Origin of the sequence: Marinomonas aquimarina, assembly GCF_900089755.1 — a bacterium.
GTDB classification, from domain to species: Bacteria; Pseudomonadota; Gammaproteobacteria; order Pseudomonadales; family Marinomonadaceae; genus Marinomonas; species Marinomonas aquimarina.
Window position 1 is genome coordinate 1 of sequence record NZ_FLOC01000006.1, and the last position, 57,671, is coordinate 57,671.

Below are 57,671 nucleotides of genomic sequence, written 5' to 3' on the forward strand. Positions count from 1 at the left end.
CACTAAGCAGGCTGCTTCATGCTTAAACTCTGTTGAAAATGTACGACGTTGTTTTGTCATTGGACACCTCTTTTGATGTGGCTATATTACCACCTTAAATGGTGTCCGGTTTTATTAGACCACTACACCACGCCCACCATCAAGAGCACATCGTTATCTTGAGAGGTAATGTTTTCCGCCGCATAGCGTAAGTCGGCACCCCCACCAAATTCCTTAAAGCCCACTAAATTCGGGTGTTCAGCACGTAAACTAAAGAACAAATCCGCACGCGTGGCAAAGCCATACACAGGGCTGTTATAGATAATCGCTGGCAAGCTCGGTGCTGCCTCTAGAATGGCTTTGAAATGATGACGTTGCGCGGCGATCACACTGCCACGGGATAAGACCCGTGGAATCACCATCAAACCTGCCGCACCGACTTTTTCCGTGTGGGCGGCAATGGCGACTGCGGATTTGGTATTGATAGCCCCAGTACCCACCACCACGGGAATGCCTGCGTTCACGAGCCGCTCGGTGCCTTCCATACGCTCCGCATCGCTCAGTAACGGCCAATCCCCCATGGAACCGCAATAGACTACAGCAGACATGCCTGCTTCGATCATTTCATGGCCTTTCTTTACCAGTGCATCGAAGTCTGGCGTGCGATCGGCTGTGCATGGGGTCATCAGCGCCGGCATCACACCGTAGAAGACTTGCGTATTCATAGGAGTTCTCCTTGGAATGCTTGTTTATGTATTTTGGATACAAAATACATTCACTTTCGTGAAGTCGTCAACACGCTTTGCGACAATGTTTTTCTTTAGCGCGTCGCTTTTAATTTAAGCTTTTGATAAATATGTAAAAAATTAAGATTTGTCAGATTTCATACTATTTCACTATAGCCTCTGACTGAGCGATAGGTTAAAAAAGAACCTATCAATTGATTGGTTTTTACACGGATACGCACTATGGATATGAAGTCAAAGTTAGAGTCGGCGACAAAAGTTGAAAACCCAACCAAGGTGGCGATCCTAGATGCCGCTTTAAACGCCATGTTGGCGCATGGCTACAAAGCCATGAGTTTTCGTGATTTGGCAGCAGAAGTCGGTATCAAAAGTGCCAGTGTGCACTATCACTTCCCCACCAAAGACGATCTTTGTTACGCCGTTATGCAGCGCTACAGCGAAGATTATGCGGAACGTTTGCTGTTGCCGAAGAAAAAGCGCCAAGCGGCACAGAAAGCCTTAAACAAATTTATCGATGACTTCAAAACCAAGGTGGTGGATCAAGGCCACGTGAGCCTGTGCACCGTACTCGCAGCGGAAAAAAGCTTGCTCAATTCGGCCACGTCACAAGCGATCGCAGACTTCTATGATCTGAAATCTGACTGGTTGGCGACGGTCGTGTCCTATATGAAAAAAGATTGGATGCCAAGCGAGGAAGCGCGCGCCTACGCCAGTCAAATTCTTGCCAGCCTGCACGGTGCTTCAGTGTTGGTGCGTTCGACCGGAAATAAAGAGTGCTTTGAGCAAGCGGTTGCCCCTTGGCGTAACTTAGTTGACCGTATTTAGCCCTTATCCTCGCTAGATCATTCAGTGTACGCGCTGAACAATGTTAGAATGGCGCCAATTATGTCGTAAGGATTGGAGCCGATTGTGAGCGCAGTAACTGAGCAAAACATCCATGCCGTCAAAGAATTCTTGATGGGCCTACAAGACCGTATTTGCCAGCGTCTTGAAGCGTTTGAGCCAAGTGCGCGCTTTCATGAAGACGCATGGCAACGAGATAACGGCGGTATGGGCCGCACCCGCGTTCTAGCGGGGGATGTGATTGAGAAAGGCGGCGTGAACTTCTCTCACGTACGTGGTGATAAGCTACCTCCATCGGCGACAGCGGATCGTCCAGAGCTTGCTGGTGGTAGCTTCGAAGCCATGGGCGTTTCTCTAGTGATTCACCCGCGTAACCCTTATGCACCCACGTCTCACGCCAACGTGCGTTTGTTCGTGGTACACAAAGAAGGCCTCGACCCAGTGTGGTGGTTTGGTGGCGGTTTCGATCTGACTCCATATTACGGTGACGATGCCGACTGTATCCAATGGCACCAACAGGCATTGGATTCTCTTGCACCGTTTGGCGAAGACTATTACGACCGCTTTAAGGCCTGGTGTGACGAGTATTTCTTCTTGAAGCACCGTCAAGAACACCGTGGTATAGGTGGCGTTTTCTTTGATGATTTCAATGAGTTACCGTTCGAGGAAAGCTTTGCATTGATGCAAGCAGTAGGTAACGGCTACATCGAAGCTTACGAGCCAATCCTAGCGAAACACAAAGATACGCCCTTTGGTGAGCGCGAGCGCGATTTCCAATTACACCGTCGTGGTCGCTACGTAGAGTTTAATTTGGTATTTGACCGTGGCACCCACTTTGGTTTGCAAAGCGGCGCCGGTCGTACCGAATCTATCCTGATGTCACTACCACCGGAAGTAAAATGGACTTATGGCTACGAGCCCGAAGCGGGCAGCCCAGAAGCAGCGCTCACGGATTACTACCTAACCGGCCGTGATTGGCTGGGTCGCCAGACGTCATAACATAACAATAAGTAAGCCCATCGGGCCTTAAGTACTAGTTTTAGAGGTTTATAGTGGAACAGTTCGCCGTCATCGGAAATCCGATTGCACACAGTCGATCACCAGAGATTCATCACGCCTTTGGCCAACAAACCGGTCGAGATGTGAATTATGAAAAGATCCTTGGCGATCTTGAAGGCTTTGAACAACAAGTACGTGACTTCTTTGCCGCGGGGGGCAAAGGTTTAAATGTGACGGTACCGTTTAAACAACGTGCTTATGATATGTGCGATAAGCTTAGCAAGCGTGCTCAAGAAGCGGGTGCGGTGAACACCCTAATTATGGGCAAAAACGGTGAGCTATACGGTGATAACACAGACGGTACGGGCATGGTACGTGATATTGTTGAAGTGTTAGGTCAGCCACTTGAAGGCAAGCGAGTGTTGCTGATCGGCGCCGGTGGTGCGGTACGAGGTGTGATTGGGCCGATTTTGGCACGCCATCCTGCCTCATTAACGATCGCCAACCGAACGGTATCGAGAGCCCAAGAATTAGCCGAAGTCTTTGGCTGCGATTACGCTGGCTTTGATGAACTGGAAGGCCCGTTTGATGTCATTATCAATGGTTCTTCGGCAAGCCTTGGTGGTGATCTGCCACCGCTAAAAGACGAGCTCGTGGGCGAAAATACTTGGGTCTACGATATGGTCTACGGCAAAGAACCGACCGTATTTATGCAGTGGGCCTTTACTCATGGCGCGAAAGGCTCAGATGGCCTCGGTATGTTAGTGGGGCAAGCGGCGGAAGCCTTCTTCCTATGGCAACATGTACGCCCACAACAAGCACCCGTGATTGAGCAATTGCGCTCTGAGATGTGATTCGGTTGTTACTTTGATTCGATAAGAATCGTCTTCGGTCAGGCTCAGACGGCACATCCATGTGCTGATTGAGCCTTCGCCATCATCCTGATGGCTGACCTACGTTCGATTCTTATCGATGCTCACATCAGTGCTGCTTGAGCCAAACGACTGTACTCAGATGAATTTATGATCTTTGTTAGGCTGGCCTACGTCGGATTCTTATCGATACTCACATCAGCGCTGCTTGAATCAGATGACTGTATTCAGATGAGTGGTTGATCTTTGTGAGGCGGTTTTACGTGATCAAACATACTTCTTGGGCATGAGTTATCAGTCTAAGAGCCGCCGTCAGGATGACGGCATCGGCTAATCAGCACAGGGATGTGCTGTTGAGCCGACTCGAAGACGATAACTTATGCCCTTTAACAATCTTGTTCTAGGGAGGTTCCATGAAAGCACAATGGTTTGCATCGGTAGCGGATATTGGCTACGAGCGTTGGCAAGAAGCCATTGGTGAGACCTCCTACCCCTTTGCGCAATACGCCTTTTACCAAGCCTTAGAAGAGCATAATTGCCTTGGCGATGGTACCGGTTGGTATCCTGAATATCTGCTGGTGATGGAAGACGATGAGACGCCTCTGGCCATCGCTCCAACCTTCTTGAAAACCCATTCCCATGGGGAATTTGTGTTTGACTGGTCTTGGGCCGATGCTTATCAGCGTTATGGCTATCAGTACTATCCCAAGCGCGTCTGGGCGGTGCCCTATTCCCCTGTTACTGGCCCGCGTCTGTTTACCCATATTGATCCAATGGGGGACTCAGAAGAATACGTGGCGATCTACGCAGCGCTCGCCCCCGTGTTGACTCAAGCCAACCAAGAGCGTCAGTTTTCCAGCTGGCATCTACTGTTCTGCCGCGAACACCTGGCCGAGCATCTAGGTCGTTCCGATGAGTATCTGCACCGAATTTCCTGCCAGTTCCATTGGTTTAACAAAGGCTATCAGTCCATGGAGGACTACTTTAGTCACTTCTCCAGCCGTAAGCGTAAAAGCGCCCGCAAAGAGCGCGACAAGATCGCTCAGCAAGGCCTGCATTTAGAACGTAAGCTTGGATCTGAGTTAACGCCAGAAGAGGTAACATTCTTCTACACTTGCTACCAGAGCACCTACGGCAAACGCGGCCAGACCGGTTATCTCAGCGAAGCCTTCTTCCAACAGCTGGTGAAAAGCATGGCCGAGCAGATTCTCTTGGTGTTGGCTTATAAAGGCGATCAGCCAGTCGGCGCATCTTGGTGTTTCTTCGACGATCACTCACTTTATGGCCGTTATTGGGGCTGTATCGAAGAATTTGACTGCCTGCACTTTGAAGCCTGCTACTACCAAGGCATCGAATTCTGTATCGAAAAAGGGTTACAGCATTTTGATCCAGGCACCCAAGGGGAACACAAAATCGCCCGTGGTTTTGAACCTGTGTTTAGCCACAGCGTGCATTACATCGAGAACCCAGGCTTTCGCGATGCGATCGGTAACTTCTGTCAGGAAGAAGCCGAAGCAGTGCGTGGCTACCATCAAGATACCCACGAGTTATTGCCGTTTAAGCAGGCTTAAAACCCCCTCCCAGCCTCCCCCTTGGTAAGGGGGAGGAGCTTTAGTTCTCTAGCTCTGCGGCATCTCGCGTTCCTTCCCCTTGTTTCTTTAAGGGGAAGGTTAGGATGGGGTTAAGCTTAAAAACTCTGATGTGGGCCAAACACTTCGTAATGAATACGATCTTCCGCTACACCAAGGCCTAGTAGCTGCTCTTTGATAAACATCATAAAGCCCACAGGACCACATAAGTAGAAATCACCCTCTGCTAGCGGCAGGATTTCAGAGACTTGCCCTAGCTGCATTTGGCCAGCCAAGACACGCTCAGCATTCTCTGGTGCGCCGTTTTCCAACCAAGTGTAGTGAGTTAGGTTCAATGTCTCAGTTAGACCCGCTACATGCTCGGCAAACGAGTGTTGCTGGGCATTACGGCACGCGTGTAGGTAGAAGATCGGGTTACGACTAGCTTTCTGCGCTAGGGTATCCAGCATGGCGTTCATTGGCGTTAAGCCCACACCCGCTGAGATCAAGACCACTGGGCGCTCGCGTTCCTGGTAGTGGAAATCACCTGCTGGTGGCATCAACTCTACTTCATCACCCTCTTCGATGCTGTTGTGTAGGTAGTTAGACACAACACCATTTTTCACGTCGCTTAGTTCACGTTTAACACTGATACGGTAGCTGTCGCCGTTCGCCGCAGTCGAGATACTGTATTGACGGATTTCATCGAATTCATGATTGCTTGGATGCACTTTAATACCTAGGTACTGACCTGGTAGATGGTCCACGACTTTGCCGCCGTCTGCTGGGACAAAGGTAAAGCTAGTGACCAATTCAGACTCGGCTTGTTTTTTCGCAACGCGGAATTTACGGAACCCTTCCCAGCCGCCGTTCTTCTCAGCGTTGGCTTTGTACAAGTCGCCTTCGATCTTGATAAAGATGTCTGCCAGTTGCTGGTACGCAGCGCCCCATGCTTCTTCAATGGCTGGGGTGAAGGCTTCGCCGAGTAGTTCACGCAGGGTTTCGATTAAGTGATGGCCGACGATTGCATACTGATCCGCTTGGATATTAAAGCTGGTGTGTTTGTGAGCGATGCGCATCACGGCGCCAGTCAACACTTCAAGATTATCAATGTGCGTCGCGTACGCGGCGATTGCGTTAAACAGCGCGGCTGGCTGACGACCTGTAGCTTGGTGGGACATGTTAAACACGTCTTTAAGCTCAGGGTTATGAGTAAACATACGATTGTAAAAGTGTTCCGTAATGGCTGTGCCAGCAGACGCTAGAACAGGGATAGTCGCTTTTACAGTGTCGATATGAGTTTGCGATAGCATAGAGTGTCTCCGCGATAATTTTAGGTGTTTAAGTCGCTCGATAACCTGAGCCAGTTACCCTAGCTATTGCGAATTTAATGCCAATTTATAAAACCCTTTAAAATCAGTAATTTAATAAATTCAATAAAACTGATTTATGTCAATTTGACTTGTTTTATAAGGTGTCATTATGAATTCTATGAGTCAAAATGACCTAACCCTTGAATCGCTGAGTTGCTGCCATGATTTCGACCGACACCCTACTGCGTTTTGCCTTGGATCTGGCCAGCGCCGTGACCCTTGAAGATCGTTTTGAGCGCCTAATTCGCGCCATCCGTGCAACCGTTGATTGCGATGCGGTGGTGTTATTAGAGCGCAAGGGAGAAACGCTGCTGCCCCTTGCCCAGCAGGGCTTAATGGATGATGTCATGGGACGTCGCTTCGCGATCACTGAACACCCACGCTTCACGGAAATCTGTGCCTCCTATCAGCCGGTACGCTTTTCAACCGGTTGTACCCTACCAGATCCTTACGATGGCATGGTGGCGGGGCATGACGATGGTTTGCCGGTGCATGCCTGTATGGGCATTCCTTTGTATGTGCAGGGTGAGATGCTGGGAGTCGTTACCCTAGACAGCATGACGCCTGGGGTATTCGACACGCTGGATTCCCGTGCTTTGGACATTGTTGGCACTATGGCCGCCATGAGTTTGAATACCGCGATGTTACTGGCACGCTTGGAGCAAAAGTCGAAACACGCGCAAGAGTTGCTGGTGGAGCTCAGCGAAGAAGCGCTTAACAAAGAAGCCACGGAAATGGTGGGTCAAAGTCAGGCCATGCAAACCCTAAAGCAGCATTTAGAACTGGTGGCACCAGCGGATTTGGCTGTGTTAATTGAAGGCGAAACGGGCGTCGGTAAGGAGTTAGTGGCGCGTACGCTACATCGTTCTTCCAAGCGTGCAGACGCGCCTATGGTGTATGTGAACTGTGCTGCGATTCCTGAAAACCTGATCGAAAGTGAGCTGTTTGGCCATGTTAAGGGTGCTTTTACGGGCGCGGACCGTGATCGCGTGGGGAAATTCACCCTCGCCCACGGTGGCACCTTATTTCTCGATGAAATTGGCGAGCTGCCCTTAGAAGCCCAAGGCACTTTGTTGCGGGCGATTCAGAACCAAGAAATCCAAGCGGTGGGCAAGGATCAAATTGAATACGTGGACGTACGTATCATCGCCGCGACTAACCGCGATTTAAAACAAGAAGTCGCCGAGAAGCGCTTTCGCGCCGATCTGTACCATCGTTTAAGTGTGTTCCCGATTGCCGTACCGCCCCTACGTGAGCGCAATGGTGATGTGCTGTTATTGGCAGGATTCTTTGCCGAACAGCTACGACGTAAGTTTGGTTTGCAGCAATTAACCCTGTCACCGCAAGCCAGTGACTGGCTTAAAGCCTATCGTTGGCCGGGCAATGTGCGTGAGTTAGAGCATGTCTTATCGCGTGCTGCACTGTTGGCAAAAAGTGAAACAAATCAAGGGATTACTCGAATCGACCCCATCCATCTCAGCGGTTTGGTAGACGCTTTCCAGCAGCCTGAAGGCGTTGAAATAGAGTCTTCGACAGTGGCTTTGTTAGATACAGTTGAGATACAAGATTTAAAACAAGCAACAGAAGTATTTCAGCGTCGCTGTATTGAACAGGCGTTGGATCAAGCGCAGTTGAATTGGGCCCAAGCGGCACGATCATTGGGGATGGATCGTGCGAACTTGGTACGCTTAGCGAAACGCTTAGGTATTGAAGTCACTAAGCAGCGCAGCTAGGCAAGGTCGTACTGCAGGGCTGGCTACGACTCTTGGCTGTGCGTGGCTTGGCTCACTTGCTGAATGCGCCCTGCTGGCACACTGAACGCCGCGACTAGGTACTCGCGTAGGTCTTCTGGGTAACCTAGGTCACTGATGGCATCGGACATGCAGTTAAGCCACATTAAGCGCTCGTGATCGTTCACTTTAAGGTGGGCATGGGCACGAGGCAAAGCGATCTGACCGTATTTCTTGGCGTACATACGCTCACCCCCCAGCCAACCGTGTAAAAACAGGATCAGTTTATCGATCGAGGTATCAATCGGCTGCGGATGCATGTCATACAGAGGTCGATAAGCTGGCACTTCGGCCATAATACGGTAGAAGTTATGGACCAGCTTGGTCAGTCCTTCCATTCCTCCTACGGCTTGCAATGTGGCATCGCCATCACCGTATGCTCGGGTTGAAGTCGTCTCAGTCATCTTTCTTTTCCGCTGCAGCGGCTTTTTCGGCCTTGGCTCTGTCCATCTTGATCGAGTTATGGATACCACCCACGGCGGCCAAACCGCCAATGATAAAACTCATGTACAGTGGAATTTCAAACAACATGGTAATACTGATGAAGACACAGCCTACGGCTAGGCCTTCTAAAACTGGCTTTAATGTTTTTTTCATAACGATTCCCCGAAATTTTCGCCGCTGATTTTAGCAAAATACCACCCAGTTTAAAGCAAATTGTGGAAAAAACGCCCAGTTATCCAGATGTCAATACGCTTAGAGACTAACTCCGAGACATAATCGAATTATGTGGATAAACAAATTCATAATGCCAATTGTGGATATAAACAGTGCAAATTTGCCCTGTGTACAGTTGAAAACTGTCTAAAACTTGCAGTTTTGTGTATAAAGTCCTGTTATGTCCACAGGCGCTGTTTGATGGCTTGGTGTGCACAGTAAGTTTAGTTATCCACATAGAATGGATATCCACAGATTATGGATTTTCGAGGCTTAGCTTGAGTTTTCAACAGCTTTTAAAGCGCTTTCAGAATGACGCGGTGTTAAACCGCAGAATTTGGCATATGGCATGGCCCCCCATGCTGTCTAACATCACCACCCCTCTGTTGGGTTTGGTCGACACCGCCGTAGTAGGACATTTAGGTACCGCTGTGCATTTGGGCGCAGTGGCCATTGGCGCCAGTATCTTTAGTTTCTTATTTTGGGCGTTTGGCTTCTTACGTATGGGTTCTACCGGCCTGACGGCTCAGGCTCTGGGTCGCGAAGATGGCCGCCAAGTGCGCGCGCTGTTGTTGCAATCCCTCGCCATGGGCATTGGCATTGGCCTGCTGCTGATTCTATTCCAAACACCGATTATCGAGCTGGCGATCTATTTTATGGCACCCAGTGCCGAGTTGGAGCCGTGGGCAAGGGCCTATTGCGAAGCGCGTATCTACAGCGCCCCAGCGGTGTTGGCTGGCTATGCTTTAATCGGCTGGTTCTTCGGCGTGCAGTATTCGAAAGGACCGCTGTGGATGCTGCTACTGATTAACTTGGCCAATATGGTGCTCGACTATGTGGCGGTGTATCAGTGGGATATGGCCAGTGTCGGCGTCGCTTGGGCGACGGTGGCATCACACTATCTGGGCGTAGTCTTTGCGCTCGTGTTGGCTGCCAAGCAGTTACAACGCTTTGACGGTCATGTGCCGCTGATCGATCTGTCAAAATGGCATACCTACATCGAGTTGGTGCAGGTGAACCGCTACCTGTTTGTGCGCACGATTCTTTTGCTAACCGTGATGACCTTCTTTACCGCCCAAGGGGCACGCCAAGGGGATGCCATCCTCGCGGCCAATGCGGTATTGCTGACCTTTCTGATGATTATCTCTAACGCGCTGGACGGCTTTGCGTTTTCCGTGGAAGCCTTATGTGGCGAGTATCTGGGACGTAAAAATCGCGAGTTGTTCGAAAAAGTGATTCGTTTATCGACTTACTGGGCGGTCGTGGCGGCCTTGCTACTGGTGATGATCTTCAGCCTCTTTGGTGGCTTGATCATTGACCTACTGACCAGTGTCGAGTCGGTTCGTGCCGAAGCCAAACTGTACCTACCTTGGTTAATTGCCTTTCCTCTGTTGGGTATTTGGTCTTATATGCTCGATGGCATTTTTATTGGCACCACTAGTGTAAAACAGATGCAAAACACCATGATTATCAGTGTGTTAGGCGTCTTCTTCCCGTTGTGGTTTATCACTCAAGGGTTGGACAATCATGGTCTTTGGCTGAGCATGGCGCTGTTCTTCATCGCCCGAGCGATCACCCTTTGGTGGTGCTATCGCCGGAACTTGCAACGAGACGTGTGGTTTGCCCCCTAAGGCAATGGCTTACCAATCACCATTCTCACTGCGTCGCAGGGAGCGCTGAATACGCGACTCCTCGCGACGCATTTTCAGCAAGTTGTCTTCGACAAATACCAGATGTGCGTGCACCGCGGCGCGGGCTTCATCTGGTTTGCTCGCCATGATGGCGTCGTATAACGCTTTATGCTGCGCCATCACATGGCCGCGGGCATCTTTCTTTTCAAATAGATTGGTCAGATTGGCGGAAATGCTTTTCTCAAGGGTCGAGAACAAGCTGCGTAACGTGTGCAGCAGCACGACATTGTGAGCGCATTCGGCAATGACCATATGAAACTCAGTATCAAGCTTCGACTCTAGGCTGGCATCTTGGCTAAGGTTCGCCTCCACCAGAGCCTCGTAACATTGGGTAAGCTTGGCTTTATCGGCATCGGTGGCGCGTAATGCGGCATAGTAGGCGGATAAACCTTCTAGCGCATCGCGAAACTCTAGCTGATCATACAAGAACTCATCGTGGGCGCTGAGCAGCTCCAACAATGGATCTTTGAAAGACGAACCAACTTGCTCTGATACATAGGTTCCGCCGCCATGTTTGGAATGTACTATCCCACGTGCAGCAAGCTTTTGAATCGCTTCACGCAAAGAAGGACGTGATACTTCAAAACGCTCGGCTAATTCACGCTCTGGCGGTAATTTTTGCCCCGCTTTAAAGGTTCCTTCCAAAATCATACTTTCTAACTCCTGCATGATGATGTCGGAGATCTTCGGCTGTTTGACTCGTCCAAAACTGCGCTTTTCCACGTCTTGATACCTTCTCTGAACACGCTACTTAATTGGTTTAATAGTAAATAAATGATTTGGTATGACCAATAATATGGTTTTTAACACAGCATACGGCACTTTTCAATTTGTGTGGATAAATGAAAAAGTGGTAAAACCAATTATAAAATCGCTAATTTTGTAGACAAAAGTATTAAATTTAGCCAGTTGACAAAATTGTAGCTTGTTCTTATCTTTGCCATACTTTGATTGGGTAAATTGGTAAGACCAATTTATTTGATCTTGGATGAACCCTAACAATGACTGGGAGTGTTGTTAGGGGGAACGATAAAAATAACCATATCCAAAAAAGGTCTGACAAATGAACACAGCGGTTAAAACTTTGCTTACCGGTACAGCCTTGGCTGTTTCTCTTGCTTCACTGGCCCCACAAGCAGCGTTGGCGGCGGATAAAAAAGTGATGCTTAAGGTCCCTGTTGCCTTCTCGACTAACTTACCAAGCTTAGGCTCACCGATCCTGAAAGTAGCGGATCAGTTGCAGTTGGTATCCAACAACACATTGCGTATGAAGGTGTACGAGCCTGGCAAACTGGTGGCACCGTTTGAAATCCTCGACTCGGTATCGCGCGGTAAAGTCAACGCCGGCTTCACATTAGCAGGCTACTGGGCCGGTAAAATTCCAGCATCTCCGATTTTCTCTTCGGTGCCATTTGGTCCTGAAGCGTCCGAATATCTAGCCTGGATTTACTACGGCAACGGTCTCAAACTGTACCAAGAAATGTACGATCAAGCGGGTTACAACGTACACGTTGTGCCATGTGGTATCACACCGCCAGAAACCTCTGGCTGGTTTTCTAAACCGATCGAGAAACCGGAAGACCTAGAAGGCCTGCGTATGCGCTTCTTCGGTCTGGGCGGCAAAGTGATGGAGAAACTAGGCGTATCGACCTCTTTGCTACCGGGTTCGGAAATCTTCCCAGCACTTGAGAAAGGTGCCATTGACGCAACAGAATTCTCTATTCCGGCCGTGGATAAGAACATTGGCTTCCACAAAATCGTTAAATACAACTACTTCCCTGGCTGGCACCAACAAGCGACCTTGGCGGAGCTGCTGATCAACAAGGACACTTGGAATGACATGTCTGACAGCCAGCAAGCCCAGTTGAACCAGGTGTGTAAAGCTTCGGTGGCGGATTCCTTGGCACAGGGTGAAGCCGAGCAGTTTGCGGTGATGAAAGAGAACGTTGAGAAGCGTGGCGTCATCATCAAGCAATGGAGCCCAGAAATGCTCAGTACCTTCAAAACAGCATGGGACGAAGTGGTCGCAGAAGAAACGGCGCAAGACCCATTCTTTGCCAAAGTATGGCAGGACCTATCTGAGTTCCGTGATGGTTACAAAGTATGGGGCGAAAACGCCTTCCTACCTCGATAAACCTTACGTTTGATCCTTTCAAGCCAGTAAGTCTATGAACTTGCTGGCTTTTCTGACCGATTTAGCAGGAGTGTAGCGTGTCTCATTCTGATTCTAACGCTTTACCAACTGTACCCTTTGCAAGCTTCTTAGAGAAAATTGTATTGGCCAGTGGTCGCCTATTTGCGTGGGCTTATGTGGCGCTGATCATCGTCATTCTAGCTCAAGTGGTGCTGCGCTATGGCTTTAACCACGGCATGGTATTGCTGGAAGAGCTGCAGTGGCACTTGTACGCCATTGGTGTGATGTTTGGCGTGTCATACGCCCAAGTGACCAATTCCCACATCCGTGTGGACTTATTCCATGCCACGCTGTCCGAGCGTGCCCGCCACCGTTGGGAAATCTTTGGCATCGTTTTTTTGCTGTTTCCCTTTATCTACGTGGTATTTGATTCCAGCCTGCCATTTGTCTACGACGCCTGGCGTATCGGTGAAACCTCGGCTTCGCCGACCGGTTTACCCTACCGCTGGTTGATTAAGTCTGTGATTCCTTTGAGTTTTGCGCTCTTGTTCCTAGCGAGTTTGGCGCGTTTGATCCGTACTGTTGCGGCCCTGCGTCGAGGTTAACCCTATGGAAATGAATGAAATTCTAGTCATTGCGATGTTCCTTACCTTCATCGCACTGTTATTTACCGGCTTTCCGGTCGCCTTTGTTTTAGGTGGTGTCGGGGTCGCATTTGCGTTTATCGGTTACCTCTCGGATATCTATCTAGATACCTTTACCGGCCTGGACTATCTGACCCTCAGTTTGGTGGTCAACCGCATCTATAAGGTGATGGATAACTGGGTCATGGTGGCCTTACCGATGTTTATCTTTATGGGCATCATGTTGGATCGCTCCGGTGTGGCGGAAAAGCTGATGCACTCGATTCAGCAGCTGTTCGGCCGCGTGCGCGGTGGTCTGGCGATCACGGTCACTCTGATTGGTATTATTTTGGCGGCGTCCACTGGAATCGTCGGCGCGTCGGTGGTCTTGTTAGGCTTGATGTCTTTGCCTGCGATGCGGGCCCAAAATTACAACAAGCCTTTGGCGTTGGGCACTATTGCCAGTGCCGGAACCCTTGGCATCTTGATCCCACCGTCGATCATGCTGGTGATCATGGCCGATCAGTTAGCCTTGTCTGTGGGTGACTTGTTTATGGGCGCGGTAGCTCCGGGGATTTTGCTGGGGACCATGTACATTGTCTTTATTCTCGCGGTGGGCTTTATTCGCCCAAGCATGTTCCCGTTACCGGAGAACGTACAGAAGGTCGATTGGCCGGTGATTTGGAACGTCTTTAAGAGCATTCTGCCGCCAGTGGCGTTGATCTTCGCGGTATTGGGCTCTATTTTCGCCGGTGTGGCCACTGCTACGGAGGCCTCGGGTGTCGGTGCGTTCGGCGCGACCTTGCTCGCTTGGTGGAATAAAAAGCTAAACTTCAAGGTATTCAAAGAAGTGCTGCATGGCTCGTACAACACCACTGCGTACATCTTTGCCGTCTTCTTGGGCGCGACTTGTTTTGCCCTAGTCCTACGTGAGCTAGGCGGTGATGAGCTGATCGAATCTTGGTTGCATGCCCTGCCGTTTGGCGATTACGGCATCATTGTTTGTGTGCTGTTGATCATCTTCCTTCTAGGTTTCTTCTTAGATTGGATTGAGATCACTCTGATTGTGCTACCGTTATTGGCACCCGTGATTTCGGCTTTGGATTTGAACATCAATGGCTACGGTGTGATCGACAACCCTGAATTGGTGTGGTTTGTGATGTTGGTGGCGATGGCGCTGCAGACCTCCTTCCTGACACCGCCCATGGGCTTCTCATTGTTCTACTTAAAAGGCGTATGCCCACCGGATGTGAAGCTATCCCATATCTACAAAGGGGTGATGCCATTTATTCTGCTGCAATTGCTAGCATTGGCGATCATTGTTATCTGGCCACAATTGGTTCTTTGGCTTCCAGCCTTAGCCTACGGCAGTTAGTAAAGAGGATTAGAAAGCGATATGAAACCGCAATATCAGGCGCTCTACACACAGTTAGCGCAACGCATCGACGAACAGCGTTTAATTCATGATCCGTTGCGTACCCTAGCTTACGGTACGGATGCCAGCTTTTACCGCATGGTGCCACAATTGGTGGTGCGTGTGCATGATGAAGGCGAAGTGCGTTTTGTGCTGCGCTGTACTCGAGCGCTTGATATTCCGGTGACCTTCCGTGCCGGTGGGACCAGTTTGTCGGGACAAGCGGTGACGGATTCGGTGCTGATTCAATTATCAGACCAATGGAAAGGCTACCGCATCCACGATCACGGCCATACAGTGTCGTTACAGCCTGGGATTATCGGCGCTCGTGCCAATCAATTGCTGGCACCCTACCAGCGTAAGATCGGCCCAGATCCAGCGTCGATCAATGCCTGTATGATTGGCGGCATCGCGGCCAACAACGCCAGTGGCATGTGCTGTGGTACGGCGCAAAACAGTTACCACACGGTCAAAAGCATGCGCATCATCTTTGAAGATGGCACTTTACTGGATACGGCCGATGAGCACAGCCGTGCCGCGTTCAAAGAAAGTCATGCCGAGCTGCTATCGACCCTCGAGGCATTGGCCTATGGGGTACAGAATAACAGCGATTTAGCGGATAAAATTAGGCACAAATATAGGTTGAAAAACACCACTGGGTACAGTCTTAACAGTTTGGTGGACTTTGACGACCCATTCGACATTCTGATGCACCTTATGATCGGCTCAGAAGGTACTTTGGGCTTTATCAGTGAAGTGACTTACCACACGGTGGAAGAGCATCCGATTAAAGCGGCCGCCTTGATCTACTTCCCTGATATGGAAACCACTTGTCGTGCTGTGACCGTGCTAAAAAGCACGCCGGTGTCCGCGGTAGAGTTGATCGACCGCGCAGGCCTGCGCACGGTGGCGGGCAAACCGGGTATGCCAGAGATGCTCAATGACCTAGGTGCGGACGTGGCCAGCTTGTTGGTCGACGTGCGTGGCACCACTGCCGCGGAACTGGAACAGAAGGTGGCGCAAGTCACCCAATCACTACAGGGTATGAACGCTCTGTATGAGATTGAATTTACTCAAGAAAAAGAACTTTACGAGACCTATTGGAAGATCCGCAAAGGCATGTTCCCTGCCGTCGGCGCAGTGCGTAAAGTGGGTACCACGGTGATCATCGAAGATGTGGCGTTTCCCGTGGAACAATTAGCCGAAGGCGTATTAGAGCTGCAAGGTGTCTTTCAAAAATACGGCTACAGTGAGGCGATCCTGTTTGGTCATGCCCTAGAAGGCAATCTGCACTTTGTCTTTACCCAAGGCTTTGACGATCCAGCTGAGGTAAAGCGCTATGAAGCCTTGATGGACGAAGTGGCACAACTTGTTGCAGTGAAGTACAACGGCTCATTAAAAGCCGAGCACGGTACCGGCCGTAATATGGCCCCTTACGTTTTACTGGAATGGGGCCAGCAGGCCTACGACATCATGTGGCAGCTGAAAAAAGCCTTTGATCCCAAAGGCTTGCTTAACCCTGATGTGATCTTGACCCATAACGCCAATATTCACGTTGAGAATCTAAAACCCCTGCCACAGGCCAACGATAAGGTGGATACCTGCATCGAATGTGGCTTTTGTGAGTCGGTGTGTCCTTCTCGAGCACTGACCTTAACTCCGCGTCAGCGTATCGTGCTGTGGCGGGAAATTCAGCGCTTAGAGCGTTCAGGTGAGTCGCCAGAGCGTTTAGCGGAGCTGCGCAAAGAATACGCCTACGAGGGCGTGGACACTTGTGCTGCCTGTGGCCTCTGTTCGATGCAATGTCCAGTCGGTATTAATACTGGCGACCTGACCCGCGAACTGCGTCACGACCGTTACCATGACACCAAAGTGGGCTACTGGGTAGCGGATCACTTCGAAGGCGTCACTAAGACGGCTCGTGCTGGCCTCGCGGTGGCTGGTGGTATGCGTAATATCCTTGGCAACAGTGGTATGAAAGCTGTGACCAGCGCAGCCAACAGCCTAACAGGTGGTATAGTGCCGAAATGGCACCCACAAATGCCACGCGCTGCTGCCATGCCAAACCATCGTATCGCCATCACCCAAGAGGGCCGTCCAAGCGTGGTCTATGTGCCAAGCTGTGCGACTCGTGTCATGGGCGCAGGCCCCAATGCTGCGGACAAACGCCCCGTGATGGAGGTGATGCTTTCTGTACTGGAAAAAGCGGGTTATAACGTAATTGTACCTAATGGTATCGAGAGCCAATGCTGCGGTATGGCCTTCCAATCCAAAGGACAATTCGCCGCTGCCGAGCAAAAAGCTAACGATCTCAATACTTTACTGATGCAAGCGAGCCAACAAGGCGAGCTGCCAGTGGTTTGTGACACCAGCCCGTGTTTATTGACCATGAAAGACACGCTTGATCCAGCATTGAACTTATACGAGCAAGTGCAATTCTTGGCCGATCACGCCATGGCGAACCTCACCATCGAGCGCAAAATCCCGAAAATGGCGCTGCATATCACCTGTAGCACCACACGCATGGGCTTAGGCAATACCTTTGTGAAGCTGGCAGAACAACTGGCTGAAGAAGTCGTGATACCGCCGGATATCACCTGCTGTGGTTTCGCTGGCGACAAAGGCTTCAGTACACCTGAGCTAAACCAAAGTGCCTTGAAAACGCTGAAAAACGCCGTGCAAGACTGTGACGTCGGCTACTCCAACTCGCGTACCTGCGAGATCGGCCTCACCGAGCACTCGGGGATAGAGTATCAGTCGATTGTGTACCTAGTGGATCAGCTTAGTCGTTAACACTCCTATTTAATCCAAGCTGAAGGTCGTTTAGCCACTGTTCAATCTTACTGGAATCGTGGCTATTCGACTCTTTGAGTAGACTGTTGAGCAGTGGTTCTTTCTGTGTGATTAAAACGGTCTTCAAGGAGTCCAGTGTATTCGTGGGCTTTTGCGCAGCAAAAAGTAGACCGATATCATAGCCTAGTAAAAATGCCCCTAGTCTTTCAGGATTGAACTCTAAAGCGTCGCCAGGCACATACTCCTCGTAAAGGCGATCTAGCTCGATATTTGAGTATTCTTTTAAAATGGTCAGGAAATCTTGAGCATCTTTATTACTTTCGTGACGTCGCTCTCCCCAGGCAATGAGTTTGAGCAAAGCCAGCCCTGCAAGTGACGAGACTTTGATGATGTAATTAGGCGCTATCTCGATATTAAGAGCATGATTATAAGCCTCTATAAAGCCTGCCACGGACATACTGATCGCATACTCAGGTGGCCACTCTATCTGATTATTAGCCCCGGTGATCTCTCCAAACGGAATGATATCAACAGGTAAGCCTGTGTCTTGGTGGAGCAACCTATGAGCTATGGGGGTTTCCTTGAGCCCCGCCCAGATGAGCTGTTTTCGTAGCTCATCATATGCATCCCAGTTAGAAATCATTATTGCAGTATCAATATCGTAGGTCTTACGACCAATATTTCGTTCAAAAACATGGTGCAGCACCAAGTCTCGCGCTGTAGCCCCTGCGATAAAGATGGGAATATCAAGAGCATTGCTTGCATCTACGATTATTTTAAGAACAGGCTTAAAAGCTTGGTTAATTGGTTTCTTTAGTTGATAGGTATTGTTCATGTAGCATCCTTGCTGTTTCATGATTTCGACTGTCCAAACTAGCCTCTAGTTCAGCGATGGCGAGCAATGCTTGTGTGCGATCGCTCCATTTGAGGCTTTTGCCCCAAAATGCAGGCACTAACCAAAGATTCCCCTCTGCATCTGGCCGACATTTCAGTTGAGCGAGCTTTTTTTGTAGGGGAAGGTGCGTGAATAGCTGCCAGTCATGGGCATACAAATAGGCAGTAAGTTGCTCTGCGGCGACTTCTCCGCCCCATTTATCATCTTGCTCTAGCGATATCTCGCTCCATGATTCGGGATACTTAACTCGAATACCGCCCAGAGATTTACGTAGAGCCACTCGGTAAGAGTCTAGCCAAAGTTGTATTAAGCGTTCCTCATCCAAGACTCTCTTTGGCTTAATGCTAACCACTCTTTCTTCTTGCAAAAGCTTTAAGGCCTTGCTGACCATGCCAAGAGAGATGTTTGCCATCTCAGCGAGTTCTCGATAAGTAGATTTTATGCTGTTTGGCTCTGCAGCAAGTATAAAGAGAAGCTTACTGACGCCTTCTGACATAAGTGAGTTTCTGTTTATGTCTGTTGGCTGAGGAGCGCTTTCGATAACCTTCGTTCGTTGCACCCAAATCATCAAATTATCAGCTTGAATAGAAATATTGCCGAAGGTGTCAATGACATTGAGGTTATGCCGCTGGCATTGTTCCAAAAGAAATTCAGAAAGACCGTTACAGATAAGTAAGGTATTTGGGCCTGCATGCTCAAACAGAGGTTTTAAGCTTTCTTTGCGGTGAATTCTTTTAGCTTCTACATAAAAATGGACGTTTTTCCGGCCGGATGTCAGCTCTATTTCAGCATCGCAAAATGGCCCTGATTTATGAATGCTATCCATGACTACATTGGCCTTAATATGAGTAGGCAGCATAGCAATAGCGCTCGTGATTAAGTTTTCTTTAGAGTTACGATCCATTTTGTTCACGATTAGATAATTGTTCATGATTCATGAACAAAATATAGTCATGAACATTAAGAGGTGCAATTTATATTATTAGACATTTAGGCTACACCCTATGAAACCACTCCTGTTGCTGCAAAAAGCTAATCAATTCATCCCTTAATAACTTAGCTCTGACCGATAAGCTACGGCGATAGGCCCACACTAGATAGATCTCGCGGTTGCGGCCGCGCCATTCGGGCAGTACCCGTTTCAGGTGCCCCTGTTGGATGTCTTGATAAACCAAGCTCTCCGGCAGCAAGGTCACCCCCTGCCCGTGTTTGGCGAGGTTGACGGCGATGCGCATATCGTTGCTGGTGTGGCGATGGTGCTTGAAGACGCTGTATTCCTCACCGGTGGTGTTGTGCACGATATCCCAGTCGGTAAACAGTTGCCCTGCGACGCTCTTGCCTTGTTCCAGTTGCTCAATGGTTTCAGGAAATGGGGTTAAATCGGGGGAGGCGACTAAAACACCATGAATTTCGCCGATTTTGCGTTGAATCAGTGACAAATTAGGGGATTGGCCGGAGCGCAGCGCTAAATCTGCTTGCGTATCTTGCAGGCTTTCATACTGGTTACTGAGCTCAATTCGTAGGGTGATCTGTGGGTATTGAGCAACAAATTGTGCCCAAAAGTCGTCTAATGGCCCAGCACCCAGATTGGTGGGGGCGAGAATTTTGACTTCCCCTTCTAAGCTGTTCAGGGTGTGGTCGAGGTCGGAAATACGCTGATCCAGCGCTTCGATAAATTCGGCGCATTCGCGATAGTAGGATTCACCCACGGTGGTGAGCGTTAAGCCCTTGGTAGAGCGGTGTAGCAGCACGGATCCTAGCGTGCTTTCTAGGCTGGCAATACGCCGCGAAACCGTGGCGATGGTCATACCGAGCTTTTCCGCCGTGGCGGTCAGGCTTTTGGTGTCGGCGGCAACGATAAAGATTTTCAGGTCATCGAGCATTTTGCAAATCTGTAAAAAGGGTTATTAAAACTAGCTATTTTTACAAATATAGCGGCTTGCTATGCTTAATGCATAGTTTCCCCTCTTACCTTTGACGATTTAGGAAGCCCCATGAAACATCGCATCATATTCGCCGCGTTAATGTCTTTTGTTCTGTCATTACTGATGTCGGCTTGGATCACTTTTATGAACATTGGTGCGCATCCAGAGTTTGTGTCTTTTTGGATGCATGCTTGGATCTACGCGTGGCCAGCAGCAGGCGTGATTTCGTTTATCTTCGCCCCATTCTTGCATCAATTAGCTCACAAAATAGCTAATAAAATATAGCAAAGACAATACCTTAAGCTATATTGAAAAAGCCCTTTGATGGTCCATCAAAGGGCTTTTTTCATCTTTAACCGTGGCACGCTCTACCCCCTAGGGGATATGGTGTTTAGACAAATGGCTTGGGTAATCTAGGCTCATAGTAACGCTCTCAGCAGTCGGTGCTGCTGGGCATGTTAGAAGGAATCCGCTATGAAAACCTATCAAGAATGGCAAGCGCTGCGCGAGACGCTTAATGTGCGTTCAGAAGCCTACATCAATGGCCAGTTTACGCCCGCGAAAAAAAAGGGTACCACCTTTGAGTGCATCAACCCTGCCGACGAGACGGTATTAGCCAATGTGGCCAGCTGTGACGAAGCGGATGTCGACATTGCCGTTGCGGCGGCGAAGAAAGTCTTTCGCAGTGGCGTTTGGTCGGAAATGGCGCCGGGGCAGCGTAAGCGTATTCTGCAAAAGTGGGCCGATCTACTAGAGCAGCATTTCGACGAACTAGCATTGACCGATACCTTGGATATGGGCAAATCCATTTCTGAGATGGTCAATATCGACATGCCAGACTCGATTGATTGTTTACGCTGGTCCGCCGAGTGTATCGACAAGCTCTATGGTGAAATCGCCCCGACTAACTCGCAAAACTTAGCCCTGATTAGTCATGAACCACTAGGTGTGGTGGCCATCATCACGCCTTGGAACTACCCGCTGATGATGGTGATGTGGAAAATTGCCCCAGCGTTGGCGGCGGGTAATAGTGTGATTCTAAAACCCTCGGAAAAGTCGCCCTTGAGCGCCCTGCGTATCGCTGAACTCGCGACGCAAGCAGGGGTGCCAGACGGTGTATTTAACGTGCTACCGGGTTTTGGTCACACGGCAGGTAAAGCGTTAGCGTTGCATCATGGGGTTAGCACCCTTGCCTTCACAGGCTCAAGCCGTGTTGCGGGCATGCTGATGCAATACGCAGGTCAATCGAATATGAAGCGTGTCTGGCTGGAAGCTGGTGGTAAGTCCCCTTGTATCGTGTTTGCAGACTGCAAAGACATCCAAGCGGCGGCACAAGGCGCAGCGGTGGCGATCTTCACCAACCAAGGGGAAGTGTGTATTGCTTGCTCGCGCTTGTACGTGCACCAGAGCATTAAAGACGAATTCCTTAAGCACCTGCTCGAAGCGGCGCGCCAGTATGTGCCGGGCGACCCACTCGATCCCGCTACGAAAATGGGGCCATTAGTGGATAAAGCACAGTTTGAGCGCATTACAGGTTTTATTGAAAGTGCCATCGCTGATGGGGCGACATTGGAGCTTGGTGGTGTACCCAAATATGAAGACGGCAAAGGTTTCTATGCCCATCCGACCATTTTCTCCGACGCCAATCATGAGATGGAATTTGTCCAAGAAGAAATCTTTGGCCCAGTGCTCGCCATGATGACTTTTGATACGGAAGAAGAAGCGATCACGCTGGCAAATGACTCGAAATATGGCTTAGGTGCCGCGATCTGGACGGCAGACTTGTCCCGTGCCCACCGCGTTAGCCGCAAGCTAGAATCCGGCATGGTGTGGGTCAATACGTGGGGGGATGGCGATACCACGGTGCCATTTGGTGGCGTCAAAGCGTCGGGCAATGGCCGTGATAAGTCATGGCATGCGCTGGAGAAATACACCGAAGTGAAAAATACCTGGATTCGATTGTAGTCTGCTGGGAGGTGCTCTATGTCATCACCAAGTCATGTGAATTCTTACTACGCGGCGTCGGCCAATGACAAAGCCCTACGCCCTACGCTTACCGGCGAGCACCGCTGTGATGTATGCATCGTCGGCGCGGGTTTTACCGGTATTTCGACCGCGCTAAGCCTTGCCGAAAAGGGCAAAAAGGTCATCGTCCTTGAGGGCTCACGCATTGGTTTTGGTGCGTCGGGGCGTAATGGCGGGCAGATCGTGAACAGCTTTAATCGCGATATTGACTATATTTTCGCGAATTATGGCGACAAGATCGGCCAAAAAATGGCGAAAATGGCTTTTGCTGGCTCGGAACTGATTCGCCACCGTGTTGAGAAGTACCAGATCGACTGTGACCTAAAACACGGTAACCTATTTGCCGCCTGCAATAACAAGCAATTTGAGGAGCTCAAAGCCAAGAAAGCCCTGTGGGAAGCCCATGGTCATAACGAATTAGAGCTGCTTGATAGCAACAGCATCCAAGAGCATATTGGTTCGGAGCGTTATGTGGGCGGCTTATTGGATCGTAAAGGTGGCCATATTCAGCCTTTGAACTTGGTGCTAGGCCAAGCCAATGCCTTTGAGGCGTTAGGAGGTCAGATCTTTGAAGACTCCAAGGTGCTGCGTTTAGAGCATGGCGTACCGGGAAAAGTCATTACTGAACAAGGGGTTGTGGTTGCTGACAAGATTGTCGTCGCCGGTAACGCCTATGTCTTTGGCTTGATTCCCGAAGTGGAAAAGAAAGCCATGCCTTGCGGCACGCAGGTGATCGCCACCGAACCTTTATCGAAGGAGCTGCAAAAACAACTGTTACCAACCGATCGCTGTGTAGAAGACTGTAACTATTTATTGGATTATTACCGCCTGTCTGGGGACGGTCGTTTGATCTATGGTGGCGGGACCACCTATGGCGCGCGGGATCCGGGTAAGATCGAAGCCATCGTCGTACCCAAGATGCTGACCACCTTCCCCTATTTGAAAGACGTGAAGATCGACTACGCCTGGACCGGTAATTTCCTACTGACCATGATGCGTATGCCCCAAGTAGGTAAGATCGGCGAGAACCTGTATTACGCCCAAGGCTATTCCGGTCATGGCGTAACCAATGCCCATTTGATGGGAGAAATCCTCTCCGATGCGATGGATGGCGATACCGAGCGCTTTGATGTGTTTGCCAGCATGCCACAGTACCCATTTCCAGGAGGCCGAATGCTTCGTGTACCCTACACAGCGCTCGGAGCGGTGTATTATAGCCTGCGCGATAAGTTAGGTATTTAACATAAAATAGTCACTAAAATAGACGAAATGCCGTTAACGTGGCGACTTTTCGTCTTGTTCTAAACGATTAACCTGCTTTTTAGACAGCACGCCTGCTGCTCGTAACCGTTCCAGCTTTTGCTGGGTGTGTTCGCGTAACTCATCACGTAATAAGCGCATACTTGGGGTAATGGAGTGACGACTGGGGCAAATCAACCAGAGCTCGCCGCAGGGCACGGTATAGTCTGGCAACAATGACCTCAAGCGTCCTGCTAAGACATCTTCCGCCACATCCAGGGCGGATTTCAGTGCCACCCCCTGTCCTGCCAAACACCAGCGGCGCACCATATCGCCATCGTTGGCAGCACGGTTTGCCGTTGGTTTGATTTTATATTGGCGTTGTTGCTCGTCCTGAAAGAACCAAACGTCGTTTAAAATGTCACGAAGCTGATAGAAAAGCGCATTATGTTGCAATAAGTCATTTGGATGTTCGATCTTTGCGTGATTCGCTAGATAGTCAGGGCTGGCGCACAGCAAGCGCGGCACATTGCAAATCTTAAAGCCATACATGGACGAGTCATTCGGCGCGCCGTAGCGCAGTGCCATATCAATCGCATCACGATAAAAGTCGATATTGCTGTCGCTCAAATGCATACGCAGGGTCAGGTCGGGGTGCTGCGTCATAAAGGTATCAAGCAAGGGCGCAAGAATATTACGGCCCAGATCCGACGACACGGCGATGCGCATCTCCCCCGCAATGCTTTCGCTGTCTTGTTGCACCGCTTGTTGTGCCAGTTGCCATTGCTCTAATGACTGCGCACACAGCGGTAAAAAGCGCTCCCCCGCTTTGGACACTCGTAGCTGGCGGGTCGAGCGAATAAATAGCTCCGCACCAAGCAAGGCTTCCACTCGCTTTAAAGCTGCACTGGCGGTCGCTGGCTGCATATCCAAATGGGTGGCTGCCGCGGTAATGCTACCCAGCTCCGCGACCTTCATCACCACTGCTAAATCTTCAATTTGCACGGAGGTTGCCTACTCTATTAATTGTGAATGCACTATGGATTACCAAAAATATATTGATAATGAATCAACGGCAAGACGGTTTTTTCGAGTAAAGGCGCCCGTTAATATGCGTTCCAATCTATAACGCCTGCTAATGGCCGCGATACCTATTTGAGGAACCATCATGTCTCACCCGATTATTACTGATTTAGAAAAACGCTATACCACTAAGAACTACGATGCGACCCAGCGTATTCCTACCGCAGACCTAGAAGTGATCTACGAAGCTTTGCGCCTATCGGCGTCTTCGATCAACTCACAGCCTTGGAAGTTTGTCGTGATTGAAAGTGACGAAGCGAAACAGCGTTTTCACGATAGCTTTGTCAACAAACATCAGTTCAACCAAAAGCATGCTAAAGCCGCGTCGCACATCATTTTGTTTGCCCACAAAACCCACTACAAGCGTGATGATTACGCCAAAGTCGTGGATAAAGGCATCGAAGATGGCCGTACCGCGCCAGCAGACCGAGAAAGTGCCTTTGGCGGATTCGCCTTTGCTGAACTGAATACCAAAGCGGACGGCAACACAGAAGCGTGGACCAAAGCCCAAACGTACCTTGCATTAGGCAACCTGCTGCACACCTTAGCGCGTCTGGGCATCGACTCTACACCGCTAGAAGGGGTAGATCCTGAAATGCTAAGTGAACTCTTTAAAGATGAGCTAGCTGGCTACAAATGTGAGGTTGGCTTAGCCATGGGTTACCGTCATCAGGAAGAAGACTACAACGCTACGATTCCAAAATCGCGTCTCGCTCGTGAGCAAATTCTAACGGTGTTATAAGGCCCGTATTCGCTACTTAGGCGAATGTTCCATATGCTCTAAGTGGCTCAGAAACAAGGTAAAAATCTCCGACTGGGAAGAGGTGTTGAGCTTGGCGTGAATGTTCTTACGATGTACCTTCACCGTGCCAGCACTGATTCCCAAATCCTCGCCGATGGACTTCGACGAGTGACCTTTCAATAACAAGCCCAGTACCTCTTGCTCACGGTCCGTGAGCACCCCTTGAGCAAACGATTTGAGCGCTTGCTGCATGGGTGCGGAGGGCGGCGTTTGTTGCGTAAACTCCCCTGCTTGCAGCCACCAAAATTGGCGCATCAGCGCTTCCAACATGGGAAAGACCAATTTCAGCTGCTTTAACTCGTTATGCTGAATCTCCCCAGCGCTTTGCTTACGCCCCAATGAAATGGCGCAGCGGGTGTCCTTATCCAACTCCACGATCAGATTGATCTCATCTTCTAAGCCAAACTCCTGATAACAGGTCTGAAAATATTCAGTGTCTTGAAACGAATCCGGTGCCATGTCAGCTAGGCGATAGACGCCCGAAGCAACATCTTGCTGAATGGCGTTAAACAAGGGATCGAGCAAATAGGCTTGGTTTAAGTAAAAACGCAGCGTAGCGCTTTGCTCAGCGGGGTCACGGGGGTGAATCAGAAGCGGCTTCAAAGCCTGCTTGTAGGCCACCATAATCAAGGTATCGAAATAGCACAGTTTGCCCAGTACCTGCTGCAGTACGGCTGGGAAATTTGGTAGACGAATGTGGTTGGTCAGCAGGCTTAAATCCTTGATCAATTCGGCGCTGTCTTGTTGTCCTAAATGTGCCCGCTGCACCATGCTGATACCTGAAAAATTGGCTGAATAAATTTGATCGACTTTTGTATTCGACAGGAGTACAACTAAAATCAATAAACCGAATAATAGTTCGGATTAAAGGCAAAAGTGAATGTTTTAATACGATGCAAATCCCCTGTCACCAATGCAAGACATCTTGGACAAAAAATCCTATTAAAACAGCACATCCAGAGTTCGGCTGACGACAGTCAGCACTGATTTCTTGTCCAACTCGAATAAAGCTCAATTTTTATGGGTTATTCGAGTTGAGACAGATGAAGAGTAATGTGTATGTCAGATATTAACTTTATCGAAGATCATGAGTTTGACCTGTTTATTACTGACTTAAACGGTAATCTGCGTGGCAAACGCATCCCCGCCAGTGGTTTAAAAGGCGTCATGGCCAATGGCGTTAAACTGCCACAATCAGTGATCGGCTTTGATCACTGGGGCGATGATGTATTGGAAAACGGTTTGGTGTTTGAAACCGGCGACAGCGATGGTATCTGTCTGCCAGTGCACCCAAAACCGATTCCTGTGCCTTGGGCGGAGTCTGCCCGTGATCAAATTCTCGCGATGATGTACAACCCTGACGGTACGCCTTTTTTTCCGGATCCACGCCAGATCCTGACGCGCATTGTTGAGCGTTATAAAGCGCTAGGTTACACCCCGGTGGTGGCCACCGAGCTAGAATTTTACCTATTAGACGGTGCTTCGGAAGCCAAGCGCCGTCCTTCTCCACCGGTGATTGTCGATGGCAATGGCTGTCGCCTGAGCAAAACCGACTGTTACTCCATTGAAGAAATGGACGGCCTCGAAGGCTTCTTTGCCGAAGTGCGTCGTGACTGTGAGATCCAAGGCATTCCAGCGGACACCATTATCTCTGAGCTCGGCCCCGGCCAATTTGAAATCAATATGAAGCACACCGATGATGCGGTGCAAGCGGCCGATCATGCGATCATGTTCAAGCGCTTGATCAAGGGCGTGGCGCGCCAACATGACTTTGGCGCCAGCTTCATGGCGAAACCTTACGCCGATAAAAGCGGTAACGGCTTCCATGTGCATTTCAGCTTGTTAGACGAACAAGGCAATAACGTATTTGATGACGGCACCGAGGAAGGCACACGCCTACTGCGCAACGCCGTGGCAGGCATGCTCGCTCACATGTCCGACTCCATGCTGGTGTTTGCACCGCACTTAAACTCGTATCGCCGTTTCCAAGCCGGTGCTCACGCGCCAACCTACGCCAGCTGGGGTTATGAAAACCGTACCGTAGCGGTGCGCATCCCTGAAAGCGAACCTGAAGCGCGCCGCATCGAACACCGTGTTTCGGGTGCAGATGCGAACCCTTACCTTGTTTTGGCCACAGTTTTAGGCGCTGCATTGCATGGTATTGAAACCAATATGTTGCCACCTGAAGCCATTGAGGGGGACGCTTACTCGCAAAGCGAACTGTTCGAGGCGTTACCGAACCGTTGGGAAGCGGCCAGCGAGACCTTCCGCGACAGTCCGTTTATGATGGAATACCTAGGCGAAGAGTTTGTGCGCGTGTACGCCGCCGCCAAAGATCAAGAGCAACAGAAAATCTACGGCCGTATTTCCAATGTAGAATACGAGGCGTATCTATAAGCCCTGTGGCTAATAGAAGGGAGAGGAAGACACAATGAAAATAGGTATTCTTGCGGCGGGGATCACCCCCGATGCATTACGTGGAGAGTATCCAACCTACGCTGAAATGTTCGCCGAGCAGATCGGCACCTTAGAACCAGAGTTAAGCTTTGTTACCTATGACGTGCGTTTGGACGAGTTTCCAGCAAGCTCTGACGAGTGTGATGCCTGGCTAATCACCGGCTCTAAATTCGATGCCTACGCCGACGAGCCATGGATCTTAAAACTGTGCGAATTGATCCGTGAAATCGATGCCAAAGGCCAAGTTTTAGTCGGCATCTGCTTTGGCCACCAAGTCATCGCCCGCGCCCTCGGCGGCACCGTGGCGAAATACTCAGGTGGCTGGGGCGTTGGTGTGCATCACTACCAAGTAACTGGCGACATCCCTACTTTGCCAAAGCTGAATGACATCGCGCTGTGTGCTTTTCACCAAGACCAAGTGATTGAAAAGCCAGAGAAAATGACGACCTTCCTAAGCAGCGACTTCTGCCAATATGCGGGTTTAATCTACGAAGATAAAATTCTGACCTTCCAAGCCCACCCAGAGTTCTCCAAAGCTTACGAGCAGGATCTAATCAGCTTGCACGATGGTGGTAACTTGACTACCGACGTTGCGCAAAAAGCCCGCCAAAGCGTGGAGCGCGAAAACATCCAATCTGCCGCCATGATGGCTTGGATCGGCAAATTCCTACAGGGCTAATAGACCATTGGGCTCCCTTTATTTCTGATGGTTGGAGCCTGTAAGATTCTTCCGCGACACTCAGTGGTAACACGTGCTCTTGTAGGACTGCGCTGTGCGCGGGAAAACCTAGCACCCTAGATGATAATCAGCTTGAATCAGCTTGAATCAGTTGGGCTCCGCCTAACTTCTGCTGTCAGGAGCTTCCATGCAATTCAATTCGCTTGCGCACATCTTCGGTCGTGCTTCGCCTCGACTTTTCTTTGTGAAGAGCGCGTGAATTAAACGCATGGAATCTCTGAGGAAAACCGTTATATCGTATCTTGTAGGACTGCGCTGTGCGCGGGAAAGCTTAGCATCCTAGATGATAATCAGCTTGAAGCAGCTGAACTCCGCCTCATTTCTTCTGGTTGGAGCTTCCATGCAATTCAATTCGCTTGCGCAACGTCTTTGCTTCGTTCCTCAGCTTCGACACGTCAGCGCGAATTAAACGCATGGAATCTCTGGGCAAGGTCTCTGTGTATTCGTACGACCCGATTGTATTCGGGGAGCAAGCCCTCAGCCTAGATGATAAATCGCCAACACTTTGATCTCAGAACATTGGCAACAGCATTAGAAATCACTTAATCTCTAACCATCGCAGTCAAGGATGACCAGAACACACCTTTCTTACCTTCTCCTTGAACGGCATGGTTATTTACCAAAATGAGCATGCGTGTTTATACATGCCTGAGATGCTCGTTATTGTAAAAAATAGCTATTAATTTCAATTGATTATGGCCTTTCTATCACAAGGCTGTAACAGAATAACGCGCACGCAGCTCTACTGGATAAACGCGCATGCGCATTAATAAAATGTTATAGGGCTTATTGATGGTTTAGGGGCCTACTAAACGTTGAACCTTTAAAAGAATGGCTTTAAATATTCACAGTAAAAAGGGGTGAAAAATGGAAGCAGAGATAGCAAGTACTTCAAGTATTTCACCAAAAACATTTCTAAAAGCTAGAAGACCAGAGCGTTTTTCCGATTCAATAACAAAGGATGTGGGTAGACTAGATCGTTCTGTTTTGGAATTTCAGTTGTCTACGCTTAATAGAAGAAATATGGAGTTGGCATTCGAAGATTTCGCTAAAAGACTCTGTGAAAAAGTCATTTGTCCAAATCTTCTAGAGCAAACAGGTCCGGTTGCGGGTGGTGATGGAAAGGTAGATACACAAACCTTTCCCGTATCAGAGCAATCTAAAGTTCTTTGGTATATTGGAGTTGATGAAAATTCAAACAACGAACGTTGGGCTTTTGCAGTAAGCACACAAGAAGATTGGAAAGCTAAGTGCAGGAAAGATGTTCGAAAAATAAAAGCCACTGACCGAGATTACAAAAAAGCATTTTGTGTAACAAATATGTATGCAAAAGCTAATCAGCGAAGTGAGTTGGAAGACTCGTTAAGGGAAGAAACTGGAATTGATGTAAGAATTTTAGATATCTCTTGGATACTAGATCAAATCTTTTCCAATGGCTACGAGCAATTGGCGATTGATAGTTTGTCAATTGACATAGACTGGCGCCGAGAAATAGAAATCGGTGTTAATGACTACGCTAGAAATGTAAGGCTAAATGAGCTCGAAGAATTAATAAAAAATGAAATAGACACTAGTAAAGTGCTCCCTCACCAATTGGATTGGTTGCTAGAGGTCGCGGTATTGTCAAAGGAACTCGAAAAGCCCTCAATTGAAACACAGGGTCTTTTTCTAAGAGCCATTAAAGCGGCTGAAAAATTTGGCACTAATTTCCATCGATTTAATGCTCATTATCAGTATGCTTGGGCTGCCTATTGGTGGTTTGAAGACATTGTGATACTTGGCGAGCAGCTTTCGTTATGTTTGCAGATAGCGAAAGGAATTGAGCAATCGGCTCAATGGGGAGATACAGTATCGCTTCTTGGCCTCTATTCGAGCTACTATCGAGGTAGTGAAGATGAAAGTGATTTGGATATCGCATCGCTTCTGTTAGAGGCAAACGGCGAACTCAATAAGCTTGCAAAAAAGGATGAACGACCTAGTAATTCTCTGATGACTCGGATCTATATTGAATTGCTAAATTTGCATTCCATCAAAAATATAGACCAAGCTTCAGCCATATTTTCATCAATGCATGAAATTATGAAAGAAGGTGAGAAGTTAGTAGGCTTCTCATTTAATGAAGTATCCGATTTGGTTACCGAGTTGGATAGTTTGTTTGGTGAATTAGAAAGTTATGAAAATTTACTTGACTATATCACAGAGTGCACTTCACGTCGTGAGGGCGAGGTTAGGGGTGCTGTTCTCTGGCTAAAAAGGGGCGCAAGGCGGCTTGAATCTAATGAACCATATCAATCAATAAAGTTAATTGGTAAATCTCTTGCTGCGCTATACAAAAAGGAGTCCAAGAAAGATCTTTATGCTGCACTAAATATTCTTTCAGCCGCTTACAGGGAAGTTGGTTTGCTTTGGGCATCGCGTGCGAATTTATTGCTCGCTGCATCAATAGCTACAGATGAATTTTGGCGTAGCGGTGACATTCTATCTGCTCAAGTATATGCCTATGTACGGCTTGCTAAAGTTGAACTTCAGTTAGGCCGCGTAAATTACGCTCTCGCATGGTGGAAGCTAGCATCTGTTGTCTCGTCTCAAGTTGAAGAAGAAACCATATCAGAAACGGAATACCTTTCTGTCGATGCATATCTGTCTCAATGCATACTCAATACCCCTATCGATGGGCTACGTTCTATTCAACGATTACCCGATCTTTTGGATAAAGCGCAATTATTCGTGAGCAGATCTATGTTGTTATATTCACTGGGTCATGAAGATCTTGTAAAAAAAGAGTATGAACTGAATATAGACAACGAGTATATAGATTATCTAAAAATGGTTAGAGATACAGACTTAGGTGCGCCCATACCAGATCTAATTGATTGTGAAGGAAGGTATGGCAACTTGAAAAGTTACGTTATGGGTTGTGAAATTGGAGTTTCTTTTCCGTTTAGAAGTCCTTTGGTGGAACTAGCGGAAACACTACTTTCTGTCATAGAAAGTTTTTTATCAACAGGGTTGGTTGATCAAGTATTTGTATACGAGTCTCGCCTTGAAATTGAAATTACCGCAGATGACGATGATGAAATTGAAATATCACATGAAGTAGATGATGCAAGTGGAACTCTGAAAATGAATGTTCTGTGTTCATCATTCACCCCTGATATGTTGAACGTTTCTGGGCAAAAAATTATTCAAGAATGGCTTCATAATTTTGTAATTGACGTATTTTCACGCATGGTTAGGCCCAAAGATACAGAGAGGACTATGGATTCTATGCTTGGTGAAGACAGGGCTCTAGAGCGTTCCGTATCATTTGGGTCATGCTTTGTTGGTTTACAAAACATAATGGGTAATGATGCCGTTAGTCGTATTAAGTCTCTATTGCGTGATCCTGAATACAGAAATTACGACATGCTCCGTACTTTTCCATGGGATTCTAGCTTCCCAAAGTCTAAACCGGCGACCAAACCATTGACCGATTTGAAGCCTGGTAACGGAAAGCCACCCGAAGGGTTGATTGATGGTGAAAGCTTGTCCCATAAAGATATGAAGGTACAGGATCTTATCAAAATAAGGTTGTGGGATAGAACTGTATGGCGTGGAACTGGATATGCTCTTTATCCCAATGGAGATATTGAGTTAACTTTACTTTTTGAAAATGGGCAAGCTGCAGAAGCTATTTTCGCAGATTTAGAAAATGAAATTGGTAATGAAGACAGAGAAGATCGTTTAAGAATATCAATTATTAGAAATATTGACCGAAAAAATCCTGCACATTACAGAGTTTGTATTAGTGAAAACTTCGCTTTTGACTCTAACAAAACTGTACAGATGATTGCCAGAATAAACACAATGAACCCTTCGACACCTGAAAACCTTGATAGATTTCTATCTGCATTTGACGAGCGAAAAAGCTATTTGTTGAGCTATTCAGTAGTTAAGAATGAACGGATTATAGAGAACTCATCAGCGAAGAAAAAATCAATCCGAAAGTTTGACATTAATGTTTTGGAAGCATGGAAGATAGGGCCAAATGATATAGAAGTGATGGCCATTCATTCAGATGATGACCCTCTAATTCCAGAGGGGGTAAGTAATGCTCCAATAATTGAGACTCTAAAAAGGAAGTTTCGTCAGTGAAGCCCTATAACAAGTCAAAGCACGCGGACTTGGCAGAGCTGTCACCTTTTTTGTTCCAAAAAAGTCGCCATCTCCGCCAAGCCGGTGTTTGAGGCGTTATGTGCCACTATAAATTGAGGATATATGGCTTTAAGTGAATTCGAGATTAAGAGGATAGAAAAGGCCGGAACAGTTTTTCTTTCTGAGCATCGACCACCGCCAGAAATAAGGTCTAAGCTTGACATCGGTTGGCGTTTAGAGAATCAATCAGTTTATATTTTCGAGACGCGCCCAATTTGGAATGAGCCATCCCAGTATCATGACTTGGACATTGCCAAAGCAACTTTTGTTTTGAAGCATGGAGTATGGAAAATATACTGGATGAAGCGAGATCTAAAGTGGCATAGCTATGAACCCAAAAGCCAAGTAAAAACAATAGAACAAGTTTTCAAGGTGGTTACTGAAGACCAGTATGGTTGTTTTTTCGGCTAAGTCACATAACAATCAAATTAAGCCCCTTATTTGGGTGTTAGGAGTTTTATGGGCATGGAATACAGCTTAGAGTTTTCAGAGAGACTTATCGAATCAGCTGATGCGCTTTTTCATGTTTCGCCTGTGAAAAATGAGGCCGGAAGAGCCATATTATATCTAAGCTGCCTTTCGTGTGAGATAAGCTTAAAAGCTCTACTTGAAAGTTGTGGCTATAGCCCAAGTGAGCTAAAAAGGCACTCACATAAACTTGATAAGCTACTTAATGTTATCGGTACTTGCAAATTCATAGGTACTGATAAAAGGGCAACCTCTATTCGTAGCAAGGAGGTTGTCCCAAACACTGCAAATGGAACCGTAGGCACACTGCTAGACTCTAGTCTCGCTGGTGGTTCTGTATATCCTAACGAAATACGCTATGGTGAGGTTGTGACGCATTTTCCTCCAGAGGCTATGCTCAACTGCGCAAAGGTTGTAAATAATTGGTGCAAAGAACACAAAGGTGGGTTGGTTCGTGCAGTCAACTCCTAACAAACGGCTCAAATTCGCTCCGTTTCACTCCGCCGGAACGTCACTGCGTTCGCGCCGTTTAGGTGGGCGTTAGATTTAAATAATCCCATTAGCTCTATTCCATGCGTTTAATTGGCGCTGACGGTCGAAGGGAGGAACGACCGGAGATGTGCGCAAGCCAATTGAATTGCATGGAAGAGTGCCCCAACGATCTTGCAACCTCCACAAAACCAAAGCCTCGCAAACCTGAAAGACTCCCGCGCGCAGCGCGGTCCTACAAGGGCTTAAACCAGCGCCCAAAACGCCTCAACAAGTGGGTTTTTCAAGCTCTTCTTCAAGGTAAACAAGCCAATATCGTATGGCTCTAGCTCTGGCTGGACATCGAGGATCTGTACGCGATCCATCAATGGGCTGTTATCGAGTACGATCTTGGGCACCACACCGATGCCAAATCCCAAGCTCACCATACTGACGATGGCTTCGTTACCAGCAACCTGTGCGTAGATATTTGGGGTGATGTTTTGCTCGCTAAACCAGTCGTCGACGCGGATCCTTGAAACACCGCCCTCGGACAGGATCATCGGCACTTGCTCCCAGTCACTTTTTGAATCCGGCGATGTGGTCGGCACGTTGGGTTGTTGCTCGACCGGTGCGATAAAGACCAACGGTGATTTGGTGATTGGAGTGAACGCTAAGCCTTTGTTCATCGACACGGGTTTGGCGGCGATGGTGATTTCTTCAATGCCGTCCAAGATGCGAGTGATGGCTTTGTCCGGGTCACCAGTGTGCAGCTTGATTTCGATGTGCGGGTGCACTTGGCGAAAGCGGTTGAGCAGCTCAAACAAGAAACTGTAGCTGGCGGTGACGGAGCAGTAAATACTGATTTCACCGCTAAGTTGATCCGAGTGGTCGGTCAATTCATGGCGAATCAGGTTCCACTGGCTGGTGGTTTCGCGGGCGTATTTCACAAAACGTTGCCCTTCGCGGGTCAGTACCACGGTACGGTTGTCGCGGCTGAATAGTTCCACCCCCACTTCTTCTTCCAAATGGCGAATGTTGCGTGAGAGCGCGGAAACACTGATGTTGCACTCGTCGCTGGCGCGGCCAAAGTGCAGTGTTTCGGCTAATGCGAGGAATTGTTTGAGGGCTTTTGTATTCATATTTCCCATGATAGCTCTGTTTTGCAAAAAATGGGACGTTATATTGCAAATATATCAATTTACGAAAGGATCGCTCTTCTATACATTGGACCTACTTCACAGCACCGCCTCATTGTTTACGGCCGTGTTTGTGTCACTCTTTTTTAATATCGACATGTTTAGATGTCGGTACTGTAATCATAAAAATTTAGGATGTGTTAACCATGGGTAACAACTACTTCAATACTTTGCCGCTACGCGAGCAGCTAGCTGAGCTAGCAAAATGTCGTTTTATGGATATGTCAGAATTTGCTGATGGCGTTGAAGCGCTTAAAGGCAAAAAAATGGTTGTAGTAGGTTGTGGTGCACAAGGTCTTAACCAAGGTCTTAACCTACGTGACTCTGGCCTAGACGTTGCATACGCGCTACGTCCAGAAGCGATCGAGCAGAAGCGTCAATCTTGGAAAAACGCGACTGAAAACGGTTTCGTTGTAGGCACTTACGAAGAACTAATCCCAACGGCTGACGTTGTTCTTAACCTAACTCCAGATAAGCAACACTCTTCTGTAGTTGAAGCGGTTATGCCTCTTATGAAAGAAGGCGCTTGCCTATCTTACTCTCACGGTTTCAACATCGTTGAAGAAGGCATGAAAATCCGTGACGACCTAACAGTAATCATGGTTGCTCCTAAGTGTCCTGGTTCTGAAGTACGTGCAGAATACGTTCGTGGCTTCGGTGTACCAACGCTTATCGCTGTTCACGAAGACAACGATCCTAAAGGCGAAGGTCTTGCACTAGCGAAAGCTTACGCAGTAGGTACTGGCGGTCACAAAGCAGGCGTTCTAATGTCTTCTTTCATCGCTGAAGTTAAGTCTGACTTGATGGGTGAGCAAACTATCCTTTGTGGTATGTTGCAAACTGGTTCGATCCTTTGCTTCGACAAAATGGTTGAAGAAGGTATCGACGCAGGTTACGCATCTAAGTTGATCCAGTACGGTTGGGAAACAATCACTGAAGCACTTAAGTACGGCGGCGTGACTAACATGCTAGATCGTCTTTCTAACCCAGCTAAGATCAAAGCATTCGATCTTGCTGAAGAGTTGAAAGTGATCATGCGCCCTCTATACAACAAGCACCAAGATGACATCATCGACGGTACTTTCTCTCGCGTGATGATGGAAGACTGGGCGAACGACGACGCTAACCTTCTAAAATGGCGTGCAGAAACTGCTGAGACTAACTTCGAGAAAACTCCAGCAGGCGACGTAGAAATCTCTGAGCAAGAGTTCTTCGACAACGGTATCTTGATGGTAGCAATGGTTAAAGCGGGCGTTGAGCTAGCATTCGAAACGATGACTGCTGCAGGCATCATCGCTGAATCTGCTTACTACGAGTCTCTACACGAAACTCCACTAATCGCGAACACTATCGCTCGTAAGAAACTTTACGAAATGAACGCGACTATCTCTGATACAGCTGAGTACGGTTGTTACCTATACAACCACGCTTGTGTACCTCTACTAGCTGACTTCATGAAAGGCATCAAAACTGACGTAATCGGTAAAGGCCTATCTGTAGAAGACAACGGCGTAGACAACGCTCGTCTAATCGAAGTAAACGCTGCGCTACGTGCTCACCCAGTTGAAGCGGTAGGTTCACGTCTACGTGGTTACATGGCTGACATGAAGAAAATCGTTTAAGACGATTACTGCGCTTACTAGGGCGGTGTTAAAACTTGGCTCGAAATGCTCATGTATGCTTATACACTGCGCTTTCTCACCAAGTTTTGCCTAGCCCTAGTATCGCTCGCAACATCGTCTCTACAGAAGCCGAGTAGTTCGAAAGAGCACTCGGCTTTTTTGTCGCTTTCTTTTTTGCATTTGGCTCAATATCGGTAAGGAATCAACTTATGGACTCTCGTATTTGCCTAGAAAATTTCAGCGTGAACTTTGATGAACGCTTTCATCTGAACAACATTGATTGGACGATTGAGCCAAGCCAGCATTGGGTGATCACGGGTACGAACGGGTCGGGTAAGTCAGCCCTTGCTGCGGTGCTTGCAGGTGTGGGTGAGATGGAATCAGGTCAGATTTCAGGCCTGCCGAGCCGCGTAGGTTTAGTCTCGTTTGAAGCGCAAGCGGAGCTAATCGCCAAAGAGCTGAAGAAAGACGACGCTGACATCATGGATGTCATTGCCATCGGTACGCCGGTGCAAGAGATGATTTTTGAAAACTGTGCGGACCCTGAATTGGCCGCAGAGTTGGTGGAAAAGTTTGGTCTAAGCCACTTGCTAGACCGTGCGTTTCGTAAGCTCTCGACCGGCGAAACGCGCAAGGTAATGTTGATCCGTGCGCTATCGAGCAAGCCGGATTTATTGATCCTAGACGAGCCATTTGATGGCTTAGACGCGGATACCCTAGCAATGCTGCAACAGCACTTAGCGTCGATCATCGATACCACGCCTATGGTGATGGTGTTGAACCGCTTTGATGAAATGCCGAGCTTTATTACCCATGTGGCCTACTTGGAAAAAGACGGTCACGACGGCGGCAAGCTGGCGTTTAAAGTCGATCGCAAAGACGAATCGGCCTTTGCCGAGCTGTACCAGCTGCTGCATTTGAAAACCACGGATCTACAAGTCCCTGAGACCGATCCAGCCAGCAAACTGCCAGCACTAGACCCACAACAGCCCTTGGTAAAACTCACCGATGCGACGATCAAATACGACGATACGGTGATCGTAGATAAGCTCAATTGGACCATTGAGCCTGGAAAGCATTGGCAACTAAGCGGCCCCAACGGCAGCGGTAAAACGGGCGTGTTGTCGCTGATTACTGGCGATCACCCACAGTGTTACGTGAACGATATCTTCGTGTTTGGCTTCCAACGTGGTAACGGCGAAAGCATTTGGCAGATTAAACAGTTTATCGGTTATGTCTCAACGTCATTGCAGTGGGAATACCGCGTTAGCGTGAGCTGTAAAAATGTCATTATTTCTGGCTTCTACGACAGTATCGGTATGTACACCAAATCAACTGACAGCCAGAAAAAGATCGCCGATGAATGGTTAGCCTTGTTGGGCATGAGTGACCGTGCCGATCAGCCGTTTAACAAGCTGTCTTATGGTGATCAGCGTTTGCTATTGATTGCCCGTGCCATGGTCAAACACCCGCCGCTATTGATCTTAGACGAGCCGTGCTTGGGCTTGGACGATATGAACCGCCAGTTAGTGTTGGCGTTGATTGAGAAGATCTGTGCCGGCAAAGAAACCACGGTGCTGTACGTGAACCACCATGCAGAAGACCAAATCGCAGGCATTGAAAACTACCTAGCGCTTCAGAAAAACGCTTAAAACACCTGTACGACCCGATTCCATCGGGGAGAAACTAGCATCCTCAGCAGCAATGAGCTCCGCCTGATTGCTGCGGGTTGGAGCTTCCATGCAATTCAATTCGCTTGCGCACATCTGCGGTCGTTCCTCCCTTGACCGTCAGCGCGAATCAAACGCAAGGAATCTCTTAGGAAGACCGAGATAGTGCCTTGTAGGACCGCGCTGTGCGCGGGAAACTGCGATACGTACGACCCGATTCTATTCGGGGAGCGAGTCAGCATTCTCAGCGACAATTAGCTGCTACCCCAGCTCCAGTGGGCATGAGCTTCCATGCAATTCAATTCGCTTGCGCACATCTTCGGTCGTGCCTCCCTCGATCGTCAGCGCGCATCAAACGCATGGAATCTCTTAGGAAGACCGCGATTCGTACGACCCGCTTTCCATTCGGGAATGAAGCTAGCAGCCTAAATGGCAACGTCATTTTTGTAGGACTGCGCTGTGCGCGGGAACCCAAAAGCCGCTAATTCCTTAGAACTAGCGGCTTTTTATCATTTAAATCAGGTTTATTTCAAAACCGCTTGAATATCGCGCCAGTCGACGATTTTGAAGTTCTGGTTCTCGCTTTTGTATTGGCGATCAATGTTGTTCCAATCTTGCGCTAAGAACAAACCGCGAGGGAATTCGTCACCTAGGTTTTGTGACACGGCGTGGATGCCGTCCGTGTCTGTTGCGCCATCGGTGCCGCGCTCGTCATCACCAATGATGGCGAAGCTTTTCACGAACTTGCCTTGGTCATTTAGATCAAACGCCGCATAGGTGTTGTTACCTTGGCTTGAGGCGATCAGCAGGTTTTGCTCGTTTGTTTGGTAAAGCGTCAGACCTTCGATGTCATCTACTAGATGTTGGCCGTCTACTTTGGCAAAGATTTTACCTTCTATGCTGCCGTCTTCTCGGGCATCAAACGCCCAGATCGCGTGATCTTCTTCGCCCACATATAACGTTTGCGTGCGATCATCCACAACACAACCTTCTGGCTGTGATGGTACGTTGAGCGTACGTACGACCTTACCGAGGGCTTCGCCATTGTGAACGCTGATACGCCATTGTTCGATGTGACCGTCTTTGCCATTCACAAAGACATAAGGCGTGCCGTCTTCGCCGCGAGACATACATAGACCGTAGACTTCATCGACGCTGGAAAGCAGCTCTGATGCTTCAGGATGAACCGTACCTTGAGTCGCTGGTAGTGGTTTGATCGGTGTGCTTGAGCCGTCAATGGTGTACAGCGTGACGGTGTTCTTTTTACGGTTTGACGCGGCTGCTAGTGCGATTGTATTGCCTTCAGAGTCTGCCACATCTTGGCGAATATCGACGTTGTTTGGTTTGCCGCCTTCTAGGTATTGGATTTCATTACCTTGTAAGTCATAAGCCATTAAACCACCCTTTTTATTGGTGGCGATGATCAGGCTGTCTTTTGGGGATTCGGCGTTGTACCAAAGTGCTGGATCGTCCGCTGCGTCGCCATCGTTGTCGACCGCTTTGGTTTCGCCATGGGCGCGAACCAATTCCACGCCTTTGATTTCAAGCTCGCGTGGCGACAAGGTATTTTCCGCTTTGTAACCTGATAGCGTTTCAAGTTCGGCCCAAGACAGAGTTTGATAAACCGGTTCATCTAGCTCGGTATTACCGATCCAAAGCTGCTGAGAGGACGCGCTGACTAGTTTACCTTCTTCAACCCCTTCAATATCAAACTTACCAAGGAATTCATGGCTCACTCGATCGTATAGCACAAAGCCTTGGCCTTCATCGGCGATCACGATGGCGCCTTTGCCATGTGCTTGATAAACGATGTCGAGGTTTTCAATTTCTTCTAACTGACCATGTGGCGCAACCACATCAAGCAAGGCGCGGTCTTTGACGTTCTCTGGATCGGCACCGTAGACCCAAACGCCGACATTCTGCTCTGCCACGTACAAGGTGTTGGTTTCATCGTCCATGGCACAGCCACTCAGTTCGCCACCGACATTCATCGCACGGACAAACGTCGGCTTGCCGTCATGTTGAATCGCGCTGCTGACTTGTTTGCCATCAAACTTAAGCTTGTATTGCACTAGGTTGCCGTCTTCGTCGTAACTTGCGACGAACATGTCACCTGATGTGGCGTTTTTCCCTAAACAGACGCCTTCTGGCGTGATTTCAAGCGGCAAGCGCCCTACTTCTGTCAGAGGCGCTTTTGCCTTGCCATTAATTTGGTAGAACGCAATTACGTCTTCATCTGGTAGGCCTACCGCTACGAGGTCGATCTTCTGGCCGTCTTTTGAGCGCAGCCCATAACGCACGTCTGCCCCCAGTGCTTCGATACCCTCAATATGCTGAACCTCTTGGCCTGAGGCGTCGTACACGGCGATACCATCGCCTTCAAGGGTGCTGATGAGTAGTGACTGTTTGGCATCTTTAGACTGCCATACCGCACTGTCAGCAATGTCCTCGTAGCTGGTCGAAGTGATGGTGGCGTGCGCGGCACTGGCACTGATCAGTGCGGTGGCTAACAGGGTGTGTTGAAAACGAGGCATATAAGCTCCAGTTGAATAAACGTGGTTGTAAAACAAGAATGAGCGGCACTGTAGGCCACCTGTATGGCAAATTTATGACAAGAATTTTTAGTGGCCTTTGCAGGCTGTCTAATTTGGCGTTTTTTAAGGGATTTGAGCTTTTTGGCGGCTATTTATCGGCTTTTATCCTTGTTTTATCGGTACTTTTCTAAACGGTTGGCGCTTTTTATAACCAAGAAACGCTCTTCAGTGAGCTGATCGGACTTTGCTTGTCATATAAGTGTCACAGGAGGCGCGTACAAACTGGCCATCCGAAGGAGAGTTCCATGTACCGCTATTTGAATTATTTCACCGTCCACACCTTTATCTTTGCCAAGCTATTAGGTCGTCATTGGCCCTGGCTGTTGCTGCTACCTTTGATGATGCTGGGCATTGTCGCCGCTAACGTAGCGTCGGGCAGTGTGATCCCAAAAGCGGATTGGGTGTGGTTAGACATCATGGGTGAAGGCGGTTTGGCGTTGTTTATGGTGGTCTGGATGTTGATTGTGCTAGCCACCCGTGAACCGGGCTTTATTACCAACTGGCTCGCGTTTGGCTTTTTGGGACTGTGTGCCTCAAGCTTCCAAGATATGTTGGATGAAATCGTGACGCTGCCGTCCGTTGTGCTGTGGGATAAATGGATCGAGTCAGCGCCGATTGGTTTACTCTCGTTGGTGATCGGCTTGTGCCTGTGGTACCGCGAGCAGCGCCAGTTAAGCGTGTTTCTGGAAAAACGTGCCAACACACTGCAAAACAACTTTTCCCTGCATCAAGACAGCTTTTTGCCGCAATGGCCCTGTTTAACTAAGCACATTCAAGACAGCTCACAACAGGAGGCGACGTTAGTATTGCTGCGCATCACGCCAGAAAACCGTAACCAGCTGCCTTTATCTGCTAGCGATTTGAGCAAATTACGTTTCCTTGTCGCAGAGGTTTTATTGTGGAACGTGCCCAGCACCTTCCAAGCGTTTCATCTGACGGGTGAGGGTTATGCCCTGCTATCACCGACGCCGATTGCCCAAGAGCAGATTAATGATGTGGTGCTCTTGCTGAGAGCGATGCGTTTTCGTGGTCAGGGCCATGAACAGGCGACGATGTTGGCAGTGACTTCGCAAACGCTTATCTTGGAAAATACGTTATCTGACGCCGCTTTGCGCCAAAAAGTGCGAGAGGTTCAATCTGATCTGGCGAGCCTTACGGACGATATCGAAAGTCGCCAGTCAATCACCACGGTACATGTGGTTTAACCATGGCAAAAGGCTGGTGTGAACAGCAAGACGTCACGGTGCCATTACAGGCTGGAGCGCTACAGTTAGCGGACTTGGCAGTGCAGCAGGCGTGCCCTATGGATGTGCTGCTACGCAAGACTAAGCTGTTTTCTGAGGATCTATATTGTCCCACAACACAGCTGGCACCATGGCAGCTGGCTCAGCTGTACCGCAATGCCAGCCTGTTTATTTCACGCCCCGATTTACCCCTGTTATTGGGGCAGCAGCTTTTGCCCAGCAGTTTGCAGCAACACGGAATCGGTCTGGTCTATGCACCGACGGTTGAGCAAGCGCTGAATTACTTGCTTGCTAGCCAAAGCTTGTGGTCGCCGCTATTGCATTTGCAAGCCTTGTCCAGCGGCCATCATTGGCATCTGTACTGTTTCGATAGTGGCTCGGCATTAGCGCCGATGGAGTTTAATCTGGCGGCGATTGGTGTGTTGGAAGCACTGCGTTCGGTACTGCTTTGGCTGGATCCTAGCTTGGGTGATAGCCTCTGGCAATTTGAGGTACCGGCCTTGCCTGAGTCCATGTTGGCAGAATGCCAAAGTCGTTGAGCACGTAGTCAGGTAATCAGCGATCGCCCTCGCTGGTGTTTGAGCATTCCCAAAGCGATGCTATCGCAACCGCTGCCACAGGCCTCCATGAGCCTGTTTCAATTTAGCCAGCAGCAGGTGTCACATTTGCCTGTCAGCTTTTTAGGCTTTATTCAGCAACGGTTACAGCGAGATTTACAGCGTTTGCCATCACTTGAAACACTCGCCGATGAAATGAACATCAGCCCTGCCACTCTCAAACGTAAGCTCAAATCCCACGGCACCAGCTACCAAAAACAAGTGGATCAGCTGCGCAGCTTAGTCAGTTATCACTACACGCAAAAGCTCGGCTACAGCACCGAGCAAGTGGCCGAATTGCTGAACTTCTACGACACCAGCAACCTACGTCGTGCCATGAAACGCTGGATCCTAGCGGGCTAAACCACTCGTACGACCCGATTTCAATTGGTAGGACCGCGCTGTGCGCGGGAATGTACGACCCGACTCCGCTCGGGGAGCGAGTCAGAATCCTAGATGGTAAGCAGTTTGAATCAGCTGAGCTTCGCCTAATTTCTTCTCGTTGGAGCTTCGCCTCATTTCTGCTGGTTGGAGCTTCCATGCAATTCAATTCGCTTGCGCAACGTCTTTGCTTCGTTCCTCAGCTTCGACACGTCAGCGCGAATCAAACGCATGGAATCTCTGGATAAGACCGCTAATTCGGATCTATGTGTTGCTCTTCGTACGACCCGACTCCGTTCGGGGAGCGAGCTTGCAGTCTCTGAAGCAATAAAGAGGAATGATATGAGGCTCAGGACTTCCCGAAAACGTCTTCAAAGCTATTCGTGATTCCCGCGTTTGCTTCCTTCACTGATCGCTCAAAATCGCTTTTAAAGCCCGGCTGAGACAGTAAATACAGAGATTCTTGTAAGCTTTCATAGTGTCGGCTCGACATCATCACGACATTGTCAGCTTCATGCTGAATTTCGATAATTTCATTGTCTTGGTTCAGCTGATCAATCAACTCAGGAAGTGAGTTTTGAGCTTCTTTAACCGTCATCGTTCTCATGAAGAAAGCCCTCTTCTAATTACACAGAAAGCATACGTCGATTTTCAGCCTAGAGCGAATTAATAAAAGCAGTTTCTAGATAATTGAGGATCATGTACGACCCGACTCCGTTCGGGGAGCGAGTCAGCATCCTCAGCGACAATTAGCTGCTATCCCAGCTTTTGTAGGCATGAGCTTCCATGCAATTCAATTCGCTTGCGCAACGCCTTTGCTTCGACACGTCAGCGCGGATTAAACGCATGGAATCTCTAAGCATGATTGCCTTGTAGGAACGCTCTGCGCGCGGGAAGCTATAGACAGCTTAGTATAAAAATTGTCTCAATTAAGTTATTTGAACCTGCTGTATAGTAGTTTTAATTGATGGGGATATAGCCTTTAAAGGAGTAATTTTGAGTAAGAATCTGAAGCAATGGAAAAATACGCTTAGTGCTAAAGAAATTTGTGATGGCATGAATTACGCGCAAGAAAATGCAATTCGTTTACTTCATGATGCAGAAACACTCTTTGATATTGGGAGTTATCCGACGGCACATTCCTTAGCCATACTAGCTATTGAAGAAGCAGGGAAAGTATCGATTTTACGAGGGCTTGCTGTAGCTAGAGATGGGAAAGATGTTAAAGATTCATGGAAGGCCTATCGGACTCACACACAAAAGAATGTGCTGTATTCATTTCCTTTCTTAGTAGCTCAAGGCCATGAAAAACTTAGTGAGTTTTCTGAATTGTTTTCTGAGGCAAATGAGATGCCTGCCCTTTTAGATGACCTAAAGCAAATAGGTTTTTATACAGACTGCCTAGGGGAGAAGCATTGGTCAGTACCTTCTCAAATAATTGATCATGTAGCAGCGGCAAACCTTCTAAAGGTAGCGCGTATTCTTTGTACAGGTCGGAAATATGAAACAAAAGAAATTGAGCTGTGGATAAAACACATGAAGCCTGTCTGGAAGTCTTCTATGTCAGATATGAAGCAAGCCCAGAAAGCTTGGTTTAGTGAAATGGTTGATGAGGGGTTAACAAAAGAAGAGGCTATTTCTTTTGATGAATTCATTGGAGGATCATAAAAATCCCCACCACCGCTATACCATGCGTTTAATTGGCGCAGACGCGGTCGAGGTACGAGAATTGCGCAAGCCAATTGAATTGCATGGTCTAGCGCCCCAACGGCCTTGCATCCTCACGATCTTGCAACCTCTTCAATCCCCAAGCCTCGCAAACCTAAAAAACTCGAAAAGCTACTACTCGCCCAACCCACCCAAATGATGCTTTAACAAACAATTCAGCATCAGTTTCAAATCCGCCAAAGTACGCGCGGCGCGCTGTGGATTTTGATTCACCACCACTAGATAGCTGCTATGGGTGACTTCTAAGAAGTGACGGGCAATACGTTCCCGCTCGCGGATATGTTTCTTCAAACCAATGCGTTTAAACACTTTCGACATCTGCGCGATGACCATTTCATCATGGCGCTCATCGAGGGCGCGTAGCTCGGGCACGGAGAACATGGCTTGCACCAAAGGCAGTACCGCTTTCTGTTTGCGATAGGTCTGTAAGTTGGTGTCTATCACTTGATCGATAAACTCTGCTAAGGGCATTTGCTCTAAAGGCCAGTCCTGAATTTCCTTCAGCACCTCTTCGATGCTGTCGAGCCAAGATTGCCCCATGGCGTAGAGGATCGCCTGTTTATTGGGGAAATAGTGGTACAAAGAGCCGACGGAAATACCCACTTCCTGAGCAATCAAGGCGGTGTTGAGGTCGTTTAAGCCGACGCTTTCCAGCAGTTCGCTGGTCACTTCAAGGATCTGCTGCGTGCGTTTGATCGAGCGCGATTGCATCGGCTCGCTACGTGGCGAGACCGGTTGCATGGCTTTTTGGGCGTTGCTGGTTTTGGCCATGATGATCAATAGATTCCTTGAGTAACAGGTTGGTGAATATTCACATTATATCGCTTTAAAGTACTAATACGTTAGGGCAAGCGGTCGAGCATCGCGTAATACAGCATACCTGCAACTTGCCCCGGCCAGCGCAGTAAGGTGCCCCCTGGGAAGTCTTTGCACGGCAGGCGTTCAAAGGTTTGTAGATCAGTTTCTTGCCCTTCTATCGCCTTGGCGATGCTGGCGCCAGCATAGGTGGCGAGCGCGACGCCGTGGCCAGAGTAGCCCTGTGCGACAAAGACGTTGTCTTGCTGGCGGGCGATATAGGGCATGCGGTTGAGGGTGATCGCCAGTGTACCGCCCCACGCGTAATCAATGTTAAAGCTCCCTATCTCGGGGTAGGTTTCCAGCATATGCTTTTTCACAAAGCCTGCGATGTCTTTTGGGAAGCGTGGGCTGTAGTTCTCACCACCCCCCCAGAGCATCCGCCTATCATGCGATAGACGGTAATAATTGACTACGAACTTGGAGTCTGCCACGGCAATGCGTTCAGGGTTGATGCGTTCTGTAAGCGCTTCCGGTAACGGCTCGGTGGCGATAATAAAGTTGTTAATCGGCATGATTTTACGCGCCGCGGGCTCATTTAAATGGCCCAAGTAGCCATTGCAGGCAAACACCAGATAGCGGCAGCGGACTTGGCCGTGATCGGTCTTTACTAGGCACTGGCGACCTGTTTGATAAGAGGTGACGCGCGACTGCTGATACAGCTTGGCGCCCTGCTCATGTGCGGCATTGGCGAGTCCAAGCACAAAGTTGAGCGGATGCAGATGGGCACCCTCGGCATACCATTCGCCACCAAAGTAGCGCTCGGTGCCCAGCTTATCGGCCACTTGTTGGGCCGAGAGAAAGCTTACCTTATCGTATTGCAGAGCAGTTTGTTTGTAGTCGACCGCTTGTTTGATGTGCTCTAAGTGGCGTTTCTTGTAAGCGACGTGCAACACCCCCGGGGTAAGATCACAATCGATTTGCAAACGCTGTACTAGGTCTTTAACTAAGTCAACTGAGTCGATGGACGCTTGCCATAAGGCGTCCGCAGCTGCTTTACCCAGCTGTTGTTGCATCTCTTGGTGGCTCATATTATGGCCTTGGCACACTTGCCCGCCGTTGCGGCCTGAGGCGCCCCAGCCGATGTCATTGGCTTCCAGTAAGGTGACGCTAAAGCCTGCTTCGGCCAGATGCAGTGCCGCCGAGGTGCCGGTATAGCCGCCGCCGATGATGCAAACATCCGTTTGCTGTTCACCGACCAGTTGCGCAAAGGTGTTACGGCCTTTGGCCGTGGCGTCGTAATAGGACGATGTCGCTTGGCTCACATGGGCCTCCTGGCGCTAAATCGATGCAAAGCGGTTTCACAAAGTATTGCTTTCGCGACTAAACTAAAATACTTTCAAACCGACGTATTGTTCGGTTTATGAGCAAAGCATAATCGAATCAAGCAAGATCGCAATGGAAATTTACTGTCGCGCAGGTCGTCTGTCAGACAGCAAGGTGCAGGTGAGTTATGACCGAACTAGAAGCGTTTTTAAAACAGCATGCCATCACAGAGGTGGAGTCGACCCTCGCGGATATGACGGGCAATGCGCGGGGGAAGTTTTACCCGACGTTTAAGTTTTTAGCGGAGCAAACAGGCCGTATCCCGGAAACCGTGCTGGTGCAAAGCGTCACCGGTGATTGGGCCGATAACCACTATGAAATTGTTGATGCCAGTGACCGTGACATGATGTTAAAGCCGGATCCTAAGACCTTACGCATGGTGCCTTGGGCAGATGAACCGACGGCGCAGGTGATCAACGACTGCTACACCACAGACGGGGATCTGCATCCGTTGGCGAGTCGTACCATTTTACGCCATATCTTGGCCTTGTACGAAGCTGAAGGCTTGAAACCGGTGATTGCGCCGGAAGTCGAATTCTATTTGATTCACCCGAATACCGACCCAGATTACGAACTTAAGCCTGCGGCAGGCCGTTCTGGCAAGCGTGAGACCTCACGCCGCTCTTACAGTATTGATGCGGTCAATGAGTTCAATTCCATCATTGATACCCTCTACGCCTACTGTGAAGCGCAGGATTTGGATGTGGACACCTTGATCCATGAGTCCGGTGCGGCGCAGATGGAGATTAACTTTATTCATGGTGATCCCTTGGATTTGGCGGATCAGGTATTCGTTTTCAAGCGCACCTTGCGCGAAGCGGCCATGAAACATGGGGTCTATGCCACCTTTATGGCCAAACCTATGAAAGACGAACCGGGCAGCGCCATGCACATTCACCAAAGTTTGCTGGACGCAGAAACCGGTGAGAACGTGTTTAACAACCAGGGTAAGCCCAGCGAACGCTTCTATCACTATTTGGGCGGTCTACAGAAATACACCCCGAATGCGATCAGTTTCTTTGCGCCGAATGTGAATTCCTATCGCCGCTTCTCGCCCGAAATGGCCGCGCCGATTAATATGCAATGGGGCTTTGATAATCGTGTGGCGGGGCTGCGTGTGCCCTATTCTGTGCCCGAAGCAACACGTATAGAGAACCGTTTCCCGGGCGCGGACTGCAACCCTTATCTTGCCATTGCGGCCACCTTGGCCTGTGGCTACTTGGGCATGAAAGAAGAGCTCTACCCAACCGATCCGATCCAAGGCAATGAATCGCCAGAGAACCAAGAGGTAGAAATCGCGCGTACTCTGGAAGAAGGCCTGCGCCTATTAGAAGAATGCGCGCCGCTATGCGAAATCATGGGCGAGCATTTTGTACGCGCTTACATGGGGGTCAAACGCAGTGAATTCGAAACCTTCAACCGTGTGATCAGCTCTTGGGAGCGTGAGCATCTGTTGCTTAATGTTTAACGTTCGAAAGAAAACAGCCCGCTCTATGCGGGCTGTTTTAGGCTTAAGTCGAATGCTTGGGACGTACGATTTTCAAACCAAACTTGCTGATGTCATGGCCTTCAAACTCTCGCACCGTGAGCTCGATCTCGCCAAAGCGCAAGCGGTCACCGATCACCACACGGCCATGGAACTTGTCTAAGAACAGCTCTCGGACACTAAAGTCCAGATAGGCGTCTTCCACTTTAAAGAAGTAGATGTACGCCAAATCTTTCATTTTCGCATCGCTGTTGACCACAAAGTCGCCATAGAACTCGCTCATCGACGTGCGCTGCATTTTCTGCCCAGGGGTGAAATAGCTGTTGAGCTCAGAGTCATTTTCCAACTGCGAGAAGTACGCGGCTTTATCGCTGGCACAGAGTTTTTCACTGATGTCGGCTAATAGTTCGCCTCCACGCATCACGCCCATGGGGCGCGAGAAAGGCGTTGAGGGTAACGACTCCACCGAGCAGCCGATCAGGTCGCCGTCAGACGGCACTTCATACACCAAAATATGGCGGTTGTGATAATCCTCAAAGCTGAGACTAAAGGTCTTAGGGGTGGCCTCTTTGTCGGGCAGTTCGACCTTCAGCCAACGGGCCATTTGTGGAATGCTCCAGCCTTGCAGTACCAAGGACATGATCACCACGACAAACACCAGATTGAAGTAAATCTGAGTCTGCTCGATGCCCGATAAAGAGGGGTACATGGCGAGAATGATCGGCACGGCACCGCGCAGGCCACACCAACTGATAAACACCTGTTCACGCCATGGGAAGTGAAATGGCAGCAAGGAAACCAAGACGGCAATCGGGCGGGCGATAAAGATCAGCACGGCACCGATGGCCAGCGCTGGTAAAATCACAGGACCAATCTCGCTTGGGGTGACGAGTAAGCCCAGCATCAAGAACATGCCTATTTGGCTGAGCCACGCCATGCCATCATGGAAACGGTGCACATCGCGTTTGTAGGGCATGTTATGGGCATTACCTAGGATGACCCCGACGATATAGATGGCTAAGAAGCCGCTGCCGCCCCAGAGGTTGGTGATGCCAAAGATACTTAGGCCAGCACTGGTCACCAATAGCGGGTACAGGGAGCTAGCCAGTTGTAACCTAGGTAACAAATACTTCAGTAATTGACCGCCAAGGATACCCAGCGTCAGGCCCAAGCCCATTTGCTGTATCAGTTCGGTCAGTAATGGCCAGCCAAGCCCTTGATTAGGAAAGGAAATCAAGCTGACTAAGGTGATGGTTAAGAAGATCGCCATCGGGTCGTTGGCACCGGACTCCACTTCAAGGGTGGCGCCAGTACGTTCCTTGATGCGCAGGCCGGCATTACGGATCAAGCCAAATACTGCGGCCGCGTCCGTGGAGCCAATGATGGCACCGAGCAGTAGACTTTCTTGCCAGGGCAAATTCAGCAGCCAATAGGCCGCTGCCCCAGTGATTCCGGCGGTCAGCAGTACGCCCACCGTGGCCAGCAGAAATGCTGGTCGTAAACTGATGGCAAAGGACTCACGCCGCGTGCCCAAACCACCGTCCAGCAAAATGGTGGCTAAGGCGAGGTTACCGAACAGAAACGCGAGCCCCGCGTTATGAAATTCAATGCCGCCGATGCCATCTTCTCCGGCCAACATGCCCACGAGTAGGAAGACCAGAAGCAAGGGGGCACCAAGACGACGGGACAGCACACTGGCGAGGATGCTGAGCAGTGCCACCCCCCCAGCGAGGAAGATATATTGGCTAGAGATTTCGATGGTCATAGGCGCTTGATTCCGTCACTGATCGCCGCTGACTTTATGTCCTAGGCATAGACTTTCAGTCTATGAAAACTGCTGCAAAGTTCAAAGTGCGGAGAAATGAAATCGCACTGATTTCCCTATTTAAGGGGGGGCGATGGGGCCGTCGCAAACAGACTGAGGCGCAGCCGCCATCTGTAACAGTGATCTTAGCCAAGGCTTTTCGAATAATGATCGAACGCTGACATCTTGGCATAGCCCAACGCTTCATACAGCGCTTTGGCTGGCTGATTGGAAACGGCCGTGGCCAAACGGATGCTTTGGGCCGAGCTGGCTTTGGCAAACTGTTCGGCATGCAGTAACAGCGCTTTCGCGACTCCTTGCTGACGACTGCTCGGTTTGACAAACAGATCGTTGAGGATCCATGTTCGCTTCATTGCCACCGATGAAAAGGACGGGTAAAGCTGCACAAAAGCAACGGCTTCCCCCGCGGTATCTCGAGCGAGAAAAATGACAGAGTCCCGCTGCGTAAGACGTTGCTCGATGAAGGTGGTGGCTGCGCTTAGGTCAGCAGCTTGATCATAAAACTGGCGATAAGCATCGAATAACGCCGCGGTTTCGTTTAATTCATTAAGGCTGGCTTGAATCATATCCATCTGTTTACTGTCCTATTTAATTAGCTAGAGGTGCTTCGGGTTCTGGGTAATCTGTGGTTTGTGCCATGTCTTGTTCCAGTGGCTGCCACTGTTTCGCTACGGGCATCACGCCAGCCCAGACTGGCCAGTCCATATCCGCTTCATCGTCAATTACGCCTTCGGCACGCAATTTGACGCTAGCTTCGTCGATTTTGATCCGAACTAGGCCGGTGGCGAGTACTTCCTGTTCAGTCACGGGGCGTAGCTGAGACCAACGATTAGGCGAAACCTTGTCGATAAAAAGCTCGAAATGGCGCACTTTTTCGGCGTAATCATCAATTACTTCTGGAGTGCCAAATAAGGTCATCGAGCGGTAATTGACGGAGTGATGGAAGGCCGAACGTGCCAAGACTAAGCCATCCAATTCACAGATATTGATGCAGACCTTTTGTGCTTCTTTCACCGCGCCGTGGGTGTTGCGGGCTTTGCTGTGTCCATGCCAATACAGGTATTCCCCTTCACGCCAGTGAAAAGTGGGTGTGACGAACACTTGGCCATTGACCTGCTGACCAATGTGGCACAGTAGTGTTTCATCTATGATTTGATAAGCGGTTGCAACATCGTATTGGGCTCTTTTAGGACCTCTTTTGACGGTGCTAGTGGGTGTTTGCAACGAGTCACTCATGTCTAAATCCTTGTCTTGGTGTCGTCTTCATAGGAAAGCGCGAAGACGATTTAAACTAAGCGTAGGGGCTATTGGGTTGTTTAAAAATGACCAGTTTTAAACTTTTTAACCAGTCCAGATGATTTGCTGGCTGAAAGCGTCGTAAAACGCAAAAAGCCCATCGCGGAGGATGGGCTTTTAGGAAAATGGTGGCTAAAACAATTACATGCTCAGCGCTTGTTTCACCGCTGCTAAGCCAGGCTCGCCCGAGGTGGTTGTTACCCCTTCTAGCCAACTATCCAGAATCTCTGGGTGTTCGCCGAGCCACTCATTGGCGGCTTCGACTGGTGTTCTGCCTTCATCCGTCATCGCGATAACGGTGTTTTCCATATCTAGGGTGAACTGCATATTTTCCAGCAGCTGAGCGACGTTAGTACACTCTTCCCCATAGCCCTGACGGGTAATGGTATAGATGGTGGCGCTGCCATAATCTGGGCCAAAGTATTCGTCGCCACCTGGTAGGTATTTCAAATCAAAATTGACGTTCATTGGGTGTGGCTCCCAACCTAGGAAGACAATGAACTTCTCCCGTCTTACTGAGCGTGCCACTTGTGACAGCATGCCCTGCTCGCCGGACTCCACGACCCGCCAATTGGCTAAATCAAAGGCGTTGTCCTCTATCATGCTGGTGAGAATCTGATTGGCGGGCGAGCCAGCGTCGATGCCGTAAAAACGTTCGCCAAATTCCTTGGCAAAGCGGTTCAAGTCGGCAAATGACTGCACGCCGGCGTCATAGACATACTCTGGCACGGCGAGTGTAAACTTAACGCCTTCTAGGTTTTTACGAACCACATCTAAGTCATCTTGGTATTGCTCGCGAAACGCTTGGTGAGCGGGCATCCAATTGCCTAAAAAGACATCAATTTCATCGTTTTTTAGCCCTTCAAAAGTGATCGGGACCGCCAGTAACTTGATATCGGTTTGGTAACCGAGGGCGTTCAAAACGGTGCTAGCGATGCCATTGGTGGCGGTGATGTCAGTCCATCCCGGGTCACTCAATGTGACGGTCTGGCATTGTTCTGGAACGGCTGCCAAGCTGCTGCCTGCAGCCGCAGTGACAATGGTGGCAAGTAGAGTGTGTTTCAGTGCTGGCATCTTCATAGTGTTCCTTTTGAATGTGCTGTTTTGACTGGGTTGGCAAAACATTTTCACCGTCCTTGTGAGTTATGTTTTTAGTGAAGACGTTGAGAACATTTTGAACTGTATGCAAATACCATAACAGTTTTTAACCATCGATTGGCAAGTACAAATAGTTTTTGTCATAGAAAGTGCGCGATGCTGGAAGTTTTTATGTCGGCTTATGCTGCGCTTTTTGCCGATTTTAATGGCATTTAGCGTGATTTAATTGGGGGTTGGTGCGAGTGACCTTTGTTTGCTAAGGTTGTTCAATGGCAAAAGATTAGAGGGTTTGGGTGAGTAAAATAAGGTAACAGCTCTGACCATTAGAACTCTAAAAAAGCCCATCCGAAGATGGGCAACATAGGTACAGATGTTCGCGTTTCAGAGGTGTGCTGTGTTACAAGCCTAACGCGCCTTTGACGGCCGCTAGACCCGGTTGGCCAGACGTTGTCGAGACGCCCTCGAGCCAAGTATCCAGCACAGTAGGATTGTTTTTGAGCCATGTGCTGGCCGCTTCATTAGCCGATAGGCCTTCGTCCGTCATAGAGATTACGGTGTTCTCCATGTCCAGCGTAAATTCCATGTTCTGCAGGAGTTTAGCCACATTGCCACACTCAGCGGCGTAGCCTTTACGGGTCACAGTATGAATGGTCGCACCGCCGTAATTTGGACCAAAATACTCATCGCCGCCAGAGAGGTATTTCAGATCAAAGTTAACGTTCATTGGGTGCGGTTCCCAGGCTAGGAAGACAATGCCCTTCTCGCGTTTCACGGCACGGGCTACCTGTGCCAGCATGGCTTGCTCACCCGATTCGACAATACGCCAATCGCCTAAACCAAAGTCGTTCGTGTCGACCATTTTCATTAGGTTTTGGTTGGCTGGCGAGCCTGCTCCAATACCGTAGATACGCTCACCGAAGTCCTTCGCGTGGGCTTGTAGGTCTTTAAAGTCATGCACACCTTTATCGTACATGTATTGTGGTACAGCCAGCGTGAATTTAACGCCGGTTAGGTTGGTGCGAACGATGTCGAGGTTGTCTTGGTATTGGTCGATAAAGGCACTTTGTGCCGGCATCCAGTTGCCGAGGAAGACATCGATTTCACCATTTTTGATGCTCTCAAAACCAATTGGAACCGCCAGTAGTTTGATATCCGTCTGGTAACCTAGGGCTTCAAGCACTGTGGTGGCTAAGCCATTGGTGGCGCCAATATCGGTCCAGCCTGGATCGGTCATGGTCACGGTTTGGCATTGCTCTGGTACAGCGGCAAAAGCGCCAGAAGCGGTGACTGAAACAAGGGTTGCGAGCATGGTTTTTTTAAAGCTCAGTGTTTTCATTTATCGTTTCCTCGTGATGTGAATGCTGTGACTGTCTTACATCGATTTTTCTACTATTTTGGGTCGAACGATTTAACGCAAAGACGCGCCCAAAGGGCGCGTCTTGTTAGACATTAGACAACTCGTGGGTAGCGAGACTTCGCTTCCAAATCGTCCAAATCAATATGGTTACGCATATACATTTCTGTCGCTGGGAAGTATGGCTGGTGATCCCAAGCGATATTGGTTTCGCCTTCGCCCATGGCGCGAACGATGAGACGACGGCGACGTTGGCTGATTTTCACGGCCTCGGTAATGGCATCCGAATCCCAACGTTGCAGTGCTTCATCGCGGAAGGCTTTGACCACGTCAGCGTAACTGTCATCTTTGGCCAAGTTGTTTAGCTCAAGTGGGTCTTTGTTAAGGTCGTATAACTGGTCTGGGTCGATGGCACAGTGCACGTATTTGTATTGACCACGACGGATCATGAACAATGGAGAAATGGCACCTTCACCACAGTACTCACCGATGACTTCGTCGTGACCGCCCTCTTTACCTTCAACGTGAGGTGTTAGAGTGCGACCATCGATTGGCATGGCGTACTCTGTGCCAGCACCATCCGTTGCCCAATCGACGAAGGTTGGTAGCAAGTCCATGGTGGACACCGATTCTTTGACGCGTTTTGGCTGGAAGCGGTTTGGCGCAGACACGATCAGTGGCACACGTGCGGAGCCTTCAAAGTAAGACATCTTAAACCATAGGTTACGCTCACCCAGCATATCGCCGTGGTCACCTGAGAAGACAATGATGGTGTCTTCATCTAGGTTACAGTCTTTTAGGGCTTTCAATAGGCGGCCCACCTGATCGTCGACGTAGCTGCAGGCGCCGTAGTAGGCGTGACGCGCATTACGGATGTCTTCGTCGGTAATTTCTTGATCGTAGTAGGCAAACACGTCCTGTAGACGGCGAGAATGCGGATCTTGCTCGGCTTCAGGGATGCGTACTTTCGGTAGATCGATTTCATCGTGTTCGTAACGATCCCAGTACTCTTGCGTGATCGCATATGGGTCGTGTGGGTGCGTCATGGATACGGTTAGGCAGAATGGACGCTCTTGTTTGCCGCGTGCGTAGTCGTATAGGTAGCGCTCGGCGTGGAATACCACTTCATCGTCGAAGTCTAGTTGGTTACTGCGCACACATTTGCCGGCATCGGTCACCGATGACATGTTGTGGTACCAAGTTGGGCGTGTGTCTGGATCGTCCCAGTTTGGGAACCAACCGTAATCTGCTGGGTAAATGTCTGTCGTTAGGCGCTGCTCAAAACCGTGTAATTGGTCTGGGCCACAGAAGTGCATTTTACCTGACAGCGCTGTCTGATAGCCCTTCTCACGCATGTAGTAAGGGAACGTTGGGATGTCTGCAGGGAAATCTGCTGCGTTATCCCAAGCGCCGATGCGTGTTGGCAATTGGCCGGTCATAAGTACATAGCGTGAAGGGGCACACAAAGGACTGTTGGTGTAGGCCGAGTCGAAGACCACGCCACGTTCCGCTAAAGAGGCTAGGTGCGGCACTTTTGCTGTTTTACCGCCGTAGAATGGTAGCGCGGAAGCGGCCATTTGGTCGGCCATAATAAATAAAATGTTGGGTTGTTTGTTAGACATTGTGTCACACTCCAATAACGCAATTAAATAAGTTGGATTAATGTTTCCTTTGGTGCTGAATCCGTTATGAACACTAGATTGAACCTTATTTTTTATGCTGTAAACTGACTGAAATTTTATGAGTAGGATAAGTTGAGCTTATGTATTCAGAAAACGACATGCCGCCATTGCAAATGCTGGTGGTGTTTGAATCCTCGGCGCGCCATTTAAGCTTTACCGCCGCGGCCCGTGAGCTGGGCACGACGCAGCCAGCCATTAGCCAGCAGGTCAAAGCATTAGAAGCGTTTTTGCAGACGCCTTTATTTCGTCGCGTCTATCGTGGTGTGGAGCTCACCGATGAGGGGCATATCTTGCTTAAAACGACGCAGTCGAGTTTCACCGAGATACGCAAAGTCATCAGTTTTATTCGCAACAAACAGAAAAAGCCGCGCATTAATGTGGCCACTGACTTTGCGTTTGCCGCCTATTGGCTGATGCCGCGCTTGCCGGAGTTTCGTAAGCAATTCCCTGATGTGGACATTCGCCTACATACGTCCCAACGCACCGCCGATGTTGCTTTACAAGACATTGATCTAGCGATTCTTTTTAGCGATGGCGGACAAAAAGGCTTTGTCTCGCAAAAGCTGTTTGATGAGGTCGCCTTTCCGGTCTGTAGCCCGAAGTTATTGGAAGAGTATGGCCCCTTTGATTCGCTAGAAGACATCACCCGTGCACCGTTGTTAAAACTGCACGCGGAGCCAGAAGAAAAGTGGATGGTGTGGGAGAAGTTGTTCGAGCAGCACAATATGCTCTGGTCGCCGTCACAAACGGTCATGGAATTCGATAATTACACCCTACTGGTGCAAGCCGCGATTGCGGGCCAAGGGGTGGCGTTAGGCTGGGGCTCTTTGCTGGATGATATGCTTGAGGCAGAGCTACTGCTGGCCTTCCCACAGTTCGTCACCCATTCCTCTAATGGTTACTATAGCGTGGTGCCGGTGGCCCGCGAAGACAACAGCATTGTGTGTCAATTTAGGGATTGGTTACACCAGCAAAGCTTATGTTAAGCGCTGTGCTTGAGGCTAAAGTAGCGCACTTTTCCGTGCGCTACGGCTCAGATATTAGAACCAACCTTTTTGGCCTTCTACGTAGGTACGGTCAAATTCTTCATTGCTTTTAAGTAGGTAAATAATGAACTCTACGAACGCAATGATACCGATAACCAATGTTGGGATGCCCGCAAGAATAATTCCGAAGATCGCAACCAGTAGCATGATTAGGCCTTGTTTTTTGTAGCCTAGATAAAACTTATGTACGCCAAAAGTGCCTAAGAAAAACGCTAAAATCGCCGCAGGAATGCGTTTTTCACCACTAGAAGCACTGCTTTGTGGGTATACTGCAGAGGCGTTCGTTTCGCTACCGGTGAAATCGACGTCCATGCCAGACTTTGGCAATGAACTTCCTTTCCACTCACTGATCTCCATATTGTAGCGGTTGCCATCAGCGCCAGAGATAACCGCAATGCGGCTCGTTTCATTGAATTCTAAAATATTACCTTTCATATCCTTAATGCTCCATGATTAGGTATGTGCAGTATGAAAGGGGTAGGCGGGAGCCATTTGGCGATGAAAATCCTATCATACTGCTATCCATAGCACGCCAAACGGGATGACTGTCCCACAAGCAGAATATTAATGTCAATCTTTTGTCATTAATGTGTATAGATAGTGCTCGTTAGTCTTCTGGCGCACATATTTATAGGAAAGGGTTAATAAGGACCAGACCAGATGATCGCTAGCCTCTCTCTTAGCCTTGAGGAAAACGGCACGCCGCGTTATCAGCAACTGCGTCAGCAGTTGCTGATGGCGATGGATCAGGGGCGTTTACAGGAAGGCGACCAGCTGCCCTCCAGTCGGGCGTTGGCGCAAATGCTGGGGGTGTCCCGCAGTGTGGTGGTGCAAGCCTACGAAGAATTGATTGCCGAAGGGGTTTTGACCACACAGCCCAAACGCGGTGTGT

General features: G+C 49.1%; 50 protein-coding genes (1 of these 50 running past the window's edge). 28 read left to right on the plus strand and 22 right to left on the minus strand.

Features of this window, described 5'->3' with window-relative positions; genetic code table 11:
* Positions 1-122 precede the first annotated feature (122 nt).
* The gene (locus MAQ5080_RS06155; protein WP_306455415.1) at positions 123-704 is read right to left on the minus strand and encodes a dihydrodipicolinate synthase family protein; all 582 of its coding nucleotides are present in this window, start codon (positions 702-704) and stop codon (positions 123-125) included.
* 243 nt (positions 705-947) lie between these two features.
* On the opposite strand from MAQ5080_RS06155, the gene MAQ5080_RS06160 reads away from it, so the two are divergent.
* From MAQ5080_RS06160 to MAQ5080_RS06175, 4 genes are all read left to right on the plus strand, one after another.
* Positions 948-1,550, plus strand: a complete 603-nt coding sequence (locus MAQ5080_RS06160; RefSeq protein WP_082861051.1) for a TetR/AcrR family transcriptional regulator — start codon at positions 948-950, stop codon at positions 1,548-1,550.
* 84 nt (positions 1,551-1,634) lie between these two features.
* Entirely contained in the window at positions 1,635-2,567 is a 933-nt protein-coding gene (gene hemF, locus MAQ5080_RS06165; protein ID WP_414852807.1) for an oxygen-dependent coproporphyrinogen oxidase, read from the plus strand.
* Between the two features lie 53 nt (positions 2,568-2,620).
* Positions 2,621-3,421 (plus strand): shikimate dehydrogenase, encoded by an 801-nt coding sequence (aroE, locus tag MAQ5080_RS06170; protein WP_082861050.1) that lies wholly within the window; start codon positions 2,621-2,623, stop codon positions 3,419-3,421.
* A 431-nt stretch (positions 3,422-3,852) separates the two neighbouring features.
* A complete protein-coding gene (locus MAQ5080_RS06175) occupies positions 3,853-5,010 on the plus strand; it encodes a GNAT family N-acetyltransferase (RefSeq protein WP_067207996.1) in 1,158 nt (385 codons plus the stop codon).
* A gap of 116 nt (positions 5,011-5,126) precedes the next feature.
* On the opposite strand, the gene hmpA is transcribed toward MAQ5080_RS06175, so the two are convergent.
* The gene (gene hmpA, locus MAQ5080_RS06180; RefSeq protein ID WP_067207994.1) at positions 5,127-6,320 is read right to left on the minus strand and encodes an NO-inducible flavohemoprotein; all 1,194 of its coding nucleotides are present in this window, start codon (positions 6,318-6,320) and stop codon (positions 5,127-5,129) included.
* A 221-nt stretch (positions 6,321-6,541) separates the two neighbouring features.
* Between hmpA and norR the strand changes: the two genes are divergently transcribed.
* A complete protein-coding gene (gene norR / locus MAQ5080_RS06185) occupies positions 6,542-8,113 on the plus strand; it encodes a nitric oxide reductase transcriptional regulator NorR (protein ID WP_067207991.1) in 1,572 nt (523 codons plus the stop codon).
* Between the two features lie 23 nt (positions 8,114-8,136).
* Here norR and MAQ5080_RS06190 read toward each other — a convergent pair whose 3' ends face one another.
* Positions 8,137-8,574, minus strand: coding sequence for a globin domain-containing protein (locus MAQ5080_RS06190; RefSeq protein ID WP_067207988.1), 438 nt, complete (start codon positions 8,572-8,574; stop codon positions 8,137-8,139).
* A complete protein-coding gene (locus MAQ5080_RS06195; protein WP_067207985.1) occupies positions 8,567-8,767 on the minus strand; it encodes a hypothetical protein in 201 nt (66 codons plus the stop codon). The genes MAQ5080_RS06190 and MAQ5080_RS06195 overlap by 8 nt, the downstream gene beginning before the upstream one ends.
* 404 nt (positions 8,768-9,171) lie before the next feature.
* Between MAQ5080_RS06195 and MAQ5080_RS06200 the strand changes: the two genes are divergently transcribed.
* Positions 9,172-10,458: an MATE family efflux transporter gene (locus MAQ5080_RS06200; protein WP_067208033.1), complete on the plus strand. Its 1,287-nt coding sequence runs from the start codon at positions 9,172-9,174 to the stop codon at positions 10,456-10,458.
* Positions 10,459-10,467: 9 nt separating this feature from the next.
* Here MAQ5080_RS06200 and MAQ5080_RS06205 read toward each other — a convergent pair whose 3' ends face one another.
* Positions 10,468-11,241, minus strand: coding sequence for an FCD domain-containing protein (locus MAQ5080_RS06205; protein ID WP_231870806.1), 774 nt, complete (start codon positions 11,239-11,241; stop codon positions 10,468-10,470).
* Positions 11,242-11,581: 340 nt separating this feature from the next.
* Here MAQ5080_RS06205 and MAQ5080_RS06210 point away from each other — a divergent pair, with 340 nt between their 5' ends.
* The 4 genes from MAQ5080_RS06210 (at position 11,582) to MAQ5080_RS06225 (ending at position 17,482) form a co-directional block, all read left to right on the plus strand.
* A complete protein-coding gene (locus MAQ5080_RS06210) occupies positions 11,582-12,652 on the plus strand; it encodes a TRAP transporter substrate-binding protein (RefSeq protein ID WP_067207981.1) in 1,071 nt (356 codons plus the stop codon).
* A 77-nt stretch (positions 12,653-12,729) separates the two neighbouring features.
* A complete protein-coding gene (locus MAQ5080_RS06215) occupies positions 12,730-13,257 on the plus strand; it encodes a TRAP transporter small permease subunit (protein WP_067207978.1) in 528 nt (175 codons plus the stop codon).
* Between the two features lie 4 nt (positions 13,258-13,261).
* Positions 13,262-14,650: a TRAP transporter large permease gene (locus tag MAQ5080_RS06220; protein ID WP_067207975.1), complete on the plus strand. Its 1,389-nt coding sequence runs from the start codon at positions 13,262-13,264 to the stop codon at positions 14,648-14,650.
* Positions 14,651-14,671: 21 nt separating this feature from the next.
* The gene (locus MAQ5080_RS06225) at positions 14,672-17,482 is read left to right on the plus strand and encodes an FAD-binding and (Fe-S)-binding domain-containing protein (RefSeq protein WP_067207971.1); all 2,811 of its coding nucleotides are present in this window, start codon (positions 14,672-14,674) and stop codon (positions 17,480-17,482) included.
* Here the strand turns inward: MAQ5080_RS06225 and MAQ5080_RS06230 are convergent.
* The 3 genes from MAQ5080_RS06230 to MAQ5080_RS06240 all read right to left on the minus strand — a co-directional run bounded on the left by MAQ5080_RS06230 (position 17,472) and on the right by MAQ5080_RS06240 (position 20,260).
* Positions 17,472-18,317, minus strand: coding sequence for a hypothetical protein (locus MAQ5080_RS06230; protein WP_067207968.1), 846 nt, complete (start codon positions 18,315-18,317; stop codon positions 17,472-17,474). The genes MAQ5080_RS06225 and MAQ5080_RS06230 overlap by 11 nt on opposite strands.
* A complete protein-coding gene (locus tag MAQ5080_RS06235; RefSeq protein WP_082861049.1) occupies positions 18,283-19,308 on the minus strand; it encodes a type IV toxin-antitoxin system AbiEi family antitoxin in 1,026 nt (341 codons plus the stop codon). Before MAQ5080_RS06235 ends, MAQ5080_RS06230 begins: the two co-directional genes overlap by 35 nt.
* 64 nt (positions 19,309-19,372) lie before the next feature.
* Positions 19,373-20,260, minus strand: a complete 888-nt coding sequence (locus MAQ5080_RS06240) for a LysR family transcriptional regulator (protein WP_067207965.1) — start codon at positions 20,258-20,260, stop codon at positions 19,373-19,375.
* Between the two features lie 111 nt (positions 20,261-20,371).
* Between MAQ5080_RS06240 and MAQ5080_RS06245 the strand changes: the two genes are divergently transcribed.
* The 3 genes from MAQ5080_RS06245 (at position 20,372) to MAQ5080_RS06255 (ending at position 23,569) form a co-directional block, all read left to right on the plus strand.
* On the plus strand, positions 20,372-20,587 hold the full coding sequence (locus tag MAQ5080_RS06245; RefSeq protein ID WP_067207962.1) for a DUF2798 domain-containing protein: 216 nt from the start codon (positions 20,372-20,374) through the stop codon (positions 20,585-20,587).
* A gap of 189 nt (positions 20,588-20,776) precedes the next feature.
* Entirely contained in the window at positions 20,777-22,267 is a 1,491-nt protein-coding gene (locus tag MAQ5080_RS06250) for an aldehyde dehydrogenase (RefSeq protein ID WP_067207959.1), read from the plus strand.
* A gap of 18 nt (positions 22,268-22,285) precedes the next feature.
* On the plus strand, positions 22,286-23,569 hold the full coding sequence (locus MAQ5080_RS06255; RefSeq protein WP_067207956.1) for an NAD(P)/FAD-dependent oxidoreductase: 1,284 nt from the start codon (positions 22,286-22,288) through the stop codon (positions 23,567-23,569).
* 33 nt (positions 23,570-23,602) lie between these two features.
* Here the strand turns inward: MAQ5080_RS06255 and MAQ5080_RS06260 are convergent, their stop codons facing one another.
* On the minus strand, positions 23,603-24,571 hold the full coding sequence (locus MAQ5080_RS06260) for a LysR family transcriptional regulator (RefSeq protein ID WP_197464580.1): 969 nt from the start codon (positions 24,569-24,571) through the stop codon (positions 23,603-23,605).
* A gap of 163 nt (positions 24,572-24,734) precedes the next feature.
* On the opposite strand from MAQ5080_RS06260, the gene MAQ5080_RS06265 reads away from it, so the two are divergent.
* A complete protein-coding gene (locus MAQ5080_RS06265; protein ID WP_067207953.1) occupies positions 24,735-25,391 on the plus strand; it encodes a nitroreductase family protein in 657 nt (218 codons plus the stop codon).
* 12 nt (positions 25,392-25,403) lie between these two features.
* Here MAQ5080_RS06265 and MAQ5080_RS06270 read toward each other — a convergent pair whose 3' ends face one another.
* Positions 25,404-26,222, minus strand: coding sequence for a helix-turn-helix domain-containing protein (locus tag MAQ5080_RS06270; RefSeq protein WP_067207949.1), 819 nt, complete (start codon positions 26,220-26,222; stop codon positions 25,404-25,406).
* A gap of 288 nt (positions 26,223-26,510) precedes the next feature.
* On the opposite strand from MAQ5080_RS06270, the gene MAQ5080_RS06275 reads away from it, so the two are divergent.
* The 5 genes from MAQ5080_RS06275 (at position 26,511) to MAQ5080_RS06295 (ending at position 33,780) form a co-directional block, all read left to right on the plus strand.
* Positions 26,511-27,848, plus strand: a complete 1,338-nt coding sequence (locus MAQ5080_RS06275; protein WP_067207946.1) for a glutamine synthetase family protein — start codon at positions 26,511-26,513, stop codon at positions 27,846-27,848.
* Between the two features lie 34 nt (positions 27,849-27,882).
* Complete coding sequence (locus MAQ5080_RS06280) at positions 27,883-28,587, plus strand: glutamine amidotransferase-related protein (RefSeq protein WP_067207943.1); 705 nt, start codon at positions 27,883-27,885, stop codon at positions 28,585-28,587.
* Positions 28,588-29,514: 927 nt separating this feature from the next.
* Entirely contained in the window at positions 29,515-32,781 is a 3,267-nt protein-coding gene (locus MAQ5080_RS06285; protein ID WP_067207940.1) for a hypothetical protein, read from the plus strand.
* Between the two features lie 123 nt (positions 32,782-32,904).
* Positions 32,905-33,252, plus strand: a complete 348-nt coding sequence (locus MAQ5080_RS06290; RefSeq protein ID WP_067207937.1) for a DUF3024 domain-containing protein — start codon at positions 32,905-32,907, stop codon at positions 33,250-33,252.
* Positions 33,253-33,306: 54 nt separating this feature from the next.
* Positions 33,307-33,780, plus strand: coding sequence for a hypothetical protein (locus MAQ5080_RS06295; RefSeq protein WP_156496538.1), 474 nt, complete (start codon positions 33,307-33,309; stop codon positions 33,778-33,780).
* A gap of 263 nt (positions 33,781-34,043) precedes the next feature.
* Here the strand turns inward: MAQ5080_RS06295 and ilvY are convergent, their stop codons facing one another.
* The gene (ilvY, locus tag MAQ5080_RS06300) at positions 34,044-34,919 is read right to left on the minus strand and encodes an HTH-type transcriptional activator IlvY (protein ID WP_067208022.1); all 876 of its coding nucleotides are present in this window, start codon (positions 34,917-34,919) and stop codon (positions 34,044-34,046) included.
* A 203-nt stretch (positions 34,920-35,122) separates the two neighbouring features.
* Between ilvY and ilvC the strand changes: the two genes are divergently transcribed.
* Both ilvC and modF read left to right on the plus strand, forming a co-directional pair.
* On the plus strand, positions 35,123-36,598 hold the full coding sequence (ilvC, locus tag MAQ5080_RS06305) for a ketol-acid reductoisomerase (protein ID WP_067207931.1): 1,476 nt from the start codon (positions 35,123-35,125) through the stop codon (positions 36,596-36,598).
* Between the two features lie 209 nt (positions 36,599-36,807).
* Positions 36,808-38,250 (plus strand): molybdate ABC transporter ATP-binding protein ModF, encoded by a 1,443-nt coding sequence (modF, locus tag MAQ5080_RS06310; RefSeq protein ID WP_067207927.1) that lies wholly within the window; start codon positions 36,808-36,810, stop codon positions 38,248-38,250.
* 542 nt (positions 38,251-38,792) lie between these two features.
* On the opposite strand, the gene MAQ5080_RS06315 is transcribed toward modF, so the two are convergent.
* On the minus strand, positions 38,793-40,802 hold the full coding sequence (locus MAQ5080_RS06315) for a phytase (protein WP_067207924.1): 2,010 nt from the start codon (positions 40,800-40,802) through the stop codon (positions 38,793-38,795).
* Positions 40,803-41,107: 305 nt separating this feature from the next.
* Here MAQ5080_RS06315 and MAQ5080_RS06320 point away from each other — a divergent pair, with 305 nt between their 5' ends.
* From MAQ5080_RS06320 to MAQ5080_RS06330, 3 genes are all read left to right on the plus strand, one after another.
* Positions 41,108-42,067, plus strand: coding sequence for a hypothetical protein (locus tag MAQ5080_RS06320; protein WP_067207921.1), 960 nt, complete (start codon positions 41,108-41,110; stop codon positions 42,065-42,067).
* A 2-nt stretch (positions 42,068-42,069) separates the two neighbouring features.
* On the plus strand, positions 42,070-42,645 hold the full coding sequence (locus tag MAQ5080_RS06325) for an AraC family transcriptional regulator ligand-binding domain-containing protein (RefSeq protein WP_067207918.1): 576 nt from the start codon (positions 42,070-42,072) through the stop codon (positions 42,643-42,645).
* Between the two features lie 87 nt (positions 42,646-42,732).
* Positions 42,733-43,065, plus strand: coding sequence for a helix-turn-helix domain-containing protein (locus MAQ5080_RS06330; RefSeq protein ID WP_156731485.1), 333 nt, complete (start codon positions 42,733-42,735; stop codon positions 43,063-43,065).
* A 367-nt stretch (positions 43,066-43,432) separates the two neighbouring features.
* Here MAQ5080_RS06330 and MAQ5080_RS06335 read toward each other — a convergent pair whose 3' ends face one another.
* Positions 43,433-43,690 (minus strand): type II toxin-antitoxin system Phd/YefM family antitoxin, encoded by a 258-nt coding sequence (locus tag MAQ5080_RS06335; RefSeq protein ID WP_067207912.1) that lies wholly within the window; start codon positions 43,688-43,690, stop codon positions 43,433-43,435.
* A 389-nt stretch (positions 43,691-44,079) separates the two neighbouring features.
* On the opposite strand from MAQ5080_RS06335, the gene MAQ5080_RS06340 reads away from it, so the two are divergent.
* Complete coding sequence (locus MAQ5080_RS06340; RefSeq protein WP_082861048.1) at positions 44,080-44,751, plus strand: AbiV family abortive infection protein; 672 nt, start codon at positions 44,080-44,082, stop codon at positions 44,749-44,751.
* 174 nt (positions 44,752-44,925) lie between these two features.
* On the opposite strand, the gene MAQ5080_RS06345 is transcribed toward MAQ5080_RS06340, so the two are convergent.
* On the minus strand, positions 44,926-45,582 hold the full coding sequence (locus tag MAQ5080_RS06345) for a TetR/AcrR family transcriptional regulator (RefSeq protein ID WP_067207909.1): 657 nt from the start codon (positions 45,580-45,582) through the stop codon (positions 44,926-44,928).
* A gap of 71 nt (positions 45,583-45,653) precedes the next feature.
* Complete coding sequence (locus tag MAQ5080_RS06350; RefSeq protein ID WP_067207905.1) at positions 45,654-46,931, minus strand: NAD(P)/FAD-dependent oxidoreductase; 1,278 nt, start codon at positions 46,929-46,931, stop codon at positions 45,654-45,656.
* 188 nt (positions 46,932-47,119) lie between these two features.
* Between MAQ5080_RS06350 and MAQ5080_RS06355 the strand changes: the two genes are divergently transcribed.
* The gene (locus tag MAQ5080_RS06355; protein ID WP_067207902.1) at positions 47,120-48,460 is read left to right on the plus strand and encodes a glutamine synthetase family protein; all 1,341 of its coding nucleotides are present in this window, start codon (positions 47,120-47,122) and stop codon (positions 48,458-48,460) included.
* A gap of 43 nt (positions 48,461-48,503) precedes the next feature.
* Here MAQ5080_RS06355 and MAQ5080_RS06360 read toward each other — a convergent pair whose 3' ends face one another.
* The 6 genes from MAQ5080_RS06360 to betC all read right to left on the minus strand — a co-directional run bounded on the left by MAQ5080_RS06360 (position 48,504) and on the right by betC (position 55,673).
* Complete coding sequence (locus tag MAQ5080_RS06360; RefSeq protein WP_067207898.1) at positions 48,504-50,243, minus strand: potassium/proton antiporter; 1,740 nt, start codon at positions 50,241-50,243, stop codon at positions 48,504-48,506.
* 185 nt (positions 50,244-50,428) lie between these two features.
* Complete coding sequence (locus MAQ5080_RS06365) at positions 50,429-50,875, minus strand: GNAT family N-acetyltransferase (protein WP_067207894.1); 447 nt, start codon at positions 50,873-50,875, stop codon at positions 50,429-50,431.
* Between the two features lie 16 nt (positions 50,876-50,891).
* Complete coding sequence (locus MAQ5080_RS06370; RefSeq protein ID WP_067207891.1) at positions 50,892-51,539, minus strand: pyridoxamine 5'-phosphate oxidase family protein; 648 nt, start codon at positions 51,537-51,539, stop codon at positions 50,892-50,894.
* A 201-nt stretch (positions 51,540-51,740) separates the two neighbouring features.
* Positions 51,741-52,679, minus strand: coding sequence for a choline ABC transporter substrate-binding protein (choX, locus tag MAQ5080_RS06375; RefSeq protein ID WP_067207888.1), 939 nt, complete (start codon positions 52,677-52,679; stop codon positions 51,741-51,743).
* A gap of 415 nt (positions 52,680-53,094) precedes the next feature.
* Positions 53,095-54,033, minus strand: coding sequence for a choline ABC transporter substrate-binding protein (gene choX / locus MAQ5080_RS06380; protein ID WP_067207885.1), 939 nt, complete (start codon positions 54,031-54,033; stop codon positions 53,095-53,097).
* A 113-nt stretch (positions 54,034-54,146) separates the two neighbouring features.
* The gene (betC, locus tag MAQ5080_RS06385) at positions 54,147-55,673 is read right to left on the minus strand and encodes a choline-sulfatase (RefSeq protein WP_067207882.1); all 1,527 of its coding nucleotides are present in this window, start codon (positions 55,671-55,673) and stop codon (positions 54,147-54,149) included.
* A gap of 140 nt (positions 55,674-55,813) precedes the next feature.
* Between betC and MAQ5080_RS06390 the strand changes: the two genes are divergently transcribed.
* Entirely contained in the window at positions 55,814-56,719 is a 906-nt protein-coding gene (locus MAQ5080_RS06390; protein WP_067207879.1) for a choline sulfate utilization transcriptional regulator, read from the plus strand.
* Between the two features lie 54 nt (positions 56,720-56,773).
* Here MAQ5080_RS06390 and MAQ5080_RS06395 read toward each other — a convergent pair whose 3' ends face one another.
* Complete coding sequence (locus MAQ5080_RS06395; protein ID WP_067207876.1) at positions 56,774-57,214, minus strand: TM2 domain-containing protein; 441 nt, start codon at positions 57,212-57,214, stop codon at positions 56,774-56,776.
* Positions 57,215-57,439: 225 nt separating this feature from the next.
* Between MAQ5080_RS06395 and pdxR the strand changes: the two genes are divergently transcribed.
* A protein-coding gene (gene pdxR / locus MAQ5080_RS06400) for a MocR-like pyridoxine biosynthesis transcription factor PdxR (protein WP_067207873.1) crosses the window boundary here: on the plus strand, positions 57,440-57,671 show its start. Its footprint extends 1,178 nt past the window's final position; only the first 232 of its 1,410 coding nucleotides appear in the window; the start codon lies at positions 57,440-57,442; the stop codon falls past the right edge of the window.

Bases quoted from the DNA above. Each gene is read 5' to 3' on its own strand.
- MAQ5080_RS06265 (WP_067207953.1), top strand. From the start codon at position 24,735: ATGTCTCACCCGATTATTACTGATTTAGAAAAACGCTATACCACTAAG.
- MAQ5080_RS06320 (WP_067207921.1), top strand. From the start codon at position 41,108: ATGTACCGCTATTTGAATTATTTCACCGTCCACACCTTTATCTTTGCC.
- MAQ5080_RS06200 (WP_067208033.1), top strand. From the start codon at position 9,172: ATGGCATGGCCCCCCATGCTGTCTAACATCACCACCCCTCTGTTGGGT.
- MAQ5080_RS06370 (WP_067207891.1), bottom strand. From the start codon at position 51,539: ATGAGTGACTCGTTGCAAACACCCACTAGCACCGTCAAAAGAGGTCCT.
- choX (WP_067207885.1), bottom strand. From the start codon at position 54,033: ATGAAAACACTGAGCTTTAAAAAAACCATGCTCGCAACCCTTGTTTCA.
- MAQ5080_RS06240 (WP_067207965.1), bottom strand. From the start codon at position 20,260: ATGCTCGATGACCTGAAAATCTTTATCGTTGCCGCCGACACCAAAAGC.
- modF (WP_067207927.1), top strand. From the start codon at position 36,808: ATGGACTCTCGTATTTGCCTAGAAAATTTCAGCGTGAACTTTGATGAA.
- MAQ5080_RS06280 (WP_067207943.1), top strand. From the start codon at position 27,883: ATGAAAATAGGTATTCTTGCGGCGGGGATCACCCCCGATGCATTACGT.
- MAQ5080_RS06210 (WP_067207981.1), top strand. From the start codon at position 11,582: ATGAACACAGCGGTTAAAACTTTGCTTACCGGTACAGCCTTGGCTGTT.
- MAQ5080_RS06355 (WP_067207902.1), top strand. From the start codon at position 47,120: ATGACCGAACTAGAAGCGTTTTTAAAACAGCATGCCATCACAGAGGTG.
- MAQ5080_RS06345 (WP_067207909.1), bottom strand. From the start codon at position 45,582: ATGGCCAAAACCAGCAACGCCCAAAAAGCCATGCAACCGGTCTCGCCA.
- MAQ5080_RS06315 (WP_067207924.1), bottom strand. From the start codon at position 40,802: ATGCCTCGTTTTCAACACACCCTGTTAGCCACCGCACTGATCAGTGCC.
- ilvC (WP_067207931.1), top strand. From the start codon at position 35,123: ATGGGTAACAACTACTTCAATACTTTGCCGCTACGCGAGCAGCTAGCT.
- MAQ5080_RS06285 (WP_067207940.1), top strand. From the start codon at position 29,515: ATGGAAGCAGAGATAGCAAGTACTTCAAGTATTTCACCAAAAACATTT.
- MAQ5080_RS06250 (WP_067207959.1), top strand. From the start codon at position 20,777: ATGAAAACCTATCAAGAATGGCAAGCGCTGCGCGAGACGCTTAATGTG.
- MAQ5080_RS06365 (WP_067207894.1), bottom strand. From the start codon at position 50,875: ATGGATATGATTCAAGCCAGCCTTAATGAATTAAACGAAACCGCGGCG.
- MAQ5080_RS06270 (WP_067207949.1), bottom strand. From the start codon at position 26,222: ATGGTGCAGCGGGCACATTTAGGACAACAAGACAGCGCCGAATTGATC.
- MAQ5080_RS06230 (WP_067207968.1), bottom strand. From the start codon at position 18,317: ATGAACAATACCTATCAACTAAAGAAACCAATTAACCAAGCTTTTAAG.
- MAQ5080_RS06220 (WP_067207975.1), top strand. From the start codon at position 13,262: ATGGAAATGAATGAAATTCTAGTCATTGCGATGTTCCTTACCTTCATC.
- choX (WP_067207888.1), bottom strand. From the start codon at position 52,679: ATGAAGATGCCAGCACTGAAACACACTCTACTTGCCACCATTGTCACT.
- MAQ5080_RS06245 (WP_067207962.1), top strand. From the start codon at position 20,372: ATGAAACATCGCATCATATTCGCCGCGTTAATGTCTTTTGTTCTGTCA.
- MAQ5080_RS06195 (WP_067207985.1), bottom strand. From the start codon at position 8,767: ATGAAAAAAACATTAAAGCCAGTTTTAGAAGGCCTAGCCGTAGGCTGT.
- norR (WP_067207991.1), top strand. From the start codon at position 6,542: ATGATTTCGACCGACACCCTACTGCGTTTTGCCTTGGATCTGGCCAGC.
- MAQ5080_RS06395 (WP_067207876.1), bottom strand. From the start codon at position 57,214: ATGAAAGGTAATATTTTAGAATTCAATGAAACGAGCCGCATTGCGGTT.
- MAQ5080_RS06160 (WP_082861051.1), top strand. From the start codon at position 948: ATGGATATGAAGTCAAAGTTAGAGTCGGCGACAAAAGTTGAAAACCCA.
- MAQ5080_RS06295 (WP_156496538.1), top strand. From the start codon at position 33,307: ATGGAATACAGCTTAGAGTTTTCAGAGAGACTTATCGAATCAGCTGAT.
- MAQ5080_RS06190 (WP_067207988.1), bottom strand. From the start codon at position 8,574: ATGACTGAGACGACTTCAACCCGAGCATACGGTGATGGCGATGCCACA.
- MAQ5080_RS06155 (WP_306455415.1), bottom strand. From the start codon at position 704: ATGAATACGCAAGTCTTCTACGGTGTGATGCCGGCGCTGATGACCCCA.
- MAQ5080_RS06330 (WP_156731485.1), top strand. From the start codon at position 42,733: ATGAGCCTGTTTCAATTTAGCCAGCAGCAGGTGTCACATTTGCCTGTC.
- MAQ5080_RS06175 (WP_067207996.1), top strand. From the start codon at position 3,853: ATGAAAGCACAATGGTTTGCATCGGTAGCGGATATTGGCTACGAGCGT.
- MAQ5080_RS06275 (WP_067207946.1), top strand. From the start codon at position 26,511: ATGTCAGATATTAACTTTATCGAAGATCATGAGTTTGACCTGTTTATT.
- MAQ5080_RS06235 (WP_082861049.1), bottom strand. From the start codon at position 19,308: ATGAACAATTATCTAATCGTGAACAAAATGGATCGTAACTCTAAAGAA.
- MAQ5080_RS06325 (WP_067207918.1), top strand. From the start codon at position 42,070: ATGGCAAAAGGCTGGTGTGAACAGCAAGACGTCACGGTGCCATTACAG.
- MAQ5080_RS06390 (WP_067207879.1), top strand. From the start codon at position 55,814: ATGTATTCAGAAAACGACATGCCGCCATTGCAAATGCTGGTGGTGTTT.
- MAQ5080_RS06290 (WP_067207937.1), top strand. From the start codon at position 32,905: ATGGCTTTAAGTGAATTCGAGATTAAGAGGATAGAAAAGGCCGGAACA.
- ilvY (WP_067208022.1), bottom strand. From the start codon at position 34,919: ATGAATACAAAAGCCCTCAAACAATTCCTCGCATTAGCCGAAACACTG.
- MAQ5080_RS06255 (WP_067207956.1), top strand. From the start codon at position 22,286: ATGTCATCACCAAGTCATGTGAATTCTTACTACGCGGCGTCGGCCAAT.
- betC (WP_067207882.1), bottom strand. From the start codon at position 55,673: ATGTCTAACAAACAACCCAACATTTTATTTATTATGGCCGACCAAATG.
- MAQ5080_RS06360 (WP_067207898.1), bottom strand. From the start codon at position 50,243: ATGACCATCGAAATCTCTAGCCAATATATCTTCCTCGCTGGGGGGGTG.
- MAQ5080_RS06335 (WP_067207912.1), bottom strand. From the start codon at position 43,690: ATGAGAACGATGACGGTTAAAGAAGCTCAAAACTCACTTCCTGAGTTG.
- MAQ5080_RS06225 (WP_067207971.1), top strand. From the start codon at position 14,672: ATGAAACCGCAATATCAGGCGCTCTACACACAGTTAGCGCAACGCATC.
- hmpA (WP_067207994.1), bottom strand. From the start codon at position 6,320: ATGCTATCGCAAACTCATATCGACACTGTAAAAGCGACTATCCCTGTT.